This is a genomic window from Pseudomonas phenolilytica (assembly GCF_021432765.1).
GTDB lineage: Bacteria > Pseudomonadota > Gammaproteobacteria > Pseudomonadales > Pseudomonadaceae > Stutzerimonas > Stutzerimonas phenolilytica.
In genome coordinates, this window is sequence record NZ_CP058908.1 from 2,891,219 (window position 1) to 2,948,048 (window position 56,830).

50 protein-coding genes and 1 pseudogene (1 of these 51 only partly in view) are annotated in these 56,830 nt (G+C 64.1%); 32 read left to right on the forward strand and 19 right to left on the reverse strand.

All coding sequences use genetic code 11. The features are described from left to right. Positions 1–230: 230 nt before the first annotated feature. From HU825_RS13915 to rpsA, 10 genes are all read left to right on the forward strand, one after another. A complete protein-coding gene (locus tag HU825_RS13915; RefSeq protein ID WP_138301098.1) occupies positions 231–1,214 on the forward strand; it encodes a WD40/YVTN/BNR-like repeat-containing protein in 984 nt (327 codons plus the stop codon). A 17-nt stretch (positions 1,215–1,231) separates the two neighbouring features. Next, positions 1,232–3,610: an efflux RND transporter permease subunit gene (locus HU825_RS13920; RefSeq protein WP_234302270.1), complete on the forward strand. Its 2,379-nt coding sequence runs from the start codon at positions 1,232–1,234 to the stop codon at positions 3,608–3,610. A gap of 146 nt (positions 3,611–3,756) precedes the next feature. Continuing rightward, entirely contained in the window at positions 3,757–4,833 is a 1,077-nt protein-coding gene (mtnA, locus tag HU825_RS13925) for an S-methyl-5-thioribose-1-phosphate isomerase (RefSeq protein ID WP_234302271.1), read from the forward strand. 151 nt (positions 4,834–4,984) lie between these two features. Then, positions 4,985–7,792, forward strand: a complete 2,808-nt coding sequence (gyrA, locus tag HU825_RS13930) for a DNA gyrase subunit A (protein WP_054094803.1) — start codon at positions 4,985–4,987, stop codon at positions 7,790–7,792. Between the two features lie 103 nt (positions 7,793–7,895). Then, positions 7,896–8,981, forward strand: coding sequence for a 3-phosphoserine/phosphohydroxythreonine transaminase (gene serC, locus HU825_RS13935; protein WP_054094802.1), 1,086 nt, complete (start codon positions 7,896–7,898; stop codon positions 8,979–8,981). Then, positions 8,981–10,078, forward strand: a complete 1,098-nt coding sequence (pheA, locus tag HU825_RS13940) for a prephenate dehydratase (protein ID WP_043298526.1) — start codon at positions 8,981–8,983, stop codon at positions 10,076–10,078. The genes serC and pheA overlap by 1 nt, the downstream gene beginning before the upstream one ends. 83 nt (positions 10,079–10,161) lie before the next feature. Further along, entirely contained in the window at positions 10,162–11,271 is a 1,110-nt protein-coding gene (hisC, locus tag HU825_RS13945) for a histidinol-phosphate transaminase (RefSeq protein ID WP_234302272.1), read from the forward strand. After that, positions 11,268–13,511: a bifunctional prephenate dehydrogenase/3-phosphoshikimate 1-carboxyvinyltransferase gene (locus HU825_RS13950; protein ID WP_234302273.1), complete on the forward strand. Its 2,244-nt coding sequence runs from the start codon at positions 11,268–11,270 to the stop codon at positions 13,509–13,511. The genes hisC and HU825_RS13950 overlap by 4 nt, the downstream gene beginning before the upstream one ends. Continuing rightward, on the forward strand, positions 13,508–14,194 hold the full coding sequence (cmk, locus tag HU825_RS13955; RefSeq protein ID WP_165594432.1) for a (d)CMP kinase: 687 nt from the start codon (positions 13,508–13,510) through the stop codon (positions 14,192–14,194). The genes HU825_RS13950 and cmk overlap by 4 nt, the downstream gene beginning before the upstream one ends. A gap of 185 nt (positions 14,195–14,379) precedes the next feature. Next, the gene (rpsA, locus tag HU825_RS13960) at positions 14,380–16,062 is read left to right on the forward strand and encodes a 30S ribosomal protein S1 (RefSeq protein ID WP_003289660.1); all 1,683 of its coding nucleotides are present in this window, start codon (positions 14,380–14,382) and stop codon (positions 16,060–16,062) included. Positions 16,063–16,140: 78 nt separating this feature from the next. Here rpsA and HU825_RS13965 read toward each other — a convergent pair whose 3' ends face one another. After that, entirely contained in the window at positions 16,141–16,587 is a 447-nt protein-coding gene (locus HU825_RS13965; RefSeq protein ID WP_043298534.1) for a MarR family winged helix-turn-helix transcriptional regulator, read from the reverse strand. A gap of 79 nt (positions 16,588–16,666) precedes the next feature. On the opposite strand from HU825_RS13965, the gene HU825_RS13970 reads away from it, so the two are divergent. Both HU825_RS13970 and HU825_RS13975 read left to right on the forward strand, forming a co-directional pair. Beyond that, positions 16,667–17,833 (forward strand): aminotransferase-like domain-containing protein, encoded by a 1,167-nt coding sequence (locus HU825_RS13970; RefSeq protein WP_234302274.1) that lies wholly within the window; start codon positions 16,667–16,669, stop codon positions 17,831–17,833. A gap of 33 nt (positions 17,834–17,866) precedes the next feature. After that, a complete protein-coding gene (locus tag HU825_RS13975; RefSeq protein WP_102828502.1) occupies positions 17,867–18,469 on the forward strand; it encodes a glutathione S-transferase family protein in 603 nt (200 codons plus the stop codon). Positions 18,470–18,546: 77 nt separating this feature from the next. On the opposite strand, the gene folE is transcribed toward HU825_RS13975, so the two are convergent. The 4 genes from folE to HU825_RS13995 all read right to left on the reverse strand — a co-directional run bounded on the left by folE (position 18,547) and on the right by HU825_RS13995 (position 20,843). Continuing rightward, the gene (gene folE, locus HU825_RS13980) at positions 18,547–19,092 is read right to left on the reverse strand and encodes a GTP cyclohydrolase I FolE (protein WP_008567122.1); all 546 of its coding nucleotides are present in this window, start codon (positions 19,090–19,092) and stop codon (positions 18,547–18,549) included. Positions 19,093–19,204: 112 nt separating this feature from the next. Beyond that, a complete protein-coding gene (locus HU825_RS13985; protein WP_234302275.1) occupies positions 19,205–19,765 on the reverse strand; it encodes a Smr/MutS family protein in 561 nt (186 codons plus the stop codon). A gap of 78 nt (positions 19,766–19,843) precedes the next feature. After that, complete coding sequence (locus tag HU825_RS13990; RefSeq protein ID WP_054094796.1) at positions 19,844–20,161, reverse strand: hypothetical protein; 318 nt, start codon at positions 20,159–20,161, stop codon at positions 19,844–19,846. 85 nt (positions 20,162–20,246) lie between these two features. Beyond that, entirely contained in the window at positions 20,247–20,843 is a 597-nt protein-coding gene (locus HU825_RS13995; RefSeq protein WP_043298546.1) for a cysteine hydrolase family protein, read from the reverse strand. Between the two features lie 285 nt (positions 20,844–21,128). On the opposite strand from HU825_RS13995, the gene prmB reads away from it, so the two are divergent. Further along, positions 21,129–22,052, forward strand: a complete 924-nt coding sequence (gene prmB, locus HU825_RS14000; RefSeq protein WP_054094795.1) for a 50S ribosomal protein L3 N(5)-glutamine methyltransferase — start codon at positions 21,129–21,131, stop codon at positions 22,050–22,052. On the opposite strand, the gene HU825_RS14005 is transcribed toward prmB, so the two are convergent. Both HU825_RS14005 and HU825_RS14010 read right to left on the reverse strand, forming a co-directional pair. Beyond that, positions 22,053–22,814 (reverse strand): DUF4482 domain-containing protein, encoded by a 762-nt coding sequence (locus HU825_RS14005; protein WP_234302276.1) that lies wholly within the window; start codon positions 22,812–22,814, stop codon positions 22,053–22,055. Between the two features lie 55 nt (positions 22,815–22,869). Beyond that, positions 22,870–23,853 (reverse strand): alpha/beta hydrolase, encoded by a 984-nt coding sequence (locus HU825_RS14010; RefSeq protein WP_234302277.1) that lies wholly within the window; start codon positions 23,851–23,853, stop codon positions 22,870–22,872. Between the two features lie 158 nt (positions 23,854–24,011). Here HU825_RS14010 and aroC point away from each other — a divergent pair, with 158 nt between their 5' ends. The 6 genes from aroC (at position 24,012) to HU825_RS14040 (ending at position 27,926) form a co-directional block, all read left to right on the forward strand. Further along, entirely contained in the window at positions 24,012–25,103 is a 1,092-nt protein-coding gene (gene aroC, locus HU825_RS14015; RefSeq protein ID WP_054094793.1) for a chorismate synthase, read from the forward strand. A gap of 68 nt (positions 25,104–25,171) precedes the next feature. Beyond that, positions 25,172–26,317: an MFS transporter gene (locus tag HU825_RS14020; protein WP_138299866.1), complete on the forward strand. Its 1,146-nt coding sequence runs from the start codon at positions 25,172–25,174 to the stop codon at positions 26,315–26,317. Positions 26,318–26,378: 61 nt separating this feature from the next. Next, the gene (locus HU825_RS14025; protein WP_043298555.1) at positions 26,379–26,924 is read left to right on the forward strand and encodes a 1,2-dihydroxy-3-keto-5-methylthiopentene dioxygenase; all 546 of its coding nucleotides are present in this window, start codon (positions 26,379–26,381) and stop codon (positions 26,922–26,924) included. Positions 26,925–27,085: 161 nt separating this feature from the next. Further along, positions 27,086–27,394, forward strand: a complete 309-nt coding sequence (locus HU825_RS14030) for a hexameric tyrosine-coordinated heme protein (RefSeq protein ID WP_232249119.1) — start codon at positions 27,086–27,088, stop codon at positions 27,392–27,394. A 129-nt stretch (positions 27,395–27,523) separates the two neighbouring features. Next, positions 27,524–27,727, forward strand: a complete 204-nt coding sequence (locus HU825_RS14035) for a PLD nuclease N-terminal domain-containing protein (protein ID WP_234302278.1) — start codon at positions 27,524–27,526, stop codon at positions 27,725–27,727. Positions 27,728–27,734: 7 nt separating this feature from the next. Next, positions 27,735–27,926, forward strand: coding sequence for a PLDc N-terminal domain-containing protein (locus HU825_RS14040; protein ID WP_043298559.1), 192 nt, complete (start codon positions 27,735–27,737; stop codon positions 27,924–27,926). Here HU825_RS14040 and HU825_RS14045 read toward each other — a convergent pair. Further along, on the reverse strand, positions 27,923–28,828 hold the full coding sequence (locus tag HU825_RS14045) for a DNA-3-methyladenine glycosylase family protein (RefSeq protein ID WP_234302279.1): 906 nt from the start codon (positions 28,826–28,828) through the stop codon (positions 27,923–27,925). The genes HU825_RS14040 and HU825_RS14045 overlap by 4 nt on opposite strands. 241 nt (positions 28,829–29,069) lie before the next feature. Between HU825_RS14045 and speE the strand changes: the two genes are divergently transcribed. Further along, positions 29,070–29,918, forward strand: coding sequence for a polyamine aminopropyltransferase (speE, locus tag HU825_RS14050; RefSeq protein ID WP_234302280.1), 849 nt, complete (start codon positions 29,070–29,072; stop codon positions 29,916–29,918). A gap of 163 nt (positions 29,919–30,081) precedes the next feature. Further along, entirely contained in the window at positions 30,082–30,423 is a 342-nt protein-coding gene (locus HU825_RS14055; protein ID WP_138299869.1) for a ribonuclease E inhibitor RraB, read from the forward strand. A 16-nt stretch (positions 30,424–30,439) separates the two neighbouring features. Here the strand turns inward: HU825_RS14055 and HU825_RS14060 are convergent, their stop codons facing one another. Next, positions 30,440–31,396 (reverse strand): LysR family transcriptional regulator, encoded by a 957-nt coding sequence (locus tag HU825_RS14060; protein ID WP_043298568.1) that lies wholly within the window; start codon positions 31,394–31,396, stop codon positions 30,440–30,442. 106 nt (positions 31,397–31,502) lie between these two features. Here HU825_RS14060 and HU825_RS14065 point away from each other — a divergent pair, with 106 nt between their 5' ends. Beyond that, entirely contained in the window at positions 31,503–32,258 is a 756-nt protein-coding gene (locus HU825_RS14065; protein ID WP_043298570.1) for a sulfite exporter TauE/SafE family protein, read from the forward strand. 91 nt (positions 32,259–32,349) lie between these two features. Further along, positions 32,350–33,447, forward strand: a complete 1,098-nt coding sequence (zapE, locus tag HU825_RS14070) for a cell division protein ZapE (protein WP_234302281.1) — start codon at positions 32,350–32,352, stop codon at positions 33,445–33,447. Position 33,448: 1 nt separating this feature from the next. Here zapE and HU825_RS14075 read toward each other — a convergent pair whose 3' ends face one another. Next, entirely contained in the window at positions 33,449–33,727 is a 279-nt protein-coding gene (locus tag HU825_RS14075) for a peptidylprolyl isomerase (RefSeq protein WP_003289747.1), read from the reverse strand. A 187-nt stretch (positions 33,728–33,914) separates the two neighbouring features. On the opposite strand from HU825_RS14075, the pseudogene HU825_RS14080 reads away from it, so the two are divergent. Continuing rightward, positions 33,915–34,388, forward strand: a pseudogene (locus HU825_RS14080) (gluconokinase); the annotation flags it as partial. Positions 34,389–34,416: 28 nt separating this feature from the next. On the opposite strand, the gene HU825_RS14085 reads toward HU825_RS14080, so the two are convergent. Further along, on the reverse strand, positions 34,417–35,334 hold the full coding sequence (locus tag HU825_RS14085; RefSeq protein WP_054094784.1) for a LysR family transcriptional regulator: 918 nt from the start codon (positions 35,332–35,334) through the stop codon (positions 34,417–34,419). A 140-nt stretch (positions 35,335–35,474) separates the two neighbouring features. On the opposite strand from HU825_RS14085, the gene HU825_RS14090 reads away from it, so the two are divergent. Next, positions 35,475–36,701 (forward strand): acyl-CoA dehydrogenase, encoded by a 1,227-nt coding sequence (locus HU825_RS14090; protein ID WP_043298576.1) that lies wholly within the window; start codon positions 35,475–35,477, stop codon positions 36,699–36,701. Positions 36,702–36,757: 56 nt separating this feature from the next. Here HU825_RS14090 and HU825_RS14095 read toward each other — a convergent pair whose 3' ends face one another. Both HU825_RS14095 and xthA read right to left on the reverse strand, forming a co-directional pair. Then, positions 36,758–38,128, reverse strand: a complete 1,371-nt coding sequence (locus tag HU825_RS14095; protein WP_234302282.1) for a phosphate ABC transporter substrate-binding/OmpA family protein — start codon at positions 38,126–38,128, stop codon at positions 36,758–36,760. Positions 38,129–38,273: 145 nt separating this feature from the next. Beyond that, a complete protein-coding gene (gene xthA, locus HU825_RS14100) occupies positions 38,274–39,086 on the reverse strand; it encodes an exodeoxyribonuclease III (RefSeq protein WP_008567148.1) in 813 nt (270 codons plus the stop codon). 176 nt (positions 39,087–39,262) lie between these two features. Between xthA and HU825_RS14105 the strand changes: the two genes are divergently transcribed. From HU825_RS14105 to HU825_RS14130, 6 genes are all read left to right on the forward strand, one after another. Continuing rightward, a complete protein-coding gene (locus tag HU825_RS14105; RefSeq protein WP_054094780.1) occupies positions 39,263–39,910 on the forward strand; it encodes a GNAT family N-acetyltransferase in 648 nt (215 codons plus the stop codon). Between the two features lie 120 nt (positions 39,911–40,030). Then, on the forward strand, positions 40,031–41,755 hold the full coding sequence (locus HU825_RS14110) for an autotransporter assembly complex protein TamA (protein WP_234302283.1): 1,725 nt from the start codon (positions 40,031–40,033) through the stop codon (positions 41,753–41,755). After that, on the forward strand, positions 41,752–45,420 hold the full coding sequence (locus HU825_RS14115) for a translocation/assembly module TamB domain-containing protein (RefSeq protein WP_234302284.1): 3,669 nt from the start codon (positions 41,752–41,754) through the stop codon (positions 45,418–45,420). The genes HU825_RS14110 and HU825_RS14115 overlap by 4 nt, the downstream gene beginning before the upstream one ends. 274 nt (positions 45,421–45,694) lie before the next feature. Further along, positions 45,695–47,038: an alanine/glycine:cation symporter family protein gene (locus tag HU825_RS14120; RefSeq protein ID WP_043298587.1), complete on the forward strand. Its 1,344-nt coding sequence runs from the start codon at positions 45,695–45,697 to the stop codon at positions 47,036–47,038. An 88-nt stretch (positions 47,039–47,126) separates the two neighbouring features. Further along, positions 47,127–47,627, forward strand: a complete 501-nt coding sequence (gene tpx, locus HU825_RS14125; protein ID WP_043298591.1) for a thiol peroxidase — start codon at positions 47,127–47,129, stop codon at positions 47,625–47,627. A gap of 301 nt (positions 47,628–47,928) precedes the next feature. Further along, entirely contained in the window at positions 47,929–49,104 is a 1,176-nt protein-coding gene (locus HU825_RS14130) for an NAD(P)-dependent oxidoreductase (protein WP_043298619.1), read from the forward strand. Positions 49,105–49,188: 84 nt separating this feature from the next. On the opposite strand, the gene HU825_RS14135 is transcribed toward HU825_RS14130, so the two are convergent. Then, positions 49,189–50,427, reverse strand: coding sequence for an ABC transporter substrate-binding protein (locus HU825_RS14135; protein WP_138299878.1), 1,239 nt, complete (start codon positions 50,425–50,427; stop codon positions 49,189–49,191). 289 nt (positions 50,428–50,716) lie between these two features. Between HU825_RS14135 and HU825_RS14140 the strand changes: the two genes are divergently transcribed. Beyond that, the gene (locus HU825_RS14140) at positions 50,717–52,489 is read left to right on the forward strand and encodes a PQQ-dependent methanol/ethanol family dehydrogenase (protein WP_054094775.1); all 1,773 of its coding nucleotides are present in this window, start codon (positions 50,717–50,719) and stop codon (positions 52,487–52,489) included. 50 nt (positions 52,490–52,539) lie between these two features. Here HU825_RS14140 and HU825_RS14145 read toward each other — a convergent pair whose 3' ends face one another. The 5 genes in view from HU825_RS14145 to HU825_RS14165 are tightly spaced (at most 50 nt apart) and all read right to left on the reverse strand, a layout consistent with a single transcriptional unit that may run on beyond the window. Beyond that, positions 52,540–53,526: a lysylphosphatidylglycerol synthase domain-containing protein gene (locus HU825_RS14145; RefSeq protein ID WP_043298595.1), complete on the reverse strand. Its 987-nt coding sequence runs from the start codon at positions 53,524–53,526 to the stop codon at positions 52,540–52,542. Further along, a complete protein-coding gene (clsB, locus tag HU825_RS14150) occupies positions 53,523–54,788 on the reverse strand; it encodes a cardiolipin synthase ClsB (protein ID WP_043298596.1) in 1,266 nt (421 codons plus the stop codon). Before clsB ends, HU825_RS14145 begins: the two co-directional genes overlap by 4 nt. Beyond that, positions 54,785–55,537 (reverse strand): endonuclease/exonuclease/phosphatase family protein, encoded by a 753-nt coding sequence (locus tag HU825_RS14155; RefSeq protein WP_418652782.1) that lies wholly within the window; start codon positions 55,535–55,537, stop codon positions 54,785–54,787. Before HU825_RS14155 ends, clsB begins: the two co-directional genes overlap by 4 nt. A gap of 50 nt (positions 55,538–55,587) precedes the next feature. Further along, a complete protein-coding gene (locus tag HU825_RS14160; protein WP_054094771.1) occupies positions 55,588–56,505 on the reverse strand; it encodes a DUF72 domain-containing protein in 918 nt (305 codons plus the stop codon). A gap of 20 nt (positions 56,506–56,525) precedes the next feature. Continuing rightward, positions 56,526–56,830: the final stretch of a zinc-dependent alcohol dehydrogenase gene (locus HU825_RS14165; protein WP_138299881.1), read on the reverse strand. It continues 973 nt past the right edge of the window; 305 of the gene's 1,278 nt are visible here — the last part of the coding sequence; its start codon lies off the right edge, out of view; the stop codon is at positions 56,526–56,528.

A 56,830-nucleotide genomic window follows, 5' to 3' on the forward strand; every position in this document is an offset into this window, starting at 1 on the left:
CGCTGCACCCCAGCGGGTGAGCGTTTTGGCGAGTTAACAAATCATAACGTCCGGCCAATTGTAAGCGCGCGCGGAAGCTGGCTAGCATGGCTTCGTCTGCCATAGCAGGCCCTTACCTAATAAGAATAAAGGGGGTATGTATGCGTGAGCCCGTTCTGCGGCGCACACACTTCGGCTGCGCCACGAGTCCCATTCGGACGGCCGTGACGCGTTTTCGCCCGCTTGCCAGCATGTTTTCCTGCTGCGCGCTCATGTTGCTGGCCTGTGCGCCGTTGCCGCTGCTGGCCGCCAGCGATATCCAGGCTCGCGATTCGATCCAGTCGCCCAAGGCGGCGACAACTCTCCTCCTCGACATCACCGAGGCCGGCTCTCGTCTCGTTGCCGCAGGGGATCGTGGCCACATTCTCTATTCCGACGATGCCGGTAGCAGCTGGACTCAGGCCCGCGTGCCGACCCGGCAGATGCTGACCGCCATTCACTTCGTCGATGCTCAGCATGGCTGGGCTGTCGGTCACGATGCGCTGGTGCTGGTTACCCGTGACGGTGGCCTGACCTGGACGGCGCAGCATGAAGACCGCGAGCGCGAAGCCCCGCTGCTGGACGTCTGGTTCGCCGATCTGCGGCACGGTATCGCGGTGGGGGCGTACGGCGCACTGATCGAAACGACCGATGGCGGCGAAACCTGGAACGACATCAGCGACCGCCTCGACAACGAGGACGGTTATCACCTCAACGCCATCTCCCATATCGAAGGCTCCGGCCTGTTCATTGTCGGTGAGATGGGCAGCATGTTCCGCTCGACAGACCTAGGGCAGAGCTGGGAGCGTGTCGAAGCACCATACGAAGGGTCGCTGTTCGGCGTGCTGGGCGAGCGGCCTGGCGTGGTGCTGGCCTTCGGGCTGCGTGGACACCTGTTCCGCTCGGATGATTTCGGTACCAGCTGGAAACAGATCGAGGTGAGCGACGAAGGTCGTCCGCTGCGCTCCGGCCTCGCCGGCGGCGTGTTTACCGAGAGCGGCGTCGTGATCGTCGGGCATGGGGGTGCGGTGCTGACCAGCGGCGATGGCGGCCGGACGTTCAGCGTTATTCACCGTGGGGATCGGCGTTCGCTGGCGAGCGCACTGGTCAACGAGCGCGGTGAACTGGTTCTGGTCGGGCAGGGCGGGGTGTACCTCGCGGATGCGAACGGCGAAGAACTCGCTAAAAAACAATAAGAATCGGGGCATACACCATGAGTTCGCATCACCAGGACAAGGCAACATTTCTTGAGCGCCTGATCTTCAACAACCGGCCGGTCGTGATTCTGCTGTGTCTGCTGGCGAGCATCTTCCTGTTCTTCCAGGCGACGCAGGTTCGCCCGTCCACCAGTTTCGAAAAGATGATTCCGCTGAGTCATCCATACATCAAGAAGATGATCGAGTTTCGCAACGATCTGGCCAACCTGGGCAACACCGTGCGCATCTCGGTGGAGGCGAAGGAAGGCACTATCTTCACTCAGGAGTACATGGAAACGCTGCGGCAGATCCATGACGAGGCGTTCTACATCCCAGGCGTCGACCGCTCCGGCATGAAGTCGCTTTGGAGCCCAAGCGTGCGCTGGACCGAGGTGACGGAGGAGGGTTTCGACGGTGGCGAGGTGATCCCGCAGACTTACGATGGTTCCGCCGAAAGCCTGAACGAGCTGCGCAACAACGTGCTCAAGTCCGGCCAGATCGGCCGGCTGGTGGCGAACAACTTCCGCTCCTCGATCATCGACGTGCCGCTGCAGGAGTCGTACTCCGATCCGAACGATCAGAGCCGGCAGATCAAGCTGGATTACCAGAAGTTCTCCCATGAGCTCGAGGAGAAGATTCGCGACAAATACGAGGCGCAGAACCCCAACGTCGAGATCCATATCGTCGGCTTCGCCAAGAAGGTCGGGGATCTGATCGACGGTCTGGTCATGGTCGTCGCGTTCTTCGCCATCGCCTTCCTGATCACCCTGGTCCTGCTCTACTGGTTCACCTGGTGCATCCGCAGCACCATCGCGGTGCTGATCACCACGCTGATCGCGGTGGGCTGGCAGCTGGGGCTGATGCATCTGGTCGGTTTCGGCCTCGATCCCTATTCGATGCTGGTGCCGTTCCTGATCTTCGCCATCGGCATTTCCCACGGTGTGCAGAAGATCAACGGCATCGCGCAGCAGTCCAGCGATGCCGACGATGCGCTGACCGCCGCCCGGCGCACATTCCGCCAGCTGTTCCTGCCGGGCATGATCGCCATCCTGGCCGATGCGGTGGGCTTCATCACGCTGCTGATCATCGATATCGGGGTGATTCGCGAGTTGGCGATCGGTGCTTCCATCGGTGTGGCGGTGATCGTCTTCACCAACCTGATCCTGCTGCCGGTGGCCATTTCCTACATCGGCATCAGCAAGAAGGCGGTCGCGCGCAGCAAGAAGGATGCCGTCAGCGACCACCCGTTCTGGCGCCTGCTGTCCAACTTCGCGCACCCGGCGGTCGCACCGGTTTCAGTGGTGCTGGCGCTGCTGGTGGCGGTCGGTGGCTTCTGGTACCAGAAACAGCATCTGCAGGTGGGCGACCTGGATCAGGGTGCGCCCGAGCTGCGCCCGGATTCGCGCTACAACCAGGACAACGATTTCGTCATCCGCAACTACTCCACCAGTTCCGATGTGCTGGTGGTGATGGTCAAAACCGCTCCTGAGGGCTGCTCGCACTACGACACGCTTTCGGCAATGGACGAGCTGATGTGGAAGATGGAAAACACCGAGGGCGTGCAGTCGGCTGTCTCCATGGTTTCGGTTGCCCGGCAGGGCATCAAAGGGATGAATGAGGGCAGCCTGAAATGGGAAACGCTGTCGCGCAACCAGGACGTGCTCAATAACTCGATTTCCCGCGCCGAGGGGCTGTACAACTCCGATTGCTCCGTGGCACCGGTAATGGTATTCCTCAATGACCACAAGGCCCAGACGCTCAAGCGAGTGGTTGCGGCCGTTGAGGCGTTCGCTGAGGAGAACAATCGCGAAGGGCTGGAGTTCCTGCTGGCGGCGGGTAATGCCGGTATCGAGGCCGCCACCAACGAGGTGATTGCCAAGTCGGAGCTAATCATCCTGATCCTGGTCTACCTGTGCGTGGCCGGCATGTGCCTGATCACCTTCCGCTCGCTGGCTGCCACGATCTGCATCGTGCTGCCGCTGATCCTGACCTCGATTCTCGGCAATGCGCTGATGGCCTTCCTCGGTATCGGCGTGAAGGTCGCGACGCTGCCGGTGATTGCGCTGGGTGTGGGTATCGGCGTGGACTACGGCATCTATATCTACAGCCGCCTGGAAAGCTTCCTGCGTGCCGGGCTGCCGCTGCAGGAGGCCTACTACGAAACGCTCAAGTCCACCGGCAAGGCGGTGCTGTTCACCGGTCTGTGCCTGGCGATCGGCGTGGCGACCTGGATGTTCTCGGCGATTAAGTTCCAGGCTGACATGGGCCTGATGCTGACTTTCATGTTCATCGTCAACATGTTCGGCGCCCTTTGGCTGCTGCCGGCACTGGCGCGCTTCCTGATCAAACCGGAGAAGCTGGCTGGCAAGGTGGGAGGTTCCTTGTTGGCGCACTGAAACACGCTTCGTCAGGTCGAGGCCCGCATCGTGAGATGCGGGCCTTTTTTTGCGCATGCGAATGCTGGCGATGTGTTTGCTTTCGAGCCAAGCGAAAGGGCATCGGCGTATAATCGCCCGCTTTTGTCCAGTGCAGAGGGAAGGTCATGCGCGAGCGCTTGCTGGCGATGGAGAAGGTGAAGTCGATCGACTGGTGCGAGGGGCGACTGCGCTTGCTGGACCAGCGCCGCCTACCGATGCAGGAGATCTGGCACACCTGCGATACCGCCGCCGACGTGGCTAGCGCGATCCGCGAGATGGTGGTGCGCGGTGCGCCGGCTATCGGAATCTGCGCCGCCTATGGACTGGCAATGGGGCTGCGCGCGCGCCTTGCCAAGGAGGGTGACTGGCGCCTGGCGCTGGAAGAGGATTTCCGCCTGCTGGCCGAGTCGCGTCCGACCGCGGCGAATCTGTTCTGGGCCTTGAGGCAGATGCGCGAGCGGCTGGAACGACTCAAGCCGGGAGAAGACCCGCTGGTAGCGCTCGAAGCTCAGGCCGCTTCGATTCACGCCAGCGATCGCGAAGCCAACCTGACGATGGCGCAGTTCGGCCTGGAGCTGATCCGCAAGCACCGGGGCAGTCCGCAGAATCTGCTCACCCACTGCAATACCGGTGCACTGGCGAGCGGCGGATTCGGCACGGCGCTGGGGGTGATTCGCGCCGCGCATCTCGGCGGCCTGGTGGAGTGTGTCTATGTCGGTGAAACCCGTCCCTGGCTGCAGGGCTCGCGGCTGACCGCCTGGGAGTTGCAGGGCGAAGGTGTCCCGGTGTGTGTGCATGCGGATTCGGCGGCTGCGCACCTGCTCAAAACTCGCGCTATCAGCTGGATCATCGTCGGCGCCGATCGCATTGCCGCCAATGGCGATGTTGCCAACAAGATCGGCACCTACTCGCTGGCGGTGCTGGCCATGCACCACGGTGTGCGCTTCATGGTGGTGGCGTCGACTTCGGCAATCGACCTGACGCTGGAAAGCGGTGATGACATACCGCTGGAGGAGCGTGCCGGTACGGAACTGCTGGAGGTCAACGGCCAGCGCTGTGCTGCGGATGTCGAAACCTTCAACCCGGTCTTCGATATCACGCCGGCCGACCTGATCGACGTGATCGTCACCGAGAAAGGCGTGGTCGAGCGCCCAAGCACCGCAGGTATCGAGGCACTGCTGAGTCATAGGCGGCTGCACTGAATTTCGCTCGCGGCACGACGGTCTCTGATCCGCGTCGCTGGCCATCCGGCATGCTTCTTCGTTACGCCGTCGGCCTCCAGCGACTCCCTGCCTTGTGTTACCATTCCGCGCTTATCGCAGGACCCTGCTGACTAAAAGGAACCAGGCTTCCATGGGCGAACTGGCCAAAGAAATCCTCCCGGTCAATATCGAAGACGAACTCAAGCAGTCCTACCTCGATTACGCCATGAGCGTCATCGTCGGGCGGGCGCTGCCGGATGCGCGCGATGGCTTGAAGCCGGTGCATCGCCGCGTGCTTTTTGCCATGAGTGAGCTGGGCAACGACTGGAACAAGCCGTACAAGAAGTCTGCCCGTGTGGTCGGCGACGTGATCGGTAAATACCACCCACACGGCGATTCGGCGGTCTACGACACCATCGTGCGTATGGCTCAGCCGTTCTCGCTGCGCTACATGCTGGTCGACGGCCAGGGCAACTTCGGTTCCGTCGACGGCGACTCGGCGGCCGCCATGCGTTACACCGAGGTGCGCATGGCGCGCCTGGCGCACGAACTGCTCGCGGACCTGGACAAGGAAACCGTCGACTGGGTGCCGAACTACGACGGCACCGAGCAGATTCCGGCGGTCATGCCGACCAAAGTCCCGAACCTGTTGGTCAACGGTTCCAGCGGTATCGCCGTGGGCATGGCGACCAACATTCCGCCGCACAACCTCGGCGAGGTCATCGACGGCTGTCTGGCGCTGATCGATAACGCCGACATCAGCATCGATGAGCTGATGCGCTACATTCCCGGTCCGGATTTCCCCACGGCAGGCATCATCAACGGCCGTGCCGGCATCATCGAGGCCTATCGTACCGGCCGTGGGCGCATCTATATCCGCGCGCGCGCCGATATCGAGGACATCGACAAGGTCGGCGGTCGTCAGCAGATCGTCATCACCGAGCTGCCGTATCAGCTGAACAAGGCGCGGCTGATCGAGAAGATCGCCGAGCTGGTGAAAGAGAAGAAGATAGAAGGTATCACCGAGCTGCGTGACGAGTCCGACAAGGACGGCATGCGCGTGGTCATCGAACTGCGTCGCGGCGAAGTGCCGGAGGTAATCCTCAACAACCTCTATGCCCAGACCCAGCTGCAGAGCGTATTCGGCATCAACGTGGTGGCGCTGGTCGATGGTCAGCCGCGCACGCTGAACCTCAAGGAGCTGCTGGAAGCGTTCGTTCGTCACCGCCGCGAAGTCGTCACCCGGCGTACCGTCTACGAACTGCGCAAGGCGCGTGAGCGTGGCCATATTCTCGAAGGCCAGGCGGTCGCGCTGTCCAACATCGATCCGGTCATCGCGCTGATCAAAGCGTCGCCGACGCCGGCCGACGCCAAGGATGCGCTGATTTCCACCGCGTGGGAGTCCAGCGCCGTTGAGGCGATGGTCGAGCGTGCCGGTGCCGATGCGTGCCGCCCGGAGAATCTCGATCCGCAGTACGGACTGCGCGAAGGCAAGTACTTCCTGTCGCCGGAGCAGGCCCAGGCGATTCTCGATCTGCGTCTGCACCGCCTGACCGGGCTCGAGCACGAAAAGCTGCTCAGCGAATACCAGGAAATCCTTGCTCAGATTGGCGAGCTGATCCGCATCCTGACCAACCCCGTGCGGCTGATGGAAGTCATTCGCGAGGAGCTGGAGAACGTCAAGCGCGATTTCGGCGATGCGCGTCGCACCGAGATTCTCGAATCCCGCCTGGACCTGACGCTGGCCGACCTGATCACCGAAGAAGAGCGCGTAGTCACCATTTCCCACGGCGGCTATGCCAAATCACAGCCGCTGGCCGCCTACCAGGCGCAGCGCCGTGGCGGCCGCGGCAAGGCCGCGACCGGGGTGAAGGAAGAGGATTACGTCGAGCACCTGTTGGTCGCCAACAGCCACACCACGCTGTTGCTGTTCTCCAGCAAGGGCAAGGTCTACTGGCTCAAGACCTACGAAATTCCCGAGGCATCGCGCACCTCGCGCGGCCGACCGTTGGTCAACCTGCTGCCGCTCGACGAGGGCGAGCGTATCACCGCCATGCTTCAAGTCGATCTGGAAGCGCTGCGCAAGCAGGCGCCAGAAGGCGACGAGGAGCTGGATGACGAAGCGCTGGTCATCGAGCATGACGAGGCGGATGAAAGCGAGTCGGAAGACGCCGACGATGACGGTCGGGATGAGCCGACCGGCGCCTACATCTTCATGGCGACCGCCAAGGGTACGGTCAAGAAGACGCCGCTGGTGCAGTTCAGCCGGCCTCGTACATCGGGCCTCATCGCACTGAAACTGGAGGAGGGCGACACCCTGATTGCCGCCGCCGTGACGGATGGCGCGCGAGAAGTGATGATGTTCTCCGATGGCGGCAAGGTCATCCGTTTCAAGGAAAGCAAGGTTCGCATCATGGGCCGCAACGCCCGCGGTGTGCGCGGTATGCGTCTGCCCGAAGGGCAGCGCATCATCTCGATGCTGATTCCGGAATCGGGTGCGCAGATCCTTACCGCATCCTTGCGTGGCTACGGCAAGCGCACCGCGATGGAAGAGTTTCCACGCCGCGGCCGCGGTGGTCAGGGCGTCATCGCCATGGTCACCAACGAGCGTAACGGTCCGCTGATCGGTGCCGTGCAGGTGCTCGAGGGCGAGGAAATCATGCTGATTTCCGACCAGGGCACGTTGGTGCGCACGCGCGTCGACGAAGTGTCGTCGCTGGGTCGTAACACGCAGGGTGTCACGCTGATCAAGCTCGGCAAGGGTGAGCATCTGGTCGGCCTGGAGCGGGTGCAGGAACCGTCCGAAGAGGAAGTGCTGGAGGACATCGAGGCGCTGCTCAACGAGGAAGCGCTGGAGAAAGAGATGCCCGTGATCAGCACCGAACCGAGTGAAGACGAGTTGCTGGGCGGCGCTGGCGACGTGTCGCCTGATGTCGTGCCTACCGACGACGAGCAGTGATCTGGCGGCAAGCGACCGCTTGAGTGGGTGCCCCTTCGCCACACCTGGCGAAGGGGAGTTGTTCCGAATGGCTGGTTATCAAATTCGATTGAGAGCAAACGACGTGAGCAAACGCGCCTTTAACTTCTGCGCCGGTCCGGCCGCACTTCCGGAAGCTGTCCTGCAACGCGCCCAGGCGGAACTCCTCGACTGGCAGGGCCGCGGCCTGTCGGTGATGGAAATGAGCCATCGCAGTGACGAATACACCGCTATCGCCAGCAAGGCCGAGCAGGATCTGCGCGATCTGCTGGCGATTCCGTCGAATTACAAGGTGCTGTTCCTGCAGGGCGGCGCTAGCCAGCAGTTCGCTGAGATTCCGCTGAACCTGTTGCCCGAAGAGGGCGTCGCCGACTATGTCGACACTGGTATCTGGTCGCGCAAGAGCATGGAAGAGGCGCGTCGTTTCGGTACCGTCAACCTGGCCGCCAGCGCCAAACCCTACGACTATTTCGCGATTCCCGGGCAGAACGAGTGGCAGCTGAGCGACAACGCGGCCTATTTGCATTACGCCAGCAACGAGACCATTGGCGGCCTTCAGTTCGACTGGGTGCCGGACCTGGGTGACACGCCGCTGGTGGTCGACATGTCGTCCGACATTCTGTCGCGACCGATCGATGTGTCGCAGTTCGGCCTGATCTACGCCGGCGCACAGAAGAACATCGGTCCCAGCGGTCTGGTGGTGGTGATCGTGCGCGAAGACCTGCTCGGCCGCGCCCGCTCCAGCTGCCCGACGATGCTTGATTACAAGATCGCGGCGGACAACGGTTCGATGTACAACACCCCGGCGACGTTCTCGTGGTACCTCTCCGGGCTGGTCTTCGAATGGCTGAAGGAGCAGGGCGGCCTGGAGACGATGGAGCAACGCAACCGCGCCAAGCAGGAGCTGCTCTACGGCTTCATCGATTCGAGCGAGTTCTACACCAATCCCATCAGCATCAACGCGCGCTCCTGGATGAACGTGCCGTTCCGCCTGGCTGACGAGCGTCTGGACAAGACCTTCCTCGCCGGTGCGGATGCACGCGGGCTGCTCAACCTCAAGGGCCATCGCTCGGTCGGCGGCATGCGCGCGTCGATTTATAACGCGGTCGGACTGGATGCCGTCGAGGCGCTGGTCGCCTACATGAGCGAGTTCGAGAAGGAGCACGGCTGATGAGCCAGGCCGATCAGCTCAAGGCGTTGCGTGTGCGCATCGACAGCCTCGACGAGAAGATTCTCGAACTGATCAGCGAACGCGCCCGCTGTGCCCAGGAGGTGGCGCGGGTGAAGACCGCCACGCTCGCCGAAGGCGAGCAGGCGGTGTTCTATCGCCCTGAGCGTGAGGCCTGGGTGCTCAAGCACATCATGGAGCTGAACAAGGGTCCTCTGGATAACGAGGAAATCGCCCGCCTGTTCCGCGAAATCATGTCCTCCTGCCTGGCACTGGAGCAGCCGTTACGGGTGGCCTACCTCGGGCCGGAAGGCACATTCTCCCAGGCGGCGGCGCTCAAGCACTTCGGCCACTCGGTGATCAGTACGCCGATGGCGGCCATCGACGAGGTATTCCGCGAGGTGGTTGCCGGTGCGGTGAATTTCGGCGTGGTGCCGGTAGAAAACTCCACTGAAGGCGCCGTCAACCATACGCTGGATAGCTTCCTCGAGCACGACATCGTCATCTGCGGTGAGGTTGAGCTGCGTATCCACCACCATCTGTTGGTGGGCGAGACGACCAAGACCGATCGCATTACCCGTATCTATTCCCACGCCCAGTCACTGGCGCAGTGCCGCAAGTGGCTTGATTCGCATTATCCGAACGTCGAGCGCGTGGCGGTTTCCAGTAACGCCGATGCGGCCAAGCGCGTGAAAAGCGAGTGGAATTCCGCAGCAATCGCCGGCGACATGGCGGCGCAGCTGTATGGCCTGCAGAAGTTGGCCGAGAAGATCGAAGATCGCCCGGACAACTCCACGCGCTTCCTCATCATCGGTAACCAGGAAGTACCGCCGACCGGCGACGACAAGACCTCGATCATCGTATCGATGCGAAACAAGCCGGGAACTTTGCACGAGCTGCTGATGCCATTCCATGCCAATGGCATCGATCTCACCCGTATCGAGACGCGTCCGTCGCGTAGCGGCAAGTGGACGTACGTGTTCTTTATCGACTTCCTCGGCCATCATCAGGATCCGCTGATCAAGGATGTGCTGGAGAAGATCGGGAAGGAGGCGGTGGCGCTGAAGGTGCTAGGTTCCTATCCGAAGGCGGTACTTTAAAGGCAGCCGCAGGCTGGCGCTCAAGCCGCATATGGTTCGGCGAGGGCTGCTGCCTGCGACTCGAAGCTCGAGGCTTTTTAGCTATGTCCTGTGATTTCCTCGCTCTGGCGCAGCCGGGCGTGCAAAAGCTGTCTCCCTATGTGCCGGGTAAGCCGGTCGATGAACTGGCGCGCGAGTTGAATCTGGATCCGGCCGGTATCGTCAAGCTGGCGAGCAATGAGAACCCGCTCGGTCCGAGCCCTCGTGTGCTGGAAGCCATTCGCAATGAGCTGGCGGAGCTGACCCGCTATCCCGACGGCAATGGTTTCGTGCTCAAGCAGCAACTGGCCCAACACTATGCGCTGCAGATCGATCAGATCACGCTGGGCAACGGTTCCAACGACATACTCGAGCTGGTGGCGCGTGCCTATCTGGCGCCGGGTCTGAACGCGGTGTTCAGCGCGCATGCCTTCGCGGTCTATCCGATCGCGACCCAGGCGGTGGGTGCGCAGGGCAAGGTAGTGCCGGCGCGTGATCACGGCCATGACCTGGATGCCATGCTGGCGGCGATCGACGAAAACACCCGCGTGGTGTTTATCGCCAACCCCAACAATCCAACCGGCACCTGGTTCGATGCCGAGGCGCTCGAGCGTTTCCTCGCGCGTGTACCGGAGGCGGTATTGGTGGTGCTGGACGAGGCCTATATTGAGTATGCCGAGGGCGGCGAGCTGCCGGATGGCCTGGAGTTTCTCGCTGCGCATCCCAATCTGCTGGTATCGCGGACCTTTTCCAAGGCCTATGGGTTGGCGGCGTTGCGCGTGGGCTACGCCGTTTCCTCAGCGCAAATCGCCGATGTGCTCAACCGCGTTCGCCAGCCGTTCAATGTCAACAGTCTGGCCATGGCCGCCGCTTGCGCAGCGCTGGGCGATACGGAGTATCTGGCTGCCAGCCGCGCGGCTAACGCCGCCGGCATGCGCCAGCTGGAAGCGGCGTTCGCCGAGCTCGGCCTGCGCTGGATTCCCTCGAAAGGCAATTTCATTGCCGTCGACTTCGGACGCGACGCGGCGCCGATCAACCATGCTCTCCTGCAGGAAGGTGTGATTGTGCGGCCGGTGGCCGGCTACGGCATGCCGACTTTTCTGCGCGTGTCGATCGGCACCGAGGCGGAGAATGCGCGCTTCATCGAGGCATTGCACAAGGTGCTTGCCCAGTGAGCAAAGCCTGGGCAGCCGTTGCGGGCGAACCCCTCGTTGGTCGGTTGGTGGTCATCGGGCTCGGTCTGATCGGTGGTTCTTTCGCCAAGGGACTGCGGGAGCTGAAACTGTGTCGCGAGGTCGTCGGTTTCGATCTGGACGCCCGTTCCCGCGAGCTGGCGGTCGAACTGGGTGTGGTCGATTACTGTGCCGAAACGCTGGAGCAAGCCTGCGCCGATGCTGATGTGATCCAGCTGGCCGTGCCGATCCTGGCGATGGAAAAGCTGCTGGCGCAACTGGCTAGGCTCGACCTGGGCGATGCGGTGCTCACCGATGTCGGCAGCGCGAAGGGCAACGTCGTGCGCTGTGCACGCGGCGTCTTCGGTAGCATGCCCGCTCGTTTCGTCCCTGGGCACCCGATCGCCGGTTCCGAGCAGAGCGGAGTCACCGCCGCGCAGGGTTCGTTGTTCCGCCGACATAAGGTGATACTGACGCCGTTGGCCGACACCGACCCGACCGCCCTGGCACTGGTGCATCGGCTGTGGTCGGCGCTGGGTGCGGATGTCGAGCACATGGAGGTTCGCCACCACGATGAAGTGCTTGCCGCAACCAGCCATCTGCCGCATCTGCTGGCGTTTGGCTTGGTCGACTCGCTGGCCAAGCGCCACGAAAACCTGGAGATATTTCGTTATGCGGCCGGCGGTTTCCGGGATTTCACCCGCATCGCCGGCAGCGACCCGGTGATGTGGCACGACATCTTCCTCGCCAACCGCGAAGCGGTGCTGCACACGTTGGACGATTTTCGTAGCGACCTCGATGCGTTGCGCGCCGCGGTCGATGAAGGAGACGGGCACAAGCTGCTCGGCGTGTTCACTCGCGCCCGCGCCGCCCGGGAACATTTCAGCAAAATACTGGCTCGCAGAGCCTATGTGGACGTTATGCATTCCAATGATTTGATCTTCCTGGCCAATCCGGGCGGCAGCCTGGCGGGACGGCTGCGCGTACCGGGCGACAAGTCGATTTCCCATCGCTCCATCATGCTTGGCTCGCTGGCCGAGGGCACTACCGAGGTGGAAGGCTTCCTAGAGGGCGAGGACGCGTTGGCCACCATCCAGGCCTTTCGGGACATGGGCGTGGTCATCGAAGGGCCGCAGCAAGGTCGCGTGACCGTACACGGTGTCGGCCTGCATGGCCTGAAGGCCCCGCCAGGGCCGATCTACCTGGGTAATTCCGGCACATCCATGCGCTTACTGGCCGGCCTGCTTGCCGCGCAGCCGTTCGATACCACGCTGACCGGCGATGCCTCGCTTTCCAAGCGCCCGATGAATCGCGTTGCCAAGCCGCTGCGTGAAATGGGTGCGGTCATCGAGACCGAGGCGGACGGGCGCCCGCCGCTGACGATCCGTGGCGGTCAGCGGCTGTCGGGAATGCACTACGAGATGCCGATGGCCAGCGCACAGGTCAAGTCCTGTCTGCTGCTGGCTGGCCTGTATGCGGCCGACCAGACGTCTGTCACCGAGCCGGCCCCGACGCGTGATCACACCGAGCGCATGTTGCGTGGCTTCGGCTATCCGGTGGATGTGCAGGGTAGCACTGCACGGGTCGAATCCGGACACAAACTGCGCGCGACTCACATCGAGGTGCCGGCAGATATTTCCTCGGCAGCCTTCTTCATGGTGGCTGCGAGCATCGCGCCGGGTTCGGACGTGTTGCTCGAACATGTCGGCATCAACCCGACGCGGACTGGCGTGATCGATATCCTCAAACTGATGGGTGCCGATATCACGCTGGAGAACCAGCGTGAGGTCGGCGGTGAGCCGGTCGCCGATATCCGCGTGCGAGCAGCCGAGCTCAAGGGTATCGATATTCCCGAGGAGCTGGTACCGCTGGCGATCGACGAGTTCCCGGTGCTGTTTGTAGCTGCGGCCTGCGCGCAAGGCCGTACCACGCTACGTGGTGCCGAGGAGCTGCGGGTCAAGGAATCTGACCGCATCCAGGTGATGGCCGACGGTTTGCAGACCCTGGGCGTACAGGCGCAGCCGACGCCCGACGGGATCGTCATCGAAGGCGGCCCGATGGGTGGTGGTGAAGTCTGGGCGCACGGCGACCATCGTATCGCCATGTCCTTCAGCGTGGCCGCGCTGCGGGCCAGCGCGCCGATTCGCATTCATGATTGTGCCAACGTCGCCACCTCATTCCCCAATTTCCTCGTCCTGGCCGAACGCGCCGGGATGCGCGTACACGCGGAGGGTGGATCATGATTGCTGCGGCTCCCGTCATCACTATCGATGGGCCGAGCGGCTCCGGCAAGGGCACGGTCGCGGCGTTGCTGGCCGGCAAGCTCGGCTGGAAGTTTCTCGACTCCGGTGCGCTGTATCGGCTGCTGGCGTTCGCCGCGCGCAACCACGGCGTCGATCTGACCAATGAGGAAGCGTTGAAGGTCCTGGCGGCCCATCTCGATGTGCAGTTCGATAGCGCGCACGACGGACATGGCATGGTCATCATTCTCGAAGGCGAGGATGTCACCGAGTCCATTCGCAACGAACAAGTCGGTGCCGGCGCCTCGCAGGTCGCCGCGCTGCCGGCGGTTCGCGAAGCGCTGTTGCAGCGACAGAAGGCATTCCGCGAAATGCCCGGCCTGGTGGCCGACGGTCGGGACATGGGCACGGTGGTATTTCCCGACGCGCCACTCAAGATTTTCCTTACCGCGAGCGCCGAAGAGCGTGCACGCCGCCGGTACCTGCAGTTGAAGGCACGTGGCGATGATGTTAACCTCGCGAGTCTTCTCGAAGAGATTCGGGCGCGCGACGAGCGCGATACCCAGCGTGCGGTGGCACCGCTGAAACCGGCAGTCGATGCTATTCAGCTGGATTCCACTACACTGTCCATCGAGCAGGTGCTGGAACAAATTATGGCCGAGGTCGCCAAGCGCGATCTGGCTTGATGAACGGAACGCCGAAAGGCGACCAGACAGATCGGCGAGGCGAGTGATCGCCGCACCGGCTGTTAACAAGGAGGCATGTGGGAGACCAGACCCAGTCCCACAGGCCTTTTTTTATATGAATGAACCCATATCGTCTGGGATGTGGAGATTGGGCGGATCCTCGCCCGAAAACAGCAGGAATCAACATGAGCGAAAGCTTCGCAGAACTTTTTGAAGAAAGCCTGAAATCCCTCGACATGCAGCCGGGTGCCATCATCACCGGTCTGGTGGTCGACATCGATGGTGACTGGGTCACTGTCCATGCCGGTCTGAAATCCGAGGGCGTCATCCCGGTCGAGCAGTTCTATAACGAACAGGGCGAGCTGACCATCAAGGTGGGTGACGAGGTCCACGTTGCTCTGGACGCGGTGGAAGATGGCTTTGGCGAAACCAAGCTGTCCCGTGAAAAGGCCAAGCGCGCGGAATCCTGGATTGTTCTGGAAGCGGCTTTCGCTGCAGAAGAAGTGGTCAAGGGCGTCATCAACGGCAAGGTCAAAGGTGGCTTCACCGTCGACGTCAACGGCATCCGTGCGTTCCTGCCGGGTTCGCTGGTCGATGTCCGTCCGGTGCGCGATACCGCTCACCTGGAAGGCAAAGAGCTGGAATTCAAGGTCATCAAGCTCGACCAGAAGCGCAACAACGTTGTCGTTTCCCGCCGCAGCGTCCTGGAAGCCGAGAACAGCGCCGAGCGCGAAGCTCTGCTGGAATCCCTGCAGGAAGGCCAGCAGGTCAAGGGTATCGTCAAGAACCTCACCGACTACGGTGCGTTCGTTGACTTGGGCGGCGTCGATGGTCTGCTGCACATCACCGACATGGCTTGGAAGCGCATCAAGCATCCGTCCGAGATCGTCAATGTTGGCGACGAGATCGATGTCAAGGTGCTGAAGTTCGACCGCGAGCGCAACCGCGTATCGCTGGGTCTGAAGCAGCTGGGCGAAGATCCATGGGTTGCCATCAAGGCCCGCTACCCGGAAAACACCCGCGTCATGGCACGCGTCACCAACCTGACCGACTACGGCTGCTTCGCCGAGCTGGAAGAAGGTGTCGAGGGTCTGGTGCACGTGTCCGAAATGGACTGGACCAACAAGAATATCCACCCGTCGAAGGTCGTACAGGTCGGCGACGAAGTGGAAGTCATGGTTCTGGACATCGACGAAGAGCGTCGTCGCATCTCCCTGGGTATCAAGCAGTGCAAGTCCAACCCATGGGAAGACTTCTCCAGCCAGTTCAACAAGGGCGACCGCATCTCCGGCACCATCAAGTCGATCACCGATTTCGGTATCTTCATCGGTCTGGACGGCGGCATCGACGGTCTGGTTCACCTGTCCGACATTTCCTGGAACGAAGCCGGTGAAGAAGCCGTGCGTCGCTTCAAGAAGGGCGACGAGCTGGACACCGTTATCCTGTCGGTCGATCCGGAGCGTGAGCGTATCTCCTTGGGCATCAAGCAGCTGGAAGACGATCCGTTCTCCAACTACGCCGCCGTCAATGACAAGGGCAGCATCGTTCGCGGTACCGTGAAAGAAGTTGACGCCAAAGGCGCCATCATCGATCTGGGTAACGATATCGAGGCGACCCTGAAGGCGTCCGAAATCAGCCGTGACCGCGTTGAAGATGCGCGCAATGTGCTGAAGGAAGGCGACGAAGTCGAAGCCAAGATCATCAGCATCGACCGCAAGTCCCGCGTGATCAGCCTGTCCATCAAGTCCAAAGACGTCGAAGACGAGAAGGATGCGATGAAAGAGCTGCGCACCAAGCAGGAAGTTGAAAGCACCGGCCCGACCACCATTGGTGATCTGATCCGTGCTCAGATGGAAAACCAGAACTAAGTTCAGGCTTTTCGTTGAAAAAAGGGCGACCTCGGTCGCCCTTTTTTATGGCTGTGATTTCGCGATCTACCGACTGGATCAGTGCGCCTTGTGTGAGCGCGCTGCCAGCGCATGATTGACCTGCAGCCAATTCTCCACGGCTTCCGCGCCGATTTCGCTGAACACTTTCTCCAGCAGGCGAACCTGCTCGCGCCGCAGCTGCTGTTCGAGCTTTGCACCCTCGTCGGTGAAGCGCAGCATGCGCTTGCGCTTGTCGTCCTCGGCAGTAAGGCTTTCCACCAGATGCATCTCGACCAACTGGCGCAAGGGCGTGTTAAGCGCCTGCTTGCTCACGCCCAGATAGCCGAGCAGTTCCTTCACGCTGAGTCCTGGGTAACTACCGATGAAAAAGAGAATGCGATGGTGCACGCGTGAGAGACCGCGGCGAGCGAGGATCGCGTCAGGCTTGGCGGTGAAGGCTTGGTAACCCAGAAAGAAGGTTTCCATTATCCGCCGTTGGGTGTTGCTTTTTTTTAGGTCAGTCATATTGACGTATTTATTCTGACGAGAGTAGTTTTGGTCAAGAAGTTTGACTCATTTTGCTTGCCTCCGCATCCGGTGCCCAATGGCCTTCTCCGAACGTATCGACCGCCTGAAAAGCTCTCTCATCCGCGAAATTCTTGCTGCTGCGCAGCGACCTGAAGTCATGTCGTTCGCCGGCGGCCTGCCCGCCGAACCGATGTTGCCGAAAGTCGACTGGGCACAGATGCCGGCCAGCATGGGGCAATACGGCATGAGTGAAGGCGAGCCCATGCTACGTGAGCTGATCGCGGCACAGGCGCGTGAGCTGGGCATTCAATGCGAAGCGAGTCAGGTATTGATCGTCAGCGGTTCCCAGCAGACCCTGGACCTGGCATCGAAGCTGTTCATCGATCCTGGTACCGAGGTGCTGGTCGAAGCGCCGACCTATCTTGCCGCGCTGCAGGCCTTCCAGTTGTTCGGGGCTCACTGTCTGGAGGTGCCACAGGAGACCGATGGTCCTGAATTGGGCGCCTTGCGGCAGCGACTGGAGCAGCACAAGCCGGCGTTCGCCTACCTGATTCCGACCTTTCAGAACCCATCCGCGGTGCGTTATAGCGAGGCCAAGCGGGAGGCAGTGGCCGCGCTGCTCGACGAGTTCGGTGTGACGCTGATCGAGGATGAGCCGTATCGCGAGCTGGTGTTTGACCAGGGTAGCGCTACTCCGATCGTCAGCCGTCTGCGCAGTGCCAGCTGGATCTATACCGGTACGGTGTCGAAGACGCTTCTGCCAGGCTTGCGCGTTGGTTATCTGATTGCCAGTCAGAACCTGTTTCCCTATCTGTTGCGGTTGAAGCAGTCGGCGGACCTGCACACCAATCGTATCGGCCAGTGGCAGGCGTTACAGTGGCTGGGAAGCCAGCACTACAACGAGCATCTGGCCGAGCTCCGTGACTTCTACCGTCTGCGCCGAGATGCGATGCAGGCCGCGCTTGTCGAACACTTTTCTGACCTTGCGACTTGGGAAACGCCGCAGGGTGGCCTGTTCTTCTGGCTGGTTCTCAGGCGGCCACTGGATACCCGCACATTGCTGACGCCTGCGCTGGAACAGGATGTGGTTTTCATGCCGGGCGAACCGTTTTTCAGTGAGCCGGACCGGCATCCGGGCTATCTGCGGCTGAATTTCAGTCATGTTGCGCCGGAGCGGCTCGGAGAAGGCCTGCGCCGCTTGGCCGGGGTGATACGCAATGCGTTGGCTGCCGAGGCGGCTTGAAAGAGCGCCGTGGTGACTTTAGGGGATGCGAGCATGTACAAGGTTTATGGCGATTATCGTTCGGGCAACTGCTACAAGATCAAGCTGATGCTGCATCTGCTCGATCAGCCGTACGAGTGGGTGCCGGTCAACATCCTGCGCGGGGAGACGCGCTCTGAAGAGTTTCTGAAGAAGAACCCGAACGGCAAGATCCCGGTGCTCGAACTGGAAGATGGCTCGTGCCTGTGGGAATCCAATGCGATCCTGAATTATCTGGCTGAAGGCAGTGAGTTTCTGCCCAGCGATCCGCGCCTGCGCACCCAGGTGTTGCAATGGCAGTTCTTCGAGCAATATAGCCATGAGCCCTTCCTCGCCGTGGCCCGCTACATCAAGGTGTATCTTGGCATGCCGGAGGAGCGCCGCGAAGAGTACGAGGCCAAGCAGTTGGACGGCTATCACGCGCTCAATGTGATGGAGCAGCAGTTGCTGCGCACCCCGTACCTGGTCGGCGATCGTTATTCGATTGCGGATGTCGCGCTCTATGCCTACACACACGTGGCGGAGGAGGGAGGCTTCGATCTTTCAGGCTATCCGGCGATTCGTGCCTGGCTGCAGCGCGTTGCCAGCCATCCCCGGCATGTGGGGATGTTCGACTGATCGATACCTGAGCCGAAGTGGATGGGTGGTGAGCAGGCAGCCCTGAGCAGGCTGCCGATGCTCGGCTGAAGCGGGACTTACTTGACCAGGCCGAGGAACTCGGCGCGGGTTGCGGCGTTGTTGCGGAACTGCCCGAGCATCACCGAAGTGACCATCGACGAATTCTGCTTCTCCACGCCGCGCATCATCATGCACATATGCTGCGCCTCAATGACCACCGCTACGCCCGCGGCATTGGTGACCTGCTGCACGGCTTCGGCGATTTGGCGGGTCAGGTTTTCCTGAATCTGCAGGCGTCGCGCATACATGTCGACGATCCGAGCTACCTTCGAAAGCCCCAGCACCTTGCCGTTAGGCAGGTAGGCGACGTGAGCCTTGCCGATGAAGGGCAGCATGTGGTGCTCGCATAGCGAATACAGTTCGATGTTCTTCACCAGCACCATTTCGCTGTTGTCGGAGCTGAACAGCGCGTCGTTGGTGACCTCCTCGAGGGTTTGCTGGTAGCCCTTGCACAGATACTGCATGGCTTTGGCGGCACGCTTGGGCGTGTCGAGCAAGCCTTCGCGGGTAACGTCCTCGCCAAGTTGGGCGAGAATCTCGGTGTACTGTTGTTCCAGGGACATTGAACTACCTGTCAGCTGCATGGGGGCGCAAACGCGAAAGGGTAGGCGGCAGTCGTTCGGCTGGCAAGTGCCAAGCAGGTTACGAATCGGCCATTACCCTGTGGCAATGGCGCTATTCGTCCCGGCCTTCCAGCATCGTGCGCTTGAGCATGACGTAGACCGCGCCGGCACCACCGTGGCGAGGCGTGCAGGAAGCGAAGCCCAGCACTTGGGGATGCTGGCGTAACCAGGTGTTGACGTGGCTCTTGATCAGAGGGCGTTTGCCGTCAAGACGCGCCGCTTTGCCGTGCGTGATGCGAACACAGCGGATTTCGTACTTGCTGGCTTCGGCGATGAAATCCCAAAGCTGCTCGCGGGCGTATTCGACCGAAAGACCGTGCAGGTCGAGGCTACCCTCGAACCGAATCTGTCCCGCCTTCAGTTTGCGCATCTGCGCATCCTGCACACCCGGACGGGCCCAGTAGAGTTCGTCTTCGGCGCCCACGTCGATGACGAACTGATCGGATAGGCCGTCGATGCGCACTTGTTCGACGCTGACCTGTGCGTTGGCGCGCCGCTTGGCGATCTGCTCGCGATTGTTGCGTGGCTTGCCGGTTTCGGCGCGCGCATGGGTGATCGGTTTGACGCCCTTCACGGCGGACTTGAACAGGGAAAAATCGTCGTCTTCTTGCATGGGACCTCCTGCAGCGCGCCAGTTTATCCCAGGTTGCGGGACAAGGGGCGGCATGGCCTGGGACGGGCCGCATCGAGGTTAGTCGCGTCTTTTCATCAGGCCCGGGGAGAGACTCAGCTCGCTTGAGCGCCGGAGCCGGCGGCGACACCAGCGCCAGAGAAACAGGGCAATCGCGATCAACGCCAGACCAAGCACCAGCGCCGTCAGCGCGGCATCTCTGGCTGCCAGAGCGCCGAGTGAGCTGCCATAACCAGCCAGAGACGCCGTGCCGACGGCCATCAGCAGTACGCCGATAATGGCGAGCAGCGCAGCAATCGCAACGATGAGGCGTCTGCCCCAGCTCCCTCGTTCGGACGGGCGCAGGCGGCGAGCATCGAATCCATCGGAAAGCTTCATTGCGGTTACCTCTCGATGAACAGGCTATGACCGGCACGCGGCCGGTCAGGTTCATTCGCCAGGGCGGTACCGCTGGCCGCGGCGTTCAGCGGGCCAAGGCCGCGACGTTCGGCACGCAAACCGCGAAATTGTCGGCCAGGATGGTCATTTCCATCCGATGGACCTGATCGGCATCCACGCTGCCTTCACCCATCGGCAGATTGCGCGTTGCGCATGCGCTATCGACCAGCGTGCAGCGGTAGCCATAATCCTTGGCGGCCCGCACCGTGGTGCTGATGCTGGAATGGGTCATGAAGCCGCATACGATGAGGTCCAGACGGCCGTGCTTCTGCAGCAGGTCATGCAGGTCGGTGCCGGCGAACGCATTGGGCAGGCGCTTCGCAACTACTGCTTCGCCCGGCAGTGGTGCGGCTTCCGGCATGATCTGACCGCGAAAACCCTGCGGATCGAACAGGCCGCCAGTAATTCCCAGATGATGAACGTGTACCACCGGAGCACCGGCTTCGCGGGCGGCTGCCAGCAGGCGGGTAATTTCCGGCAGCGCGGTGGGCAGCGCCGGCAAAGCCAGCACGCCAGTGCGATATTCTTCTTGAGCGTCGATGACCAGCAGAGTGGCGTTCGCCAATGTTGCGGGCGCGTAACTGCGGCCACTGAGTTGAAGCATGGTCTGTGGCGTGGTCATTATCGACTCCTTTTGAATGGGGGGCTGATTGTGGCGCCAGAATGCGGCGATGTGAACCATCTTGACCGCACACGGGTCAGGATGGGGCCGGCCGGCGCTGATCCGGCATGGCTTGCCGGAGGCGGGCAGGGTACTGCGCGGCGGCGCGATAGTGGTGCAATCAAAGTGCGTATTTACAAAGCGGCGCGCATCGGTCGACCCTCTGCCGGCAGAGTAGCGAGCACGCGCTCGCAGCCGCTCGCGGGGCCCTGTTAAACTCCGCGCCCTTTTACCGGAGATGTCGTCATGAGCGCTTCGCCCTCACGTCTGCGTACCCTGCGCGACTATGTTCGCTGGGCCGTCAGCCAGTTTCACCGCGCGCAGCTGTTCTTCGGTCATGGCACCGACAACGCCTGGGACGAGGCACGCCAATTGGTACTCGGCGCTCTGCATCTGCCGTGGGCCATGTCCGATGCCTATCTGGATTGCCGTCTGGAGGACGACGAATGCGCGCACCTGGAGGCGCTGCTGCGCAGGCGCATCGAGGAGCGCGTGCCGGCGGCGTATCTGCTCGGCGAGGCCTGGTTCTGCGGCTTACCGTTCATCGTCGACGAGCGTGTGCTGATTCCGCGCTCGCCCATCGCCGAGCTGATCGAGCAGCGCTTCCGCCCCTGGCTCGCGCACGAACCCGCGCGGATTCTCGACCTGTGTACCGGCTCAGGCTGCATCGGCATCGCCTGTGCCTACGAGTTTCCTGACGCCGAGGTCGTGTTGGCGGACCTCTCTTTCGATGCGCTGGAAGTGGCCAACCAGAACATCGAACAGCACGAACTGGAAGAGCGGGTCTACACGGTGCAGAGCGACGGCTTCGATGGTCTACCGGGCCAGCGTTTCGATCTGATCGTGTCCAATCCGCCCTATGTCGATGCGGAGGACTTCGCCGACATGCCTGCCGAATATCATCACGAGCCCGCGCTGGGGCTGGCCTGCGGCGATGATGGCCTGAACCTGGTGCGTCGTATGCTGGCCGAGGCGGCCGATCACCTGAGCGAGCACGGCACGCTGATCGTGGAAGTGGGCAACAGTCAGGTGCATGTCGCCGAACTGTATCCGGAAGTGGACTTCACGTGGCTGGAGTTCGCCAAGGGCGGGCATGGCGTGTTCCTGCTGGCCGCCCGGCAATGCCGGGAGCATCAGGCGTTGTTCCGCGCACGCCTGACGCAGCGCTGATCAGCGCGTCGCCATCCAGATCAGCAGGCCGGCCTGGAACAGCGCGAAGACGATCAGACAGACAATGGTGAAGCGCAACGCGCCGTCTTCGCGACGCAAACGGCTCATGCGCTCCTGCATCTGGCGAATCTGCGAGTCCTGCTCCTGAAGATTGCGATCGGCCTGTTCGAGCATCGCCGCCGCGTCGAGCAGCTCGATGATCTGCACCTTTTCGGCATTCCAGTCGCCACGCAGTGCACTCACGCGTGGTGCTCCGTAGGTGGCTTTCGGCGATGTCTGCGGGTAGTCGACGTCGAAGCCCTGGGTACGCAGGCAATGATCGCGGCGCAGCCGTGCGTCCTCGCTGGCCGAGTCGTTCGCCAGCGAACCGCCTTCGACGAGGTAGTGCGACCAGCGTTTCTGCGCCCAGGCGATGCCTTGGGCGAGCAGAAAACGGCCCAACCCGCGGTTGACGGGTTCGAGATTCAGTCCGCTGTCCGGGCCGAAGCGCAGCTCCTTGCTGCGATGGTCCGCCCAGACTTCCAGCACGTTGCGCTTTCGCGAGAGGACCTGCCCCGGCAAATTGATGTGCAGGCGCAGCAGGCTCTGGTCCGCGCTGTGTCGCTCCACTCGTGCCAGCTCCACGAAACGCAGCGGCCGCGGCCCGCCATCGCGCTCGGTCGGCAGCGGCGCCAGACGTAGCAGGTGGAATCGTTCGGGCACTAGATCGGCCCACGGATGCTGTGGCAGCGGCGTGGTGTCGGGGGCGTTGGTATCAGTCATCGGCGCGTTCCTTGGCTGCGCTGACTCGCAAGCGGTTTGCGGTTGAGTCGCCGACTTATCGGCCGGTAGCGCTCGGACTGGATACTGGCAGGATGCCATTTCGTTCAAGAAAACGCGTGATGCCCTGCAATAGCGCATCAGCGATAGGCAGTTGCGGCGCATCGTAAGAGGCCAGTTGCTGGTGCCCGGTCGCCGGGACGATACGCAGCACGTGGTTCATGCCCTCGATCAGCGCGAGCTCGGCATCCGGCTTGGCGCGCTTGAGCGCTTGCGCGTCGCGTGCGCCCACCTGGATGTCGTGCGTGCCCTGGACGATCAGCGTCGGCACCTCGACGGCGGCGATAGCGGCGGCCGGGTCCTGGGCGAACAGCGAAATCAGGTAGGGTTGCACGCTGGGCCGGAACAGCACCTGCAGCGGTTCCGGGATCTCGGCATGGCTGCGGCCGGCCTCTAGCTCATCGATGAGGAAATGGCTGGTGGCCAGCAATGCTGGCGGCAAGCGGCCCTGCAGCTGTTCGCGCAGCACCTCGCCGATGGGGCGGCCACTGCCGGCGATGCTGATCAATGCCGCGGCGCCTGACTGCGGCGCCGCGAGGCTGGCGATCAGCGCGCCTTCACTGTGGCCGATGAGGATCAGCTGACCCAAACGCGGATCCTCGCGCAGGCGAGCGCTCCAGGCCTGCACGTCGCGGACGTAGGCATCCACGCTGAGGTCGTGTTCCTGCGGCGCTGCCGACAGGCTGGCGCCGACGCCGCGCTTGTCATAACGCAGGCTCGCCACGCCTTGTTTGGCCAGCCCTTGCGCCAGTCGCTTGAGGCTGTCGTTGCGGCCGGCGGGGTTGTTGCCGTCACGGTCGGTCGGCCCGGAGCCGGCGATCAGCAGCGCCACCGGCACCGGTTGCACGCTTTTCGGCAACACCAGACTGCCTTGCAGCACACCGTGGCCGGTATCCAATGTCAGCGTCTGGTTGAGCAGGGTGCGCGCCTGGACGAGCGGGGTGATCAGGGTCATCAGCAGTACGATCAGCAGGATGCGCATGGAAAGGGGCTTCGCCGGAAACGGAGGCGGTTCGATGCGGCCGCTGCCGCAAGGTTCACCGTTACGCCAGTATGCGCGCCCATCGGGGGCGGTGAAACCGCGCATGGCTCAGGTATACTCCGGCGCCTGTTTTCAAGGTCGATCGCGGAGCGTCCTGCATGTCCGGCAATACCTACGGCAAGCTGTTCACCGTCACCACCGCTGGCGAAAGCCACGGCCCTGCGCTGGTGGCCATCGTCGACGGCTGCCCGCCTGGGCTGGACCTGTCGCTGGAAGACTTGCAGCGCGATCTCGACCGCCGCAAGCCCGGCACCAGCCGGCACACCACCCAGCGCCAGGAAGCCGATGAAGTGGAAATTCTCTCCGGCGTATTCGAGGGCAAAACCACCGGTTGCCCGATCGGCCTGCTGATTCGCAACACCGACCAAAAGTCCAAGGACTACTCGGCGATCAAGGACCTGTTCCGCCCGGCCCATGCCGACTACAGCTACCACCACAAGTACGGCCTGCGCGACTACCGTGGCGGCGGCCGCAGCTCGGCGCGCGAGACAGCCATGCGCGTCGCCGCCGGCGCCATCGCCAAGAAGGTCCTGGCGGGCATGGGCATCAGCGTACGCGGCTACATGAGCCAGCTCGGGCCGATCGAGATTCCGTTCAAGACCTGGGATTCGGTGGAAGAGAATGCTTTCTTCAGTCCCGATCCGGACAAGGTGGCGGAGCTGGAGGCCTACATGGACCAGCTGCGTCGCGACCAGGATTCGGTCGGCGCGAAGATCACCGTGGTCGCCGAGGGCGTGCCGCCGGGGCTCGGTGAGCCGATCTTCGATCGCCTCGACGCCGAGCTGGCCCATGCGCTGATGAGCATCAACGCGGTGAAGGGCGTGGAGATCGGCGCCGGTTTCGCCTGCGTCGCTCAGCGCGGCACCGAGCACCGCGACGAACTGACCCCGCAAGGCTTCCTGTCCAACCATGCCGGCGGCATCCTCGGTGGTATCTCCAGCGGCCAGCCGATCGTCGCGCATCTGGCGCTCAAGCCGACATCCAGCATCACCACACCCGGCCGTTCGATCGATATCGACGGCAACCCGGTCGAGGTGATCACCAAAGGTCGTCACGATCCGTGCGTGGGCATCCGCGCAACGCCGATTGCCGAGGCGATGATGGCCATCGTGCTGCTGGATCACCTGCTGCGTCATCGCGCGCAGAACGCTGACGTGCGGGTGACCACGCCAGTGCTGGGGCAGCTCTAAGCGCCAGGTTCCGAGCTGCGGCCGGAGGTCTGCAGCTCGACTCACCCGTCGCTTGAGGCTCGCGACTCATGGCTAGACTACCTTACTGGCGCCTCTCCGGTTTCTATCTGTTCTATTTCGCCCTGCTGGGCGCGACGGCGCCGTTTCTCGGTCTGTATTTCGAGCACCTGGGGTTTTCGCCGGCGCGCATCGGCGAGCTGGTGGCGATTCCCATGCTGATGCGCTGCATCGCGCCCAATCTGTGGGGGTGGCTGGGCGACGTCACCGGCCAACGCCTGCGCATCGTGCGCCTCGGTGCGCTGTGCACGCTGTTGTCGTTCGGGTTGATTCTGGTCGACAAGAGCTACGCCTGGCTGGCGTTGGTGATGGCCTTGCATGCGTTCTTTTGGCATGCGGTGCTGCCGCAGTTCGAGGTCATCACGCTGGCGCACTTGCACGGGCAGGCCGCGCGCTACAGCCAGATCCGCCTGTGGGGTAGCATCGGTTTCATCCTGGCGGTGGTCGGTCTGGGCCTGGCCTTCGAGCGGTTGGGGCTGGACGTCTATCCGGCGGTGGTGCTGCTGATCATGGCCGGCATCGTCACGAGCAGCCTCTGGGTGCCCAATGCCGAGCCCGTGCAGCAAGCGGAGGCGGCCGGGGGCGGTTTCCTGCGTCAGCTGTGGCGCCCCGGCGTGCTGGCGTTCTACCTCTGCGTAGGGCTGATGCAGCTGTCGCACGGGCCGTACTACACCTTCCTAAGCATCCACCTGGAGGCGCTCGGTTACACGCGCACCACCATTGGCCTGCTCTGGGCGCTGGGCGTGGTGGCGGAAATTCTGCTGTTTCTGGTGATGGTGCGGCTGCTCGAGCGCTACAGCCTGCGCCAGGTATTGGCGGCGAGCTTTCTGCTGGCGGCGTTGCGCTGGCTGCTGCTGGGCAACCTGGCCGATCATCTGCTGGTGCTGCTGATCGCCCAGGTAATGCATGCCGCCACCTTCGGGAGCTTCCATGCCGCGGCGATCCATTTCGTCCAGCGCAGTTTCGGCCATCGCCAGCAGGGCCAGGGGCAGGCGCTGTACGCCACTCTCGCCGGTGTTGGCGGCGCGCTTGGCGCGCTCTATTCCGGCTATGCCTGGAACAGCCTCGGTCCGGCGTGGACCTTCACCATCGCCAGCCTGGCGGCGCTGGCCGCAGCCGTTATCATTGCCGCACGTATGCGGGACCAGCCGACGTAAAAACCATGCCGTCAATGGCAGTCCCCCCGCATCCCCACACATGTCTCCCGGAGAGTCGTACATGAGCGTCCTCAGCGTCTATCACCAGAATCGCCCCGAACAACCGCTCAAGGTGTTGACCCACCACGACGATATCGCCGCGACCCTGGCCGAGGCCGGAGTGCGCCTCGAGCGTCTGGATGCCCGCGCGGCGCTCGACGCGGATGCCGGCCCGGATGAGGTGCTGCTGGCCTACCGTCCGCAGATCGACCGCCTGCAGGCCGAGCGTGATTTCGCCAGCGCCGACGTGCTGCGCGTGACCGGCAATGATCGTCAGCAGAATGAGCTGCGTGCGCGCTTTCTCGAGGAGCACCGCCATGCCGAGGACGAGGTGCGCTTCATCGTCGCTGGCCGCGGCTTGTTCTCCTTGCGTTTCGGCGAGCTGGTTTACGCCGTGCTTTGCGAAAAGGGCGACCTGTTGACGGTGCCCGCCGGCATTCGTCATTGGCTCGATATGGGTGAACACCCGCATCTGGTCGCCATCCGCCTGTTCCGCAACAGTGAAGGCTGGAGCGCCGAGTTCACCGGTGACGACATCGCCAGCCGTTTTCCGCGGCTGGAAGACTGACCACCGCCGAAAAGCATAGAGCGGCAGGGTCTAAAGAGGTATTGAGCGCCTGATCGTTTCAGTCCACTAATGCCTGACTTCACTCCGTATTGGTGAAGCCAGCGAGGCGATGATGCCTTCGCGCAGATCTGCCCCATGACAAAAAAATGGAGAGAAACGGTATGACAATAAAAACCAAGATTGCCGCTGGAATTGCCGTCCTGGCGCTGGGAATGCCACTTGCGCTCCACGCGCAGGACAAGGCGGCTGAGAGCTGGCTGCCGAGTCTGATCACCTCCACGCCCCAGGAGGGATTCGAGCTGGCCGTCAAGCTATCCAGGATGGGCGTCAAGAGCACTCAGCCAAACAAGGAGGTGCTGTTTCGCGAGCGCGGCAAGTACGCTGAGAGCGGCGAAGCACTGATCCAGGCCTCGCATGTAGTGGCCGTGCATTTCCAGACGATCGCCGCGGCGAACGACTACTGGAAATAATTCAATCCGCCGGGTGGATGTGGATCATCCACCCCTCCCGAATCACCACTGGCGATCCGTTCCGCACGCTGAACCCTCGAACCCTTCCGGCATCTCAAGTACATCGTCACCGTAATCAGGAGCCATCCCATGAGCGATGCTTTCGGCGGCCTATTCGGCCTGATCATCCTCGCGCTGGATATCTGGGCGATCGTCAGCGTGGTCCGTAGCGACGCCAGCAGCGGCAAGAAGGTGATGTGGGTGCTTCTGATCGTCATCCTGCCCGTGCTTGGCCTGGTCTTTTGGGGCCTGATGGGGCCGCGCGGCAACCGTCCGGACCAGCGCGCACTCTGAGGTCGCGATGGACAACTGGAATACGCTGCTGGCCGTTCTGCTCCTGCTGGTCGACCTGCTGGCCATCCTCCACGTCTGGCGCCAATCGATCGAAACCGGACGCAAGGTGGTCTGGAGCGTGGTCATTCTGCTGCTGCCGGTCGTCGGGCTGATCATGTGGGCGATAGCTGCGGCGCCCTTCGGTAAGGTTCGACTCTAGGGCGTGCCGCCCGGGGGCGCTTCAAAGGGACGCGGTGTCGCATAGTCCTGCCAGATGTGGACGGCAGCATAGGCGCGCCACGGCCGCCACGCCTCGGCGCGTGCGGCCAGGGCCTTGGCGCTGATGCCGGCGGCCCCCCATAGCGGCGCCTTGAGCAAGCCGAGATCGCCCGCGGGAAAGGCATCGACGGCCCCGAAACCACGCAACGCGATGTATTCGGCCGTCCATGGGCCGATGCCGGGCAGTTCGCACAAGCGTCGCACCAGCGCCTCGGCGCCATCCTCCACGTGCAGACCCAGAGCGCCTTCGGCTACCGCTGCCGCCAGGCGCCGCAACGCCTGCACGCGCTTGAGCGGCATGCCGATGCGCTCCAACGGGTCTTCGGCGATGGCCTGCGGGGTAGGAAATAGCACGAACAGCCCGGGCGGTCCGTCCGCCAGCGGTTCACCGAGGCGCTCCAGCAAGCGCCGGGTGATGGTCACCGCGGCCTTGACCGTGACCTGCTGGCCGACGATCGCCCTCACCGCCTGCTCGAACGGATCGAAGGCGGCCGGAAGGCGCAGTCCGGGATTGGCTGCCACCCGCGGCCCCAGCAGCGGATCGGCAGCGAAATGGTCAGCGATGGCGCGCGGATCGGCATCGAGGTCGAACATCTTGCGCACCTTTTCGACGAGCGGTCGCCGATATGGCTGCAGCCGCTCGCTGCAGGTCAGTTCCAGCGCTGGCTGGTCCGTCAGCGGGCGCACGCTGAACCAACCCTCAACGCCGTCCAGGTGCAGGCTGCGACTGTAGCGATCCGCCGCGAGGTGTTCGACGCCTGGCAACAGCCGCAGGGCGAAATGCTGCTGAAACTGCTGCCAGTCCCACGGCGCGAGATAGGGCAACAACAGCGGTGCGGACATGCGGATACTCCTTGCAATGGCGGTGCGTGCCCGGCGGGACGGTCGCTTTGCCCACCCTAGCCGGCGGCGCGCGGCTTGTCGTTCCAAAGTGTGCTTTCGAACCCGATGGTTTCCGCTGTCACAAAGGCCAACGTAGAATTCCGGTCCTCTTCGTGGGTGGCGCTGCTGTGCCGCCCGTCACGCCAACCCGCCACGGACCGTCGATGCGCTGTACGCTCGACGACCAACCAAGGGGACTCCCATGAGCGAATTCCAGGAAACTCTCTACGAGGGATACGGCCAGCGGCTGCAGATGGATCGTCTGCTGCACGAAGTGCGCAGCGAGCAACAACATCTGGTCATCTTCGAAAATGCCCGCATGGGCCGTGTGATGGCGCTCGATGGTGTCATTCGTACCGCCGAGGCCGATGACTTCATCGGCCACGAAATGCTCGCGCATGTGCCAATTTTCGCCCACGGGTTGGCGCGCCGCGTGCTGATCGTCGGCGGTGACGACGGCGGCATCCTGCGCGAGGTCGCGCGCCATCGCGATATCGAAGGTATCACCCTGCTCGGGACCGACCCGGCCGTGGTGGCGCTGTGCCGGGAGTTTCTGCCGAATCATTCGGCCGGTGCCTTCGACGATCCACGGCTGCAGATATCGCGCGAAGACGTCCTGCAGTTTCTCGCCACCACCGAACAGCGCTTCGACGTCATTCTCGGCGCATCCACGGTGGGCGAGGTGCTGTCGTCTGAGGAGTTCTACCAGGCCAGCCGGCGCTGCCTGAACGAGGACGGAATCCTGGTGGTGCGCACCGGCGTGCCGTTCATGCAGCTGGGCGAATTGCAGTCCGCCGCCAAGCGCATGCAGGGCCTGTTTGCAGACTGGCACTTCTACCAGGCTGCCGCACCGACCTGCATCGGCGGGGCGCTGGCGTTCGCCTGGGGTGGCTGCAGCGTGCAGAGCCGCAAGCTGCCGCTGGACACCCTGGTGCAGCGCTTTGCCGGTAGCGGCATTGTCACCCGTTACTACAATCCGCACGTGCACGCTGGCGCATTCGCGCTACCGCAGTACGTCCTGCAGGCGATTGGCAAGCCAAGCAACGACTGACCTCGCGCGCCTGCCGCCCGGCGGGCGCTGCGGTTCATGCCGGAAAAAAAGCCGATGGCATGAACACCCCCGGCATCCCATACTCAGATCAGGTGAGGGCGGTGAGCCCACGTACTCACCTGCCGAAGCGTTTTCCGTCCATCGATCGAGAGGAGGTTGAATCATGAGTACCACCTTCCACGAGGATGTCAGCAGCAACGTTCTTCGCCAGATGAAAGAAGGCGGCTTCGATTTCGCCCGCGTTCATCCCATCGAGTTCTACGCAGTCTTCGAGGACCGCGATCGTGCCCACGCAGCCGCGCGCAACTTTCGCGGCGAATCCATCAATGCGCAGATCCTGCCCCGTGAGGATGGCACCTGGAATCTGCAGGTCAGCAAGGTGATGTACGCCACCTTCGACAGCATCGGCAACTTCGAGCAGGACCTGGAGGAGCTGGTCGAGCCGCTTGGGGGGGTGCTCGACGGCTGGGGCGTGACCCAGGAACTCGGCGGCGGCGGCTTCTAGGCACGCTCGCCCGCGCTCAGCTTCGCAGCAATCCACTCTGCAGCGCCTGGTCCCACGGAGGGACCGGGCCGAAGCGTTCCTTGAGAAATTCCAGCAGCAGGCGCGTGCGCGAATCCGCTTCGCGGGTCAGGCGCAGCGCATAGATGCCACTGGCTTCCGGGCGCGGCAGGCCATGCGCGCAGAACAGCGGCAACAACTCGCCACGCAGCAGGTACTCGCTGATCAGCCAAGTCGGCAAGTGAGCGATGCCCAGCCCGGCGAGCACCCCGGACAGCAGCGCCTCGGCGTTGTTGGCGACCATGCGCAGCCGGCGCGGGCGGAACAGCCTGGCTTCGCCATCCTGCTCGAAACGCCAGGCATGCGGTGGCGCAAGCGCATCCCAGTCGAGGCCGTCGTGGCCGGGCAGCTCGTGCGGTTGTGTCGGGGTGCCGCGTCGCTGCAGGTATGCCGGGCTGGCACAGGCGATGCGCACCATCGGCGCCAGCGGCGTGGCCACCAGACGGGTGTCGGCGAGCGGGCCGATGCGCAACACCAGATCGACCTTGCCCAGATGCTCGCCATGCAGGTCGATGAAGCTGTCGATCAGGCGCAACTGCACATCCACGCCGGGATAGGCGCAGAGAAAGTCGGCGAGCGCCGGGGCCAGATGGCGCCGGCCGAATGGCGTTGGTGCGTCGATGCGGATCAGTCCTTCGGGCGTAGCGTCCAGTGCGCTGGCTTCCGCGCGGGCCAGTTGCAGCTCGCGGACGATGCGCCGGGCACGCTCGGCGAAGGTTTGGGCGGCGGGCGTGCTGCGGATGCCGTGGGTGCTGCGACTGAACAGCGTGCAGCCCAGCGAATGCTCCAGCGCATCGATGCGCCGCGCGACGGAGGAGGGCGTCAAGCCGTGCAGGCGAGCGGCGGCGGAGAAATTGCCAGCTTCCAGCACGTCGAGGAACAGACGCAATTGGTCGGCGAAGGCGTGTGGTTGCATGGATGGCTCTCGGTTTTTCGATTGGCGCAAAGCCATTGTGCGCGGCTGTGCGTATCGAGGACAGGGGTGTCACCTTACCATTGCGTTTTTTCGACGGAGCGACGCCGTGCCTGTATTCGATATCGGCTTGAACGTACTGCTAGGGCTGGCGCTCGGTGCGCTCGGTGGTTTGTTTGGCATCGGCGGCGGGCTGATCGCGATCCCGGTGCTTGGCGTGCTGTTCGGGCTGGATCAGCAGCTCGCGCAGGGCACGGCGTTGGTAATGGTCGTGCCGAACGTACTGCTGGCAATCTGGCGTTACCACCAGCGTAATCGCATCGATTTCCGCCACGCGGCGGCGCTGGCGCTGCCGAGCTTCTGCTTCGCCATCTTCGGGGCGGCGCTGGCCGTTTCGCTGGATGCCAGCCGCATGCGTCTGGCCTTCGTTGGCTTCCTCTTCGCACTGGCGGTCCACACGCTGCTGCGCGCGTTTCGCCCGACCGCGCCGGGTAACGGACAACTGCGTCATCCATGGCCGTGGCTCGGCGTGCTGGGCGCCGGAGCTGGCGCGCTGGGCGGTCTGTTCGGTGTCGGTGGTGCGGTGCTGGCGACGCCGGTGCTGACCAGCGTGTTCGGCACCAGTCAGGTTGTCGCCCAGGGGTTATCGCTGTCGCTGGCGGCGCCGAGTACCGGTGTCACGCTGGCAACCTATGCGCTGCACGGACAGGTCGACTGGATGCTCGGGCTGCCGCTGGCGGTCGGCGGTCTGCTCAGCATCAGCCTCGGCGTGCGGCTGGCGCACGCCTTGCCGGAGCGTCTGCTGCGCGTGCTGTTCAGCGGCTTCCTGGTGGTCAGCGGCGTGCTGCTGGCTCTGGAAGCCTGAGGTGTCCGCTGGCCGCGTCTGTGCCGCGCGGCTGCCGCCGGTTGCAGCGCTGGGGTAACATCGCCGCCTTCTCAGGTTGCGGTCCGTAGTCATGGATCAGTCGTCGCCACTTGCCCTGTACCGGCAAGCCATCGCCCGTGAGGGTTTCGTCAGTGATGCCGCCCAGCTGCGCGCCGTCGATCTGCTGCAGCACTGCCATGAGCAGGTGCACGCGGGCGAGGTGCCGGGCGGTGTCTACCTGTGGGGGCCGGTAGGGCGCGGCAAGACCTGGCTGATGGACATGTTCCATACCAGCTTGCGCGTATCGGCGCGGCGTCAGCATTTTCATCACTTCATGCGCTGGGTGCACATGCGCCTGTTCCAGCTCAACGGAACGGCCGATCCACTGCAGGCGCTGGCCCGTGAGTTGGCCGGCGAGGTGCGGGTGCTGTGCTTCGACGAGCTGTTCGTCGGCGACATCGGCGACGCGATCATTCTCGGACGGCTGTTCCGGGTGATGTTCGAGGAAGGCGTGGTCATCGTCGCGACGTCCAATCAGCCGCCGGATCAGCTGTACGCCGATGGCTACAACCGTGAGCGCTTTCTGCCGGCGATCGAGGCCATCGAGCGCCACATGCACGTTGTCGATGTGGATGGCGGTGCGGACCATCGTCTGCGTCCCGGGGCGGGGTTGCAGCGTTACTGGGTCGCCGCGCCGGATGTGCTGCCGGAAGTGTTCGCTGAGCTTGCCGCGGGTGCCGGTGGCGCCGAGCCGCTGGAGCTCGGCCATCGTCTGTTGCAGGTGAAGCGTCGCAGCGACAGGGTGCTCTGGTGCCGTTTCGCCGAACTGTGCGAGCAGCCGTTCTCCGCGCTGGATTTCATCGAGCTGTGCGATCGCCACGAGGCGATCCTGCTCGATGGCGTGCCACAACTGGGCGGCGTGCAGCGCGAGGGGCGCATCGCCCGCGGCACCGAGGACGCGGTCACGCAGGTCAAGGCCGGCGACCGCCAGCTACCGCGGCTGGCTGCGCATGACGATGCAGTGCGGCGCTTCATCGCGCTGGTGGACGAGTGCTACGACCGGCGCGTTCCGCTGTACATCGAGGCGCAGGTGGCACTGGAGGAGCTATACGTCGAGGGCTACCTGGCCTTCGCGTTCCGCCGCACCCTGAGCCGCTTGCGCGAGATGCAGCTGCAGCGCTTCGGGTGAATCAGTCGCGGTAGAACACCTGTACCAGGTGGTAGCCGAACTGGCTTTTCACCGGCCCGTGCACCTCGCGCAGCGGCTTTTTGAAAATCACCTGATCGATGCTGCGCACCATCTGTCCCGGGCGCACCTCGCCGAGGTCGCCGCCTTTCTTGCCGGACGGGCAGGTGGAGTACTTGCGCGCCAGCACGTCGAACGCCTCACCGTTGGCGATGCGCTTCTTGAGCTGCGCAGCTTCCGCTTCGGTCTTGACCAGAATGTGGCGCGCCATGGCTTTGGGCATTGCGAGGGTCCTCGGGTTGCGGGGCTGGCGATTGTAGTGTGCCGGTCGCAGATGTCGACCGGCGCTTCGACCGCATGGACGATGGGCGGTAGTTTCGCCGGCACCGCGGATACCGCGACCATCGCCCGACTTGCACATGACGGGTGGACAGATGACCGCGAGCATCGGCAAACCGACCTTGGTGGTGATGGGCGTCAGCGGCTGCGGCAAGACCCAGACCAGCCGGGCACTCGCCGCTGAGCTGGGCGTGCGCTACATCGAGGCGGACGACTTCCATCCGGCGGAGAACCTCGCGCAGATGCGCGTCGGTCTGCCGCTGACCGATGCCCAGCGCATCGGCTGGTTGCAGGCGCTGGGCGATGAAATGCGGCAGGCCGTCGACGATGGCTGCGGCTTCGTGCTGGCCTGCTCGGCGCTCAGGCGTAGCTATCGTCAGGTACTGCGCGCGGCGGTGCCGGGGTTGCGCTTCGTCCATCTGGTCGTCGACCCGGAAACGGCACGCCAGCGGGTTGGCGCAAGGGTCGGGCATTTCATGCCGGGCAGCCTGGTCGACAGCCAGTTCGCCACACTCGAATCGCCCGCCGGCGAACCCGGCGTGCTAAGCGTGGACACCCGCCAGCCGCGCGAAGTGGTACGCCGGCGGATCATCGACTGGTTGCGCATGAGCACCGAAGGCTCGATGCAGCCTGCTAGGCCGGCACGTCCTGACGGGCGCTGATCTGCTGGGCGATCTCGATCATCTGCTCGCGCATCCAGCGGTTGGCCGGGTCCTGGTCGGTGCTTTCGTGCCAGTAGATGTGGGTTTCCAGCGGCGCGATTTCCACCGGCAGCGCGGCCTGATGCAGGTTGTGGCGGCGGGCGAAACGTTCCGGCACGGTGACCACCATGTCGGTCTGTTCGATCACCTGGGTCGCCATCAGGTAGTGCTGCGAGCGCAGGGCGATCTTGCGCTGCAGGCCCATCTTGCCCAGTGCCAGGTCGACCAAGCCCAGGCCGCTGCGGCGACTGGAAATATGCACATGCGACAGCCCCAGGTATTGCTCCAGGCTCAGCTTGTCCTTGGCCAACGGATGACCGGGGCGCATGGCGCAGATGTAGCGGTCCTCCAGCAGGCGGACATGGCGTACCTGCGGGTCGGTGTTGAGCGGGGCGTCCATGGCGAAATCCAGGCGGCCGGCGGCCAGTTCCTTGGTCGTCTCACGGCGCTTGGCCAGCATGCTCTCGATCTTCACGTTCGGCGCCAGGCGGCGCAGACGCTGGAACAGCGGCGGCAACATCACGGCCTCGGTGAGGTCGGTCATGCTGACGCGAAACACCTTGTTCGCCTGCGCCGGATTGAAGGTGCGGCTTTCCTGTACCGACACACGCAACAACTGCAAGGCGTTGCGCACCGGGCCGATGATGTTCTGCGCCATCGGCGTCGGCACCATGCCCTGCGCGGTGCGCACGAACAGCGGATCGTTGAAGGTCTCGCGCAGGCGAGCGAGGGCGTTGGAAACGGCGGGCTGGGTGATGCCGACGATCTGCCCGGCGCGGGTCAGATTGGCCTCGGTGTAGATGGCATCGAAGACGATGAACAGATTCAGATCGACCTTGTTCAGGTTCATTGTTGTGCTCCGGCGGGGTAACGGATGCGGCGATCATATATCGGTGATGAATGTTTATACACGAGGAAAATAGCTTCGATAAATCCATAAGCGTCCTCTAGCATCGATTGCATATACCCACATCGCCAAAGGTTGCCGTCATGGATTTTGCGTATTCCCCCAAGGTTCAGGAACTCAGAGCGCGCGTGCAGGCGTTCATGGACGAGCACGTCTATCCGGCCGAGAAGGTCTTCTATCGGCAGGTCGCCGAGGGTGATCGCTGGCAGCCGACCGCCATCGTCGAGGAACTCAAGGCCAAGGCACGGGCGGAAGGCTTGTGGAACCTGTTCCTGCCGGATTCGGAGCTGGGCTTCGGGCTGACCAATCTGGAATACGCGCCGCTCGCCGAGATCATGGGCAGTTCGGGCCTCGGCCCGGAGGCGTTCAACTGCTCCGCGCCGGATACCGGCAACATGGAAGTGCTGGTGCGCTACGGCAGCGAGGCGCAGAAGCGCCAATGGCTACAGCCGCTGCTCGCCGGCGAGATCCGCTCCTGCTTCGGCATGACCGAACCGGGCGTGGCCTCCTCGGACGCCACCAACATGCAGGCCCGCGCAGTGCGCGAGGGTGACGAGTGGGTGATCAACGGCCGCAAGTGGTGGACCTCAGGCGCCAACGACCCGCGCTGCAAGATCATGATCTTCATGGGTCTGACCAACCCGGAAGCGCCGCGCCACGCGCAGCATTCGATGATTCTGGTGCCGATGGACGCGCCGGGCGTCACCGTGCTGCGTCACCTGCCGGTGTTCGGCTACGACGACGCGCCGCATGGCCACGCCGAAGTGCTGCTGGAGAACGTGCGGGTGCCATATGAGAACGTGCTGCTCGGCGAGGGGCGCGGCTTCGAGATCGCCCAGGGCCGCCTCGGGCCGGGACGCATCCATCACTGCATGCGCTCGATCGGTGTCGCCGAACGTGCGTTGAAGCTGATGTGCGAGCGCTCGGTGGCGCGCACGGCGTTCGGCAAGCCGCTGGCGCGACTGGGCGGTAACCTCGATCACATCGCCGATTCGCGCATCGAGATCAACATGGCACGGCTGCTGACGCTCAACGCCGCGCACATGATGGACACGGTCGGCAACAAGGTCGCCGCGAGCGAAATCGCCCAGATCAAGGTGGTGGCGCCGAACGTGGCGCTTAAGGTGATCGACCGCGCCATCCAGATGCACGGCGGCGCCGGTGTCTCCGACGATTTCCCGCTGGCCTACTGGTATGCCGGACAGCGCACGCTGCGCCTGGCCGACGGCCCGGACGAGGTGCATCGGGCTTCCATCGGCAAGCATGAACTGGGCAAGTACGTGCCGCGGGAACTGCTGCGCGGCCATTGATCGAGTAAGCGACCTGTCGAGCGGGTCCTGCACCAGCGTGCCGGGCCCGTTCGCGTTCAATAGACCCAGATTTCCACCCGGCGATTCTTCACCCGGCCGCTACCCTCGTTAGAAGCCACGGGAAGTTCGGCGCCCATCCCGTTGATATCTCTAAAGTAAACATCGAAGCGATTCAGTTCCCGACGCACCGTCATGGCGCGCAGTTTGGACAGCAGGGCGGCGCGCGCCGGATCGCTCTGTTCATCGCCGAAACCGACCAGCACCGCGCTGTGGGTGAGTTTGCCGTGGCTGCGCAGGTAGTCGGCCACGCGTGCGAGATCGCGCTGCGCCTTGTTGTCCAGCTGCGCGCTGCCTTCCTCGAAGCGGAAATTCACGGTCAGCCGGTGCGCCTCGTTGGCCAGCTGCTGGTAGAAGGGCGGCATGTCGGCCTGCGGCTCCTGCTTGACCGCCGCGACATGCTGCGCAACGTAGCCGGATTGTTCGACGATGCGCTGGCCGGCGATGCTGTGGATGTACTCAATGTAGGCCTGCGTCCAGGGCGTCTGGTCACTGGGGCGGGCATACAGGAACAAGCGGCGCGACAGTGGATAGTCCTCGGTCGCGACCAGCGCACTGTGCGGCAGCATCGGCTGCGACTGGCCGTCGGCAATCGCCAGCGCCTTGGCCTTGCCCAGCGAGGCGAGGCCGGTAAAGCCGATCGCGCCGGGGTTCATGCTCACGGCGCGGGCCAGATCGTCGTTGGATTCGTAGCGCCGGGCACGTTCGGCGAGGGTCATGCCCTGACGCGCCAGGACCAGCTCGTTGAAGGTGTCCCAGGTGCCGGAGCGGCTGTCGCGGGCATGCAGTTGCACGGTCAGATCCGGCCCGCCCAGCTCGCGCCAGTTGACGATCTTGCCGGCGAACAGGCCGGCCAGCTGTGCGGTGTTCAAGGACTGCACGGGGTTGTCCGGGTGCACCACGATGGCCAGGCCGTCGATGGCGATGACCTGTTCGGCCTGGGCGCTGCGCATGTCGCCGAGGGCGGCAAGCTCGTCGCGCTCGCTGGGCTTGATCGACCGCGAGGCTGCCGCCAGATCGCCGCTACCGTCTTTGAGGCCGGCAAAGCCGGTGCCTGTGCCGTGCGCCGCCACCGTCGCCTGCACGGGCTTGCCCGCCGGGGTGCTGGCCACGATGCGCTGTTCGTTCTCTACCCCGGTCGGCTCGATGCGCACCTCTTTCAGGCCCTGGGCCTCGAACAGGCCGGCGATCAGCATCGGCGCGAGCCTTGCGCCCACGGTGTTGGAGCCGTGAATCCGCAGCACCGGGCTGCCATCATCCGTCACCGGCAGTGCGCCGACGGCGTGCAACGAAACGCTGCAACCGAGGCCGAGCACAAGCAGTGACAAAGCCCGTCTGCACAACCCGCCCAGCGCCATGCGTGATGTCATCTCGCTACCTCCCCTGTGAAGGCCGCGAGATTAAGTCAGTCGAATGACTGAAATATGACAGCGTGCGCTCTGCGACGCGGGCTGTGAGCCATGTTGCAGATGTGCGGGAAGAGGCTTGACGCCGCGTCGAAACGCGGCGGAGGCGTCAGGCGCAGTCGATCCACACCGGGCAATGGTCGGACGGCTTGTCCATCGCGCGGATATCGTAGTCGACGCCGCAATCGCGGACCCGCGCGTGCAGCGGCGCGGTGGTGAGGATGTAATCGATGCGCAGGCCACGTCGCGGATCGTCTTCGAAGCCGCGGCTGCGGTAGTCGAACCAGCTGAATCGGTCGGTGACGGCCGGGTTGAGCGTGCGGAAGCTGTCCTGCAAGCCCCAGGCCTTGAGGCGCCCGAGCCACTCGCGCTCTTCCGGCAGGAAGCTGCACTTGCCGGTACGCAGCCAGCGCTTGGCGTTCACCTCGCCAATGCCGATGTCGCAATCTTCCGGCGAGATATTGAAGTCGCCCATCAGGGCCAGCGCCTCGCCGGGCGTGAAGCGCTGTTCGAGCAACGCCAGCAGATCCGCGTAAAACTTGCTCTTGGCGGGAAATTTGACCGGATGCGCACGGCTTTCGCCCTGCGGGAAGTAGCCGTTCATGACCGTCACCGGCTGCCCGCTGGCGTCGGCGAAACGGCCCCAGATGAAGCGCTTCTGCGAGTCCTCACCGTCGTCGGGAAAGCCCTTGTGGATTTCCAGTGGCGCCTGGCGCGAGAGCAGGGCGACGCCGTAGTGTCCCTTCTGCCCATGAAAATGCACGTGGTAGCCGAGCGCCTCGATGTCTGCCTGAGGGAATTGCTCGTCGGCGACCTTGGTCTCCTGCAGGCCGATGACATCGGGCTGGTGGCGGTCGATCAGCGCGGCCAGCTGGTGCGGTCGCGCGCGAAGACCATTGATGTTGAACGAGACGATTTTCATGAGCAGAGCAGGTTCCGGCGAAAAAAACGCAGAGTTTAACAGGCGTTTTGAGCATGTCAGGCCTCGCCGCGCTCGCCAGCGAGCGTGCGCCGGCCAATCGCAACCGACCGGAAAGCCTGCAATGGCCCGACGCCAGTGCTAACGTGCATTCCAACCGCACGACAAGAGAGCCGACCATGACGGATACGTTGGAAATCAGGACGCTGGACAGCGGCTACGCCCGCGAAGCCCGTTCCCTGCTGTACCACGCCTACCGCCACGACCCTACCTTCGCCTATCTGTTCGACGTCGATCGCCCCGGCTACGACCAGCGTGTGCGCGCCACCGTGCGCGAGCTGGTCAACCAGCACTTCCTGCAGGACCAACCCGCGCTGGGCCTGTTCCTTGAGGACCGGCTGATCGGCGTGGCGCTGATCGCGCCGCCGCAGCGCCGCCTGGATGTCACCGAAAGCTGGGTCTGGCGCCTGCGCATGCTGTTGACCGCTGGCCTGCGCTGCACCCGGCGCTATCTCGACTACCATGCCACGGTGCTGAGCTGCCTGCCGCCCGGCGCGTTCCATGTGCTACCGCTGCTGGGTGTGCATCCGCAGTTCCAGGGCCGACGCTACGGTGAGCGGCTGCTCGAAGCGCTGCACAACTGGTGCGCCGACGATCCGGCTTCCGAAGGGTTGGTCATCGACACCGGCAACGCGCGCTACCTCAATTTCTATGAGCGTCAGGGCTATGAGGAAATCGGCCAGGTCGCGATCGGCCCGGTGATCGAGCACGTGTTCTTCCATCCCGCACCGCAGCGCGTCACCGCGTCCGATCCCGTCGTCGAGTGAATTACCGTGCGGTTTCGCCGGTCTCATCCGGCGAATCCACACATAGGCCGTCCTTGTTCCGCCGTCCCGTCATCCGGCCATATGCCGCATGCGAGAGCGTGCGGTGCTAGCATTCCTGCCATGCCGATCTCGATCAGACGCAGCATCGCCTGCGCCGTCCTTCTCTGTCTGACCTGCGCCAGCGCCTGGGCAGCGGAACTGGACGTGCGGCTGGAGCCGGACAACCGCGCGCTGCGCCAGAACGTCGAGAACTACATCGGTGCGCTGGGCGAGCGTGACGAGCGCGAACTGCTGCGCTACAGCCGCATCGCCCATCGCCAGGCGGAAAAGGCCTTGCAGGCGCTCGGCTATTACCAGGCGCAGATCGACAGCCAGGTACAGGGCGGCGAAACCCCACGGCTGATCCTGCGCATCCAGCCCGGCGAGCCGGTGCGCCTGCGCAATGTGCGTGTACAGGTCGAGGGCCCGGCGGCGCAGCAGGCGACGTTCCGTGTGCCGCAACGGCTGCACAGCGGCGAGGTGCTCGATCACGGGCATTATGAAGAGACCAAGCAGCAACTGCTGAACCAGGCCTCGCGCTACGGCTATTTCGACGCCCGCTTCACCCGGCAGCGCCTGGCTATCGACCCCCGGCAGGGTTATGCCGATATCGATCTGGTGTTCGACAGCGGCCCGCGCTATCGCCTCGGCGAGGTGGAGTTCACCGGTGATACGCCGTTCGACGAGGACCTGCTGGCGCGCATGGTGCCGTTCGCCGCGGACACCCCCTACGACTCCGACCTGATCGCCGAACTGAACCGCGCGCTGCAATCGAGCGGCTATTTCGAGGGTGTGCGGGTGGACGCCAACCCTGCCAGCGCGCAGGCGCAGCGAATTCCCATCGCTGTCCAGCTGACCACGCGCAAGCCGCGCACGATGGGCATTGGCCTGGGCTTTTCGACCGACGTCGGACCGCGCGTGCGGTTGAACTGGACGCGCCACTGGGTCAACCCGCAGGGCCACAGCTACGGTGCGGAAACCGAGCTGTCGGCGCCGCGGCAGAACGTCGGCCTGTATTACGACGTGCCGCTGGACCCGCCGCTGACCGACAAACTGCGCTACGTCGCCGGTTACCAGTACGAAGAGCTGGCCGACACCGACAGCCTGAGCCGCCTGCTCAAACTCGGGCCGGAGTGGCACAGCGAGCTGCCCAGCGGCTGGCAGCGGGTGCTCTCGCTGAAATGGCAGCATGAGGAGTACCGCCTCGGCGACGATTCTGGCTTGAGCACGCTGCTGATGCCTGGCGTGGCCTACAGCTACCTGCGTAGTGACAGCCGCATCGACCCCAGCGAAGGCTATCGCCTGCAGTTCGAGCTGGCGGCGGCCAAGGATGGCGTGCTGTCGGATGCCAATCTGGTGCACGCCAACGCCCAGCTGCGCGGCCTGACGACGCTCGGCAAGCGCCATCGTTTCCTCGGGCGCGTGCAGCTGGGCGGCAACTGGACCGACGAGTACGTCAACGTGCCGCCGTCGCTGCGCTATTTCGCCGGTGGCGACCAGAGCGTGCGCGGCTACGACTACCAGAGCCTGTCGCCGACCAACTCCGACGGTGACCGCATCGGCGGCCGCTACCAGTTCGCCGCGAGCGCCGAATACCAGTATTCGATTGCCGAACGCTGGCGTGTGGCGACCTTCGTCGACCAGGGCAACGCCTTCAACTCGCTGGATTTCCCGACGCTCAAGAGCAGTGTCGGCGTCGGGCTGCGCTGGGTGTCGCCGGTCGGACCGATCCGCATCGACCTGGCCCATCCGCTGGACGGCGATACCGGCGTGCGCCTGCACTTCTCGATGGGACCGGAGCTGTGAAGCGCTTCGGCGGATCGCTGCTTGCGCTGCTGCTTGTGCTGAGCGTGACGCTCGGCGGGCTGTTCGGTACCACCGCCGGTAGCCGCTGGCTGCTCCAGCGCGTGCCGGGGATGCAGGTCGAGGGGTTTGCCGGCCATCTCGCCGGGCGCTGGCAGGCCGAGCGTTTGTCCTGGCAGCAGGGTGAGCAACGCGTCGAGCTGCTGGCGCCGCGCTTCGCCTGGTCGCCGGGCTGCCTGTTGCGGCTGACGCTGTGCATCGACGAATTGGTTGCCGAGGACGTGCAGCTGCATTTTCCGCCGGGTGTCGAAGACACCGATGGCGCGCCGTTCAGCCTGCCGGACATCCGCTTGCCGCTGGCGTTGCGCGTGGAGCGGATCGAACTCGGCCGTGTTCGGCTGAACGAGATCGAGCAGCTGAAGGGCCTGCAACTGCGTGCCGACTGGCGAGGCGAGGGGCTGGATATCCAGGCGCTGCATCTGCGCCGCGCCGATGGCGAGCTGCAACTCAGCGGGCGCCTGCAACCGAGCGGTGCCTGGCCGTTGACGCTGGTCGGCCAGGCGCAGCTCGGCCTAATTGAAGGGCAGCCGTGGACATTGGCGCTGCGCCTCGATGGCGAATTGCGCGACCGGCTGGCGCTCACCGTCGACAGCCGCGGCTATCTGGACGGCACGCTCAGCGGCTACCTGCAGCCGCTGGCCGAGCACGTCCCGGCGACCCTGCGCCTGCAGGCCGAGGGCTTTCGCGCCACGCCGGAACTGCCCGACAGCCTGCGCCTGGATGCGGTCGAGCTGACTGCCAGCGGCGACCTGCAGGAGGGCTATCGGCTGCTGGGCAACGCCGAATTGCCGGGCGACGGCGGGGTAGTGCGACTGGCGCTGGACGGTTTGCTCAAGGCCAGCGGCGCGATACTCGAGGTGCTCGAACTGGATGCTGGCGACGGGCAGTACGTGCGCCTGCATGGCCAGCTCGACTGGCAGCAAGCGCTGGTGGGCGAGGCGAATCTGGCCTGGCGCAACTTTCCCTGGCAGCGACTCTACCCGCTGGCCGAGCCGCCGCCCGTCAGCCTGCGCGAGCTGAACGCCCAGCTGCAGTACGACGATGGCGCCTACCTCGGTCACTTCGAGTCGGCGCTAAGTGGTCCGGCCGGCGATTTCAGCCTGGACAGCCCGCTCAGCGGCAACCTGGAGGTGGTGCACCTGCCGCAGCTGCAGCTGCGCGCAGGCCAGGGCGCAGCCACTGGCAACCTGAGCGTCGGCTTCACCGATGGCGTCGCCTGGAAGGCCAACCTGCAACTGAGCGAGCTGGACCCGTCGTACTGGCTGGCGCAGCTGCCCGGCCAGCTCGGCGGTACGCTCAGGAGTCGTGGCGCTCTGCGCGACGGAACGCTGCAGGCCGAGGCCGAGCTGGACCTTGTCGGCCAGCTGCGCGGCCAGTCGAGCCAGCTGCAACTCTCGGCGGCCGGGCAGGGCGCGGGCTGGGACGTCCCGCGCCTCGACCTGCGCGTCGGGGCCAATCGTATTCATGGCTCCGGGCGCTGGAGCGAGACGCTGGCCGGCGAACTGCGTGTGCAGATGCCGCGTCTGGCGCAGCTCTGGCCCGGGCTCGGTGGCCGGCTCGACGGCCTCGTGCAGCTGGCCGGTAGCGCGGCGGCGCCGCAGGGTTCGGCACGTCTGAACGGCCAGGCATTGGCCTACCAGGCTAACCAGGTGGAGCGCCTGCGCCTCGATGCGGCGCTCGGCGAAGGCGAACGCGCGACGCTGCGGCTGGTCGCCGATGCGCTGCAGCTGGGCGATAACGACATGGGCAACTTGCAGCTCGATGCCAGTGGCACGCGCGCGCGTCATCAGGCCGAGCTGCGGCTCGACGGGCCGACGCTGGATTTCTCCGCTGCGCTCGAGGGCAGTCTGCAGAATGCCGACTGGCAGGGCCGCCTGCTGCGCGCGGCGCTCCAGGCGCACGAACAGCGCTGGGCCTTGCAGAGCCCGGCGGCGATCAGTCGTCGCGCCGATGGCCGCGTGGAGCTGGGCGCGCACTGCTGGCTGGCCGCTCCCGCATCGCTCTGCGCCGAAAAGCAGCGACTGCTACCGCAACCGCAACTGCGTTACCGACTGCGCGATTTCCCGCTGAACAGTCTCGCCGGCTTCTTCCCCGAGGATTTTGCCTGGCAGGGCGAACTGAACGCCGATCTTCGCCTGGACCTGCCGGAGGCCGGGCCGAACGGCGAGTTGCGCATCGACGCCGGCGCTGGCGTGCTGCGCCTGCGCGAGGGCGAGGTCTGGCACGATTTTCCGTACCGCACGTTGACGCTCGACAGCCGACTGCGGCCGGAGCGCATCGACAGCCAGCTGCGCTTCGACGGTGGTGAGCTGGGCGAGGTGGACGTCAGCACGCGCATCGATCCGCGCCGCGCGATCAAGCCGCTGGAGGGCGAGTTCCGCCTGCGTGGCCTCGATCTGGCGGTCGCGCGACCGTTCGCGCCGATGATCGAACGGCTGCAGGGCGAGCTGAATGGCAGCGGACGGCTGGCGGGCAGCCTGCAGGAACCCGAGCTGCGGGGAGAGTTGCGCCTGAGCGGCGGCGAGGTTGCCGGCAGCGAACTGCCGGTAACGCTGGAGCAATTGCAGGTGCGCCTGCTGATTGATGGCCAGCGGCTGCGGGTCGATGGCGACTGGCGCAGCGGCGAGCAGGGGCACGGTGCCTTGAGCGGCACGCTGGACTGGCACGCCGCGCCAGACCTCGATCTGCGTCTGTCAGGCGAACGCCTGCCGGTGGTGGTGGAGCCCTATGCCGATCTGGAGGTCGATCCTGCGCTGCGTATCAGTCTGGCGGGCGATCAGCTGGCGATTGCCGGTACGCTGCGTGTCCCGCGTGGCGCCATCACGGTGCGCGAGCTGCCGCCGGCTACGGTCAAGGTTTCCGAGGACGCACGCATCGTCGGTACCGAGCAGGCGCCGGCGCAGACGCCGCTGGCGGTGAAGATGGATATCGACGTGGAGGTCGGTCAGGAGCGCCTGCGCTTTTCTGGCTTCGGCCTCACCGCGGACCTTGCCGGCCGCCTGCACATCGGCGACAACCTCGATGCCCGCGGCGAGCTGAATCTGAACAACGGCCGCTATCGCGCCTACGGGCAGCGCCTGACCATTCGCCGCGCGCAGCTGCTGTTCACCGGCGTGCTCACCCAGCCGTATCTGGATATCGAGGCGATCCGCACCGTCCAGGCGCATGATGTGGTGGCCGGCCTGCGCATCACCGGCAGCGCCGAGCAGCCGCGGGTGGATGTGTTTTCCGAGCCGGCGATGAGTCAGGAGCAGGCGCTGTCCTATCTCGTGCTCGGCCGGCCGCTGGGTGCCGACAGCGGCGACAGCAACCTCTTGGCCCAGGCCGCGCTGGGGCTTGGCTTGGCCGGCAGTGCCTCGATCACCGGCGGGCTGGCGCAGCGCCTGGGAATTGAGGACTTCCAGCTCGATACCGAAGGCAGTGGCGCCGCCACCAGCGTGGTCGCAAGCGGCCGGCTGTCCGAACGCCTGACGCTGCGCTATGGGGTCGGGGTGTTCGAACCGTCCAATACCATCGCACTGCGCTATCAGTTGACCCGGCGCCTGTTCCTCGAGGCGGCGAGCGGTCTGGCCAGTTCGCTCGATCTGTTCTATCGGCGCGATTTCTGAACGGTGGCGTTGTCGTACTGAGTCCGGGAGCCTCATCGGGCGCCCGTACGACTCCGGTCGAGATTGGTGCTCGCCAGTGATTCAGATGCTGACCGTCTGGTCTGGATCGGACTGTCGAAAAATCGCCGACGCAGCGTGATTCAAGACTCGCAGCGATATCGAGCGGTGCTAGCATTTGCGTCGTCTCGCAAGCCTTCGGAGGACCTCGCCGCGCCGATGATCGGCACGGTCGCGTAACTCAAGGCTCCCGCTCAAGAACAAAAAGGTGCATCAAATGGAATTTCTGCAAAACCTGGTCAATGACGTAAACGCTTTCATCTGGGGGCCACCGATGCTGGTACTGATCCTCGGTACTGGCCTGATCCTGATGGTGATGCTCAAGCTCATGCCGCTGCTGCGTATCGGCACCGGCTTCGCCCTGCTGTGGCGCGGTCGCAGCCGGGGTGACGACGAAAGCGGTGAGATCACCCCGTTCCAGGCGCTGATGACCGCGCTGGCCGCGACGGTAGGCACCGGCAATATTGCCGGTGTGGCCACGGCGATCTTCCTCGGTGGTCCCGGTGCGTTGTTCTGGATGTGGTGCACGGCGCTGGTGGGCATGGCCACCAAGTACTGCGAAGTGGTGCTGGCGGTGCATTACCGTGAGAAGGACAGCCGCGGCGAACACGTCGGCGGGCCGATGTATGCGATCAAGAACGGCCTGGGCAAGAAGTGGGTCTGGCTCGGCACGGCCTTCGCCATCTTCGGTGGCCTCGCAGGCTTTGGCATCGGCAATATGGTGCAGGTCAACAGCATGGCGCACGCGCTGGAAACCACCTTCGCGGTGCCGCTGTGGCTTACCGGTGTGGCCACGATGGTGATCGTCGGTCTGGTGATCCTCGGTGGTATCCGTCGGATCGGCGTGGTTGCCGCTTCGCTGGTGCCATTCATGTGCGCGGCCTACATCATCGCCGCCATCGTGGTGCTGGTGGTCAACGCCGAGGCGCTGCCGGCGACGTTCGAGCTGATCTTCACCCATGCTTTCACGCCGATCGCCGCGACTGGCGGTTTTGCCGGCGCGGCGGTGATGGCAGCGATCCGCTTCGGCGTGGCGCGTGGCATCTTCTCCAACGAGGCCGGGCTGGGTACTGCCGGCATCGCCCAGGCGGCGGGCACCACCTCCAGCTCGGTGCGCTCGGGGCTGATCGGCATGCTCGGCACCTTCATCGACACCATCATCGTCTGCTCCATGACCGGCCTGGCGATCATCTGCACCGGCGTCTGGACCAGCGGCGAGAGCGGCTCGGCATTGTCGGCCGCGGCATTCGAGTCGGCCATGCCGGGGGTTGGTGGCATCATCCTGACGCTGTCGCTGGTGATCTTCGCCTTCACCACCATCCTGGGATGGAGCTACTTCGGCGAGAAGTGCTGGGAGTTCCTCGTCGGCACCAAGGCGATCCTGCCGTTCCGGGTAATCTGGGTAATTGCCGTGCCGTTCGGTGCCATCGCCCAGTTGGATTTCGCCTGGCTGCTCGCCGACACGCTGAACGGCTTGATGGCCATCCCCAACCTGATTTCACTGTTGCTGCTCAGCCCGGTTGTGCTCAAGCTGACCCGGGAATATTTCGCGCGCCGCTGAGGCCGCGTGTTTCGTTGTCTGTCCTGCCGCGCGGCATGCCCGCGCGGTGCCGTTTCATCCATGCGTGTCTATCAAAAAGGAACAATCCATGAGCGAAGTGACCCTGCACGGTACCCCCATCCAGGTGGTCGGCGACTTTCCGCAAACCGGCCAGCAGGCCAAGGCGTTCCGACTGGTCGGCAACGATCTGGCCGACGTCGAGCTGAGCAGCTTTTCCGGCAAGCGCAAGGTGTTGAACATCTTCCCCAGCATCGACACGCCGACCTGCGCGACCTCGGTGCGCACCTTCAATGCCAAGGCCAATGCCCTGCAGAACACCGTGGTGCTATGCATCTCGGCGGACCTGCCGTTCGCGCAGAAGCGTTTCTGCGGCGCCGAGGGGCTGGAGAACGTGGTGAACCTGTCCACCATGCGTGGCGCCGAGTTCCTCGTCGATTACGGCGTGGCTATTGCCAACGGCCCGCTGGCGGGTGTCGCGGCGCGAGCGGTGGTCGTGCTTGATGAGCAGGATCGCGTGCTGCATAGCGAACTGGTCCGTGAAATCGGCGACGAGCCGGACTACAACGCCGCGCTCGCGGTACTCGGCTGACAGCTGTACATGACGGATGCCGTGCAACGCGGCGTCCGTCCTCTTTCTGACGACATAAAACCAGCGACCATGTCTCCGCCGCCTGTCGCGCTCAATTGGTAGCCCGCTGCGCTAGGGTCTAGCGTTCCCCCGTTACCATCGATTCGATGGTGTCCAGGCCCGCGTAGTGGCAAAACACGATTAATCTGCCCGGCAGCAAAATCTTTTTGCCCCACAGCGGTCATAGAGCTGATTGCCAAAAGAATGGATTCACTTTATGCCCACCTCGCACGTAAAAAAGATTGGTGTCAGCGGTACCGGGATGATCGCCAGGGGTTTTATTCGGCTGATCAAACAGCACTATCAAGACATGGAAATCTCGCGTGTCCTCACGCGACGACCGCTCGCCACACTGACCGATTTTCCTCTTGCCGAGCGACTCACCAATTCGCTCGATGAACTCATCGACCATTGCGACCTGCTGGTCGAATGCAGCGGTGACGTGTTCCACGGCACCGAGGTGATCGAACGGGCATTCCAGGCCGGATTACCGGTGGTGACGGTGAACGCGGAACTGCAGGTCACCACGGGTTCCTACCTGGCCGGCAAGGGCTTTCTCACCGAGGCCGAAGGCGACCAGCCCGGCTCGCTTGCGGCGCTGCATGAAGATGCGCTGCAGATGGGCTTCCAGCCGCTGGTCTACGGCAACATGAAAGGCTATCTGAACCATGATCCCTCGCCCGAGGACATGGCTTACTGGGCCAATCGCCAGGGCATCAGCATCGATCAGACGACATCGTTCACCGACGGCACCAAAGTGCAGATCGAACAGGTGATCGTCGGCAACGGCCTGGGTGCCACCATCACCCGTCAGGGGCTGGAGGGGCTGGCCTCGACCAATCTGGACGACAGCGCCAGTCTGCTCGGCATGATGGCCGAGCGCCTCGGCCAGCCGATCGTCGATTACGTGGTGCCGTCCGGCTATGCCGCCGGTGGCGTGTTCCTGGTTTGCCGGCACGACGCCGAACAGGCGCCGGCGATCGAGTACTTCAAGCTCGGCCGCGGGCCGTATTACACGTTGGTGCGGCCATTCCACCTGTGTTCGCTGGAAGTCGGCAAGACGGTGCGGCGGGTACTCGCCGGTGGCGGGGTGCTGTTGAACAACTCGACCGCGCCGACGCTGGGCGTGGCGGCCATCGCCAAGCGTGCGATGAAGCCCGGCGAGCTGATCGAGCGCGGCATCGGTGGTTTCCAGTTCCGCGGCGAGGCGATCAAGCTCGACCAGCATCCCGACCACGTACCCATCGGCCTGCTGCGCAAGACCGCGCTGCGTCGGGCGGTGGAGCCGGGACAGATCATCACCTTCGACGACATCGATATCCTGCCCAGCCGTGCGCTGGATATCGTCATGGAGCAGCGCCGCGCGCCGGCCGAGTCATCGCCGCAGTGGGATGCATCGCTCCTGCCACCGATGGGTATGGTCGCTATCGGCGGTTGAAACACCGCTGTCTGGAGGAGGCCGCCGCGAGCGGCCTTCTGCGTTTCTGCTGTTGGCGCGCCTGTTGTCGGGCTTCATCGCGCTTCATTGCAAGGTCAGATCGTCGCCGCGCTCCTGTTGCCAGTCGTCCAGCCCCGGCGCGGCTTCCTCACCCGCCATGCGGTGGATGATGGTGAAGTAATCCTGCTTGAAGCGGTCCTGCATGATCTCGCTGCGATTCTTCACCCGCACGGCATAGATGCTCTGCACATTCTGATGATCGAAGTCGCGCCAGTACTGCTCGTCCTTGAGCAGGCGATAGCGATGATTTTCCAGCGCGGCGATCACTGCTTCGCTGTCGGCGCTGCCGGCGCGCTGCACGGCGGCTGCCCATTGACGCACGATGCCGTAGGCCGTGGCTGCGGTGCTGCCGGGGTAGGCCTGGTGTTGGCGGATGAACTCGTCGACGAAGGCCTGTCCCTCGACGCTCTTCTCCAGCTTGGGCACCTGCCAGTTCCACGCCTCGGTGCCGATCACATGTTCCATCACCAGCGGCCCGGCCTGCTCGACGATGCTCTGGGTCAGGTTCGGCACGATGATCTGCATGCGCTTGCCCAGCCCCATGTCATTGGCCAGACGCATGGTCTGCACCAGGTCCTGACCCAGCAGCACGATCACCAGCATGTCCGCCTCGCTGGCGGCTGCCTTCTTCAGGGCGGCCAGATAGTCGCTGCGGCGAGCGCCGTGCGCGGCGATCTTCGAGTAGCCGTGGCGGGCGCGGTCGCGGCTCTTGGTCGCTTCGCGCAGCGCCTGCTCCATGCTGGCGCCCCAGGCGTCGTCGAGGCTGATGTAGTGATAGCGGCGGTTGGGCATGTGCCAGCTCAGGTACTGGCCCAGCACCTTGGCGCTCATCCAGGCGCTGTTCGATTCGCGGAACAGATGGCGATGGCCGTCGTGGCCGGTGATTTCGTTGGCGTAGGCCAGCGTCGGGAAATACAGCAGGCCCATCTCGCGGGCGCGCTGGCCGGCGGCAAGGGCTTCTTCGCTGTTGGCGCCGCCGAAGATCATGTGCACGTTCTGTGCGGCGAAGCGCTCGACGTTAGCCGTGGCCTTTTCGGCGCGGGCGGCGGAGTTGAGGCTGATCAGCTGCAGTGGCCGGCCGAGCACGCCACCCTGGCTGTTGATCTGGTCGATGGCGAGCAGGGCGCCGCGGCGCAGCTCCAGTCCTTCGGACTTGTAGTTGCCGGTACTCGGGTAGTTCAAACCCAGCCGCAGCGGCTCGGCGGCCTGTAGCGGCGCGACGACACAGAACAGTAACAGGGCAACCAGGGCGTGACGGAACATGGCTCGTTTCCTTGTGAGCGGGGGACTGCACGTTGTAGGCGGCGCTGCGGTGCGTCGAAATAGTCTTTTCCGGCCAAACGCATGCGACTTCGGTGCCGAGCCGGTGCAGGCTCGGTGCCATCTCGCGCCGCCAGCCCAGATGTGGCGCGGCCTGCGGCGCGGTATTGCTACCAAGGGAGGAGAAAAATCGACACTGCGGGCAATTGTTGCTGGGGCGGGGCGAACCAAGAATCTGCAACAGACCGGGAAAATTTCCCGGCATAACAATGAACCCGCAGAGGTAGCCGCAATGAAGCACACCGGTCTTCGCAAGCCCTTCGCCCTGACGGCGCTATGCGCTGCAATGGCGATGTCCAGCCTGTCGGCCTGGGCCGTCACCGACCAGGAAATCCTCGACGACGCCAAAACCACCAACCAGATCGTCACCAATGGCATGGGGCTGCAGGGCCAGCGCTACAGCCCGCTGAGCACCCTCAACACCGAGAACGTCCAGCAGCTGCGTCCGGTTTGGGCTTTCTCCCTCGGCGGCGAGAAGCAGCGCGGTCAGGAAGCGCAGCCGCTGATCAAGGACGGCGTGATGTACATCACCGGCTCCTATTCGCGCGTCTATGCTGTCGATGCGCGCACCGGCAAGGAACTGTGGCAGTACGACGCGCGCCTGCCCGACGGCATCATGCCGTGCTGCGACGTGATCAACCGTGGTGTGGCTCTATATGACGACCTGGTGATCTTCGGCACCCTCGATGCCAAGCTGGTCGCGCTGAACAAGGACACCGGCAAGGTGGTCTGGAAGAAGACCGTCGCTGACTACAAGGCCGGTTACTCGCTGACCGCAGCGCCGCTGATCGTCAAAGGCAAGCTGATTACCGGCGTATCCGGTGGTGAATTCGGCGTGGTGGGCAAGGTGGAAGCCTACAACCCGAAGAACGGCGAGCTGCTGTGGACCCGTCCGACCGTCGAAGGCCACATGGGCTACGTCTGGAAGGATGGCAAGAAGGTCGAGAGCGGCATTTCCGGCGGCGAAGCCGGCAAGACCTGGCCGGGCGACCTGTGGAAGACCGGCGGCGCGGCAACCTGGCTGGGCGGCTACTACGACCCGGACACCGACTCGCTGCTGTTCGGCACCGGCAACCCGTCGCCGTGGAACTCGCACCTGCGTCCGGGCGACAACCTGTATTCCTCCTCGCGTCTGGCCATCGACCCGGATGACGGCTCGATCAAGTGGCACTTCCAGTCCACCCCGCATGACGGCTGGGACTACGACGGCGTCAACGAGCTGATCTCCTTCGATTACCAGGAAGGCGGCAAGACCATCAAGGCAGCCGGTACCGCCGACCGCAACGGCTTCTTCTACGTACTGGACCGCACCAACGGCAAGTTCATCCGCGGCTTCCCCTTCGTCGACAAGATCACCTGGGCCAAGGGCCTGGACAAGAACGGTCGTCCGGTCTACGACGAAGCCAACCGTCCCGGCGCGCCGGGCGCCGAGAAGGGCAAATCGGTATTCGTCGCACCGTCGTTCCTCGGCGGCAAGAACTGGATGCCGATGGCCTACAGCCAGGACACCGGGCTGTTCTACGTGCCGTCCAACGAGTGGGGCATGGACATCTGGAACGAGAACGTGGCCTACAAGAAGGGCGCGGCCTACCTGGGTGCTGGCTTCACCATCCATCCGCTGAACGAGGACTACATCGGCGTGCTGCGCGCCATCGATCCGAAGACCGGCAAAGAAGTCTGGCGCTACAAGAACTACGCACCGCTGTGGGGCGGCGTGCTGGCCACCAAGGGCAACCTGGTATTCACCGGCAACCCGGAAGGCTACCTGATGGCCTTCGACGCCAAGACCGGCAAGAAGGTGTACGAGTTCAACACCGGCTCCGGCGTGATCGGCTCCCCGGTTACCTGGGAAATGGACGGCGAGCAGTATGTCTCCGTGCTGTCCGGTTGGGGTGGTGCGGTGCCGCTGTGGGGCGGCGAAGTCGCCAAGCGCATCAAGGACTTCAACCAGGGCGGTACGCTGTGGACCTTCAAACTGCCGAAGGATATGGTCGCCAAGCGTTGATCGTGTAACCGCACGTGCGAAGGCCGGCTCCAGTAGCCGGCCTTTTCATTTCAGGCTGCCGGCGCGTCGGAGCGGTTGTTGCGCCGCAGCTTCTTCGCCCGCGCTTCGAGCAACACGTACACGAGCGTGGCGAACAACAACGGAATCAGAAAATACACCACCCGGTAGCCGATCAGGCCGCCGACGATCGCACCCCGGCTCATCTGGTCCGACAGCAGGGCAACGAATACCGCCTCGATCACCCCCAGCCCAGCCGGAATATGCGTCACCACGCCGGCGATGCTGCTGATCATCAGTACGCCGAGCACCTGCGGATAGGCGATCTTCTGCGACAACATGAAGTACACCACCAGCGCCATCAGCCCCCAGTTCAGTGCACCCAGCAGCAGCTGCACCAGCGCCAGGCGCAGCGAAGGCAGCTCGATCGTGTGTCGGCGGATGGTCCACGAGCGCCGTTTGGAAAATCCGCACAGCCCCAGGTAGACCAGGCACACGCCAATCAGCACCACGCCGAGCAGCCGCAGTGCGGTGGCGCCGATTTCCCATTCCGGCGGCGGGGTGATCCAACCCATCGCGAAGATCAGCCCCGCCAGCCACATGTAACCCAGCCAGTTGGTCAGCAGGCTCAGGGTGAACACCCGGGTGATCTGCGCGGGACGCAAGCCCAGACGCGAGTAGAGCCGATAGCGCAGCGCGATGCCGCCGACCCAGGCGCTGAGGTTGAGGTTGAAGGCGTAGCAGACGAAGGTCACCGGCAGGATCTGCCGCACCGGCAGCGCGTGACGCACATAGCGTTTGCCCAGCACGTCGAAGAAGCAGTACACCACGTAGCTGCCGAGCATCGCCGCCCCAGCCATCCACAGTGTCTCGGCCTGGTAATTGCGTAACGTGCGCAGGACTTCCTGCCAGTCCAGCGTGCGCGCCAGGCTGACCAGCAGAACGACCACCAGGACGAAGAACACGTAGGTGAGGATCTTCTTCAGCAGCGGCCAGCGCTTGCGCCAGCCACTACGCTGCGCGGCTTGGGAATGGCTCATTGATGCTCTCGCTGCAAGGGTTGGGCGGTTGGCACGGCAGAGGGTGGTGCCTCGACCGTTGCCGGGGCGATCACCTGATCGATCGGCTTGAGCTTCGGCTTGTGTGCCGGGAACAGCCCGACCAACTCGGGGAAGTGCCGCAGGAAATGGAAGATCAGGAACGCCAGCGGCGCGCGCCACCAGTAGCCGCGCACCATGCGCTCCAGCGGAATGCGCCGGCAGTGATTCTGCATCAGCGTATCCAGCTTCTCATGCAGCTGACGGTTGAAGCTGTGGTCGCGGATGATCAGGTTGGCTTCCAGATTGAGCGACAGGCTCAGCGGATCGAGGTTGCTCGAACCCACCGTCGACCACTCGTAGTCGGCCAGCGCGACCTTGCCGTGCAGCGGGCGGCGGCAGTACTCGTGGATCTCCACGCCGTCGCGCATCAGGTAGTTGTAGAGCATGCGCGCGCCGAACTTGGCGATCGGCATGTCCGGCTCGCCCTGGAGGATCAGCCGCACCCGCACACCGCGCCGCGCGGCGTTGCGGATCTCGCGCAGCACGCGATAGCCAGGGAAGAAATAAGCGTTGGCGATCAATAGCCTGGAGCGAGCATCTCGAATCGCCTGCAGGTATTGCTGCTCGATATCGTTGCGATGCTCGTCGTTGTCGCGAGTCACCAGCAGCGCCCGCGCCTCGCCGCGACTGGTGCCGGCATAGCCGCTGGCCTGGGTGTACGGCCGGCGCTGCCACCAGCGTCGCGGCGCCCGGACCGGTCCCAGCGCCGCGACGGCGAAACGGTGGATGTCGTGCACCACCGGGCCTTCCACGCGCATGGCGTAGTCCTGTTTGGCCGCGGGGCCGAAGTCCTCCAGATGGTCGGCGGAAAAGTTGATGCCGCCGATGAAGGCCACCTCGCCATCGACCACCACGATCTTGCGGTGCAGGCGACGGAACACGTTGAGCCGCGTACCGAAGAAGCGCTTGCCGGGGTCGAACATGTGGATGCGAATACCGACCTGGGTCATCGCCATGACGAACTCGCCATGAAGGTCGGCCGAGCCATAACCGTCCACGGTGACGTCGACGCTCGCGCCGTTCTCCGCCGCGCGGATCAACGCGCGCTGCAATTCGGCGCCGACCTTGTCCTCGAACAGGATGAAGGTCTCCAGCAGCACTTCCTTCTCAGCGCTGGCGATGGCCTCGAACACGGAGGGGAAGAACTCCTCGCCGTTCTCCAGCAATTGCAGTCGGTTTCCGTCTCGCCAATGGAAGTTCATAGCTGTATCTCCACCGCCAGGGGCAGATGATCCGACAAGTGTGTCCAGGGTTTGGTGCCCAGAATCGTGGCGCCGCGGGTGGTCGCGTTGCGTACGTAAATGCGGTCCAGGCGCAGCATCGGCCAGCGTGCCGGGAAGGTCTTGGCGACCTGACCGTGGGCGACGGCAAAGGCTTCGTGCAGGCCCGCGCAGCGATCCAGCGTTCGGGTCGCGCGCAACCGCCAGTCGTTGAAGTCGCCGGCCACCACTACCGGAGCGCCTTCGGGCAGGCTGTCGAGCAGATCGCACAGCAGCTCCAGCTGCTGCGCACGATGCGCTTCGCGCAGCCCGAGATGCACGCAGATGGCGTGGAATTCGGCGTGCCCGGGCACCTGCAGCACGCTGTGCAGCAGGCCGCGACGCTCGGGGCCGGCGATGGACACGTCGAGGTTTTCGTAACGCAGGATGGGGAATTTCGACAGCAGCGCGTTGCCGTGATCGCCGTCGGGATACACCGCATTGCGGCCGTAGGCGAAATCGGTCCAGATACTGTCGGCGAGAAATTCGTACTGCGGGGTCTGCGGCCAGTCGTGAAAGCGCAGCGCGTGCTTCTCATGGGTGCCGAGCACTTCCTGCAGAAACACGATGTCCGCCGACACCGCGCGTACGGCCTCGCGCAGCTCCGGCAGGATGAACCGGCGGTTCAGCGCGGTAAAACCTTTGTGAGTGTTCACCGTCAGCACGTGAATCGAGTGCACGGCGGTGGCCATGTGGGCATCTAGATCGCTGGTATCGAGCAGGTGGTCTTTCTTTTCCAGGGTCACGGGAATGTTCCTTCGAGCTGGCCCGGGGTGGTCGACAGGGTTCCGTCCAGGCCCAGACGCTGCAGCAGCTGGCGCGCGTCATACGGCGCCCGGACCTTAACGTCGTTGTCGAAATAGCAGTAGACCTCGCGCGGATGCCGCGTCGGTGTCTGCTGCGGGTCGATGAGCTGCGCATCGTCCGGCTGCGTGCCCTCGTTCCAGCGGTGAATGCGCCGGCACCAGCGTTCCAGCGCCTCGTCGGTATAGCCGCTGGTGTAGAGCTTTTCGGCGCCGTGCAGGCGGATGTAGACGAAATCGCCGGTAAGGTCCTCGCGGTAGGGCCACTTGCCTGCGGTATCCGCCACCACCAGCGCTACCCGGTACTTGCGCAGAAGCGCGACGAAGGCGGGGTCGACGAAGCTCTCATGTCGGATTTCCACGGCGTGGCGCAGCGGACGCTTGCGGTCGATCTGCAGCAGGCTGCGCCCCTCCATGCGCGGCTCACAGGTTTCGGCGATGGCCAGCGCTGCCTCGGTGTCGTGCGGCAGCTGTGCCAGAAACGCCTCGAACAGTGGCGGATCGAAGCGGAACGACGGCGGAAACTGCCAGAGCAGCGGGCCGAGCTTCTCCTGCAGGGCGAACAGGCCCGAGGCGAAGAAGTTGGCGATGGGCTTCTCGACCTCGCGCAGGCGCTTGATGTGAGTGATGAAGCGCGGCGCCTTGACGCTGAAAACGAAGCCTTCCGGCGTGTCGGCGTACCAGTCGGCGTAGCGCTCCGGCGTCTGCAGCGCATAGAACGAGCCGTTGATCTCAATGCTGCCGACTGCCCGCGAGGCAAAGTGCAGTTCGTGCTTCTGCGCCAGCCCCTCGGGATAGAAGTCGCCGCGCCAAGGCGCATAGCGCCAGCCGGAAATGCCGATGTGGATGCCTGCCATCGTCGCCCTCGAATCGGCGGTTAACGCGGATTTTGCGGTGCGGTCGGATCGCTGGCCGGGAAGGTCTGCTCGATGGCTTCGTCGAGTTTTTCCTCCCCCTGGCCTGAGCCTGCAGCCTCGCCCCCCGAACTGGCTTGGGGCTGCAGCTCGACCTTGATCCAGCCGTTCTCGCGGCGATCGAATGCCTCGAATGCGGCGATCGCGTCGGTCATCGGCTTGACCTGCGTAAGCACCTTGGCCGGATCGATGCGCCGTGCCTGGATCATCTCGATCAGCCGCGGGATGTACTTGCGGTGATGGCAGTTGCCCATGTTGAGGGTGAGGT

Coding starts and splice junctions, on each gene's coding strand:
- HU825_RS13915 (WP_138301098.1), top strand. CDS start 231: ATGTTTTCCTGCTGCGCGCTCATGTTGCTGGCCTGTGCGCCGTTGCCG.
- HU825_RS13920 (WP_234302270.1), top strand. CDS start 1,232: ATGAGTTCGCATCACCAGGACAAGGCAACATTTCTTGAGCGCCTGATC.
- mtnA (WP_234302271.1), top strand. CDS start 3,757: ATGCGCGAGCGCTTGCTGGCGATGGAGAAGGTGAAGTCGATCGACTGG.
- gyrA (WP_054094803.1), top strand. CDS start 4,985: ATGGGCGAACTGGCCAAAGAAATCCTCCCGGTCAATATCGAAGACGAA.
- pheA (WP_043298526.1), top strand. CDS start 8,981: ATGAGCCAGGCCGATCAGCTCAAGGCGTTGCGTGTGCGCATCGACAGC.
- hisC (WP_234302272.1), top strand. CDS start 10,162: ATGTCCTGTGATTTCCTCGCTCTGGCGCAGCCGGGCGTGCAAAAGCTG.
- cmk (WP_165594432.1), top strand. CDS start 13,508: ATGATTGCTGCGGCTCCCGTCATCACTATCGATGGGCCGAGCGGCTCC.
- rpsA (WP_003289660.1), top strand. CDS start 14,380: ATGAGCGAAAGCTTCGCAGAACTTTTTGAAGAAAGCCTGAAATCCCTC.
- HU825_RS13965 (WP_043298534.1), bottom strand. CDS start 16,587: ATGACTGACCTAAAAAAAAGCAACACCCAACGGCGGATAATGGAAACC.
- HU825_RS13970 (WP_234302274.1), top strand. CDS start 16,667: ATGGCCTTCTCCGAACGTATCGACCGCCTGAAAAGCTCTCTCATCCGC.
- HU825_RS13975 (WP_102828502.1), top strand. CDS start 17,867: ATGTACAAGGTTTATGGCGATTATCGTTCGGGCAACTGCTACAAGATC.
- folE (WP_008567122.1), bottom strand. CDS start 19,092: ATGTCCCTGGAACAACAGTACACCGAGATTCTCGCCCAACTTGGCGAG.
- HU825_RS13985 (WP_234302275.1), bottom strand. CDS start 19,765: ATGCAAGAAGACGACGATTTTTCCCTGTTCAAGTCCGCCGTGAAGGGC.
- HU825_RS13990 (WP_054094796.1), bottom strand. CDS start 20,161: ATGAAGCTTTCCGATGGATTCGATGCTCGCCGCCTGCGCCCGTCCGAA.
- HU825_RS13995 (WP_043298546.1), bottom strand. CDS start 20,843: ATGACCACGCCACAGACCATGCTTCAACTCAGTGGCCGCAGTTACGCG.
- prmB (WP_054094795.1), top strand. CDS start 21,129: ATGAGCGCTTCGCCCTCACGTCTGCGTACCCTGCGCGACTATGTTCGC.
- HU825_RS14005 (WP_234302276.1), bottom strand. CDS start 22,814: ATGACTGATACCAACGCCCCCGACACCACGCCGCTGCCACAGCATCCG.
- HU825_RS14010 (WP_234302277.1), bottom strand. CDS start 23,853: ATGCGCATCCTGCTGATCGTACTGCTGATGACCCTGATCACCCCGCTC.
- aroC (WP_054094793.1), top strand. CDS start 24,012: ATGTCCGGCAATACCTACGGCAAGCTGTTCACCGTCACCACCGCTGGC.
- HU825_RS14020 (WP_138299866.1), top strand. CDS start 25,172: ATGGCTAGACTACCTTACTGGCGCCTCTCCGGTTTCTATCTGTTCTAT.
- HU825_RS14025 (WP_043298555.1), top strand. CDS start 26,379: ATGAGCGTCCTCAGCGTCTATCACCAGAATCGCCCCGAACAACCGCTC.
- HU825_RS14030 (WP_232249119.1), top strand. CDS start 27,086: ATGACAATAAAAACCAAGATTGCCGCTGGAATTGCCGTCCTGGCGCTG.
- HU825_RS14035 (WP_234302278.1), top strand. CDS start 27,524: ATGAGCGATGCTTTCGGCGGCCTATTCGGCCTGATCATCCTCGCGCTG.
- HU825_RS14040 (WP_043298559.1), top strand. CDS start 27,735: ATGGACAACTGGAATACGCTGCTGGCCGTTCTGCTCCTGCTGGTCGAC.
- HU825_RS14045 (WP_234302279.1), bottom strand. CDS start 28,828: ATGTCCGCACCGCTGTTGTTGCCCTATCTCGCGCCGTGGGACTGGCAG.
- speE (WP_234302280.1), top strand. CDS start 29,070: ATGAGCGAATTCCAGGAAACTCTCTACGAGGGATACGGCCAGCGGCTG.
- HU825_RS14055 (WP_138299869.1), top strand. CDS start 30,082: ATGAGTACCACCTTCCACGAGGATGTCAGCAGCAACGTTCTTCGCCAG.
- HU825_RS14060 (WP_043298568.1), bottom strand. CDS start 31,396: ATGCAACCACACGCCTTCGCCGACCAATTGCGTCTGTTCCTCGACGTG.
- zapE (WP_234302281.1), top strand. CDS start 32,350: ATGGATCAGTCGTCGCCACTTGCCCTGTACCGGCAAGCCATCGCCCGT.
- HU825_RS14075 (WP_003289747.1), bottom strand. CDS start 33,727: ATGCCCAAAGCCATGGCGCGCCACATTCTGGTCAAGACCGAAGCGGAA.
- HU825_RS14085 (WP_054094784.1), bottom strand. CDS start 35,334: ATGAACCTGAACAAGGTCGATCTGAATCTGTTCATCGTCTTCGATGCC.
- HU825_RS14090 (WP_043298576.1), top strand. CDS start 35,475: ATGGATTTTGCGTATTCCCCCAAGGTTCAGGAACTCAGAGCGCGCGTG.
- HU825_RS14095 (WP_234302282.1), bottom strand. CDS start 38,128: ATGACATCACGCATGGCGCTGGGCGGGTTGTGCAGACGGGCTTTGTCA.
- xthA (WP_008567148.1), bottom strand. CDS start 39,086: ATGAAAATCGTCTCGTTCAACATCAATGGTCTTCGCGCGCGACCGCAC.
- HU825_RS14105 (WP_054094780.1), top strand. CDS start 39,263: ATGACGGATACGTTGGAAATCAGGACGCTGGACAGCGGCTACGCCCGC.
- HU825_RS14110 (WP_234302283.1), top strand. CDS start 40,031: ATGCCGATCTCGATCAGACGCAGCATCGCCTGCGCCGTCCTTCTCTGT.
- HU825_RS14120 (WP_043298587.1), top strand. CDS start 45,695: ATGGAATTTCTGCAAAACCTGGTCAATGACGTAAACGCTTTCATCTGG.
- tpx (WP_043298591.1), top strand. CDS start 47,127: ATGAGCGAAGTGACCCTGCACGGTACCCCCATCCAGGTGGTCGGCGAC.
- HU825_RS14130 (WP_043298619.1), top strand. CDS start 47,929: ATGATCGCCAGGGGTTTTATTCGGCTGATCAAACAGCACTATCAAGAC.
- HU825_RS14135 (WP_138299878.1), bottom strand. CDS start 50,427: ATGTTCCGTCACGCCCTGGTTGCCCTGTTACTGTTCTGTGTCGTCGCG.
- HU825_RS14140 (WP_054094775.1), top strand. CDS start 50,717: ATGAAGCACACCGGTCTTCGCAAGCCCTTCGCCCTGACGGCGCTATGC.
- HU825_RS14145 (WP_043298595.1), bottom strand. CDS start 53,526: ATGAGCCATTCCCAAGCCGCGCAGCGTAGTGGCTGGCGCAAGCGCTGG.
- clsB (WP_043298596.1), bottom strand. CDS start 54,788: ATGAACTTCCATTGGCGAGACGGAAACCGACTGCAATTGCTGGAGAAC.
- HU825_RS14155 (WP_418652782.1), bottom strand. CDS start 55,537: ATGGCCACCGCCGTGCACTCGATTCACGTGCTGACGGTGAACACTCAC.
- HU825_RS14160 (WP_054094771.1), bottom strand. CDS start 56,505: ATGGCAGGCATCCACATCGGCATTTCCGGCTGGCGCTATGCGCCTTGG.